The sequence below is a fragment of the Streptosporangium sp. NPDC050855 genome (assembly GCF_044456585.1).
Lineage (GTDB): Bacteria > Actinomycetota > Actinomycetes > Streptosporangiales > Streptosporangiaceae > Streptosporangium > Streptosporangium longisporum.
This window is the reverse complement of the sequence record NZ_JBITFY010000025.1, coordinates 49041-104947: the sequence shown is the minus strand read 5'-3', so window position 1 is coordinate 104947 and position 55907 is coordinate 49041. Positions and strand designations below refer to the sequence as shown.

The following is a 55907-nucleotide window of genomic DNA, read 5'->3' as shown; positions in this document are numbered from 1 at the left end:
TGCTCCCCGAAGGGCGTGAGAAGGCGCTGGCGATCACGCACCTGGAGCAGGTCATGTTCTGGAGCAACGCCGCCGTCGCCCGCACCAACTAGCAGACCGAGAGAGAGAGGTACCGCTTGTCCATCGATCTTCCCCGAGGCTCTGGCTACACCTTCCTGAGCCAGACCGTCCCGGCCTGGGCCGTGACCACCAGCATCTCAGGCACGCCGTTCCCCACCACGTGGGCAATCAAGATGACCGTCCCCGCCGGTATGAGCGTGAGTTCGGCGCAGGTGGCGATTGTGCGAAAGCCGGGCGCGGCAGGGCGTGTCCGCTCGGTCTTCTACGCCTTCCCTGACGAGCCGGGAGACTGGCAGGCGTTCCCGGTGGCGGCTTCCCTCTGGAGGGAAATTCCCGAGCCGGGCGCAGGCTGGGTGGCACTGAAGTACCCCTCGTCCGTGCCCGCACGCGATCAGGACTGGCACGGCTGGGTGATGCTGGAGTTCGCTGACCTCCCTGAGCTGCCGCACGTCATCCTGCCCGTGGCGCGACCGTACACCTGGGACGAGCGCCACTCCGGCTACGACGTGTACTCGTCCGTAGACTCGGCGACTGTTCCCCTTCCCCCCTATCTCGACCTTTCCGATCTGACGCCGCAGATGAGCATTCCGATGGTCGGTATCTCTTAACGCATTACAACTTCCCAAATCAACTCAAATAGCCTGGATTGTGTGATCAGCAATCCGGGCTATTTGCGTGAAGGGAGGTGATGCCATGAGCGGTTTCAATTTCTATGCCCCGTCACAGCAGGCCAGCGGTCTGTCTGTGTCTATCTCCCCACTGGGTCTGGTCGAACTGTCTGACCAGGAGTGGGAAGTATCCGGGCCGCGCCTCAACAGGTACGCAAGAAATTGGGCCTTCTATTGACCTGGGCTTCCATTGGGCTAGCCGCAGAGAATATGGGGAGCCCCAACTTACGTTCAACTACGTTCGCGCGCTGACCCGCTTCTCGAACGACTTCACGTTCTCTCGTGGCGTCAGCTTCACGTCTGCCAAGCAATACGAGCACATCATCCCAGCGCTTCTCAACCGCGTGTGGGAGACAGACAACGACAAGCCGACCGTGCTATCCGAGATGGCCGAGAACGGCGCTGTGTCGGGCGACTGCTTCGTCAAGGTCGCGTACGAGCGGAACTTCACTGATCCGGCCGGAAATTGGCGGCCAGGGCGTGTGCGGGTGCTGCCGCTGAACGCGGCTCACTGCTTCCCAGAATGGCACCCGCACGACAAGGAAAGATTGATTCGCTTCCGCCTCCGTTATAAATTCTGGGCTACCACAAATGACGGGACACGAAAGGTCTTCACCTACCAGGAGATCATCACAGAGGACTCCATCCAAGAGTGGGTAGATGACCAGCTCCTCGAAGAGCGGAAGAATCCGCTGGGTGTCATCCCGATCGTGCACATCCCCAATGTGGCGGTCTCCGGATCGCCGTGGGGCCTGTCGGACATGGATGACATCGTCCCCCTGAACCAGCAGTTCAACGAGCTGGCGGTGGCCATAGCCGACATCATCAATTATCATTCGGCGCCCGTTACCGTGATTACCGGTGCCCGCGTGAACAACCTGGAGAAGGGCGCCCGAAAAATCTGGGGCGGACTGCCGCCGGATGCCAAGGTCTTCAACCTGGAGAACGGCGTTGATCTCCAGTGGCCGCTCCAATTTCTGGAGATGCTCAAGCGCTCCATGCATGAGATGTCGGGCGTGCCGGAGAACGCTCTGGGCCAAGCTCAGCCGATTTCTAATACGTCCGGTGTTGCCCTGGCACTCCAGATGTTCCCGATGATGCAGAAATACAATGCGAAAAAGCGCCAGTACACGCAGGGACTTCGCAGGATCAATGAGCTGATCCTGCGCACGCTCTTCCTGTTCGAGCCCGCGACCCTTCGCTATGACCAGGCCACAGACGGCATCATTCAGCCCGGCCAGCCTGAGGTCATCGACCCGCGCGACCCGCTCGTCTACCAGACGGCTTGTGAATGGCCTCCGCCCTTGCCGGTGGACGACCTCATCAAGCTCAATGAGATCCAGCTCAAGATGGGCCTGGGCCTCGAAAGCAAGCGCGGCGCCCTCAAGGCGATGGGTGTGGAATTCGCCGATGAGAAACTGCAAGAACTGTTTGAGGAGCAGGTGCGCGACGTCAAGGAGTCGGGCGCCCTGGACCTTATTACCGCGCAAATCGCTTCTGCTATTCTCCAAATGACGGGAATGTCACCGCAAGGTGACGGAACCGCCGCCCCGCTCACTGGGACTACGAATTCGGATTCTGCGGGCAACACGCCTGGCACGGCTATCGGGCAACCGGCAGTCATGGCAGGTGCAGAAGAAACATTGATGACCGAACTCGTGACACAGGCTTATGGCGCGAAAACGCCGGAACGCCGAGATCCGGAGAATAAACTCTAGGGATCCGTGCTAAATGCCCGACCAGATCAGTGAGCAGACCGGCAGCGTCATCGACGCTCCGGAAATCCCGGTCCAGCCCTCCGGCCGGACGTACACCGCCGACGACCTCGCGCGGGTACGCCAGCAGGAGAAGGACAAGCTCTACGGCCGAATCACCGACGCCGAGGAGCGGACGCGCACGATGCAGTCCCAGCTTGAGGAGCTGCTGACCGCGCGCAGGACCGAGGAAGAGGCCAAGGCCGAGGCCGAGAGGCAGCGGGCCGAGGCTGAGCGCCTGCGGCGCGAGGAGGAGATGTCCGTACGGGATCTCCTCGCCACCCGCGAGGCGGAGTGGAACGCCCGAATCGAGCAGATCGAGGCCGACCGCGAGCGCGAGCGCATCCTGCTGGAGAAGGAGCGCCAGATGGCGCAGCTCCAGGCGTATATCCAGACCAGGGTCAACGACGAGCGGGAGCGCATCGCCCCCCAGCTCATCGACCTGATCACTGGCAACAGCCCCGATGAGGTTGAGGCGTCCATCGCCACGATGATCGCCAAGACCGACGCCATCACGTCGGAGCTGGCGGCAGCGCAGGGCGCGCTGGCCGCCGAGCAGCGGGGAGTGTCCGCAGCCGGATACACCCCGATGGATGGCCCCATGGACAACTCTCTGAACACGAAGACGTACTCCTCCTCCGAGCTAAACGACATGCCGATCTCCGAGTGGGCCAAGATCCGTGGCCAGGTCATCGGAGCGGCTTCCTCCAGCCGTGGAATCTTCGGATAGGAAGTACGTCCTTCATGCCTAGCGCAATCACCGGTACCCCCAACCTCAGCGCCAACCCGACGGCGTACACGGGCGGTGCTAACTCTCAGCTATCTCCGGTCATCCAGACCATCTGGAGCAAGGAGATTCTGTTCCAGGCGATGCCTGTGCTAAAATTCGAACAGTTCGCCGTGAAGAAGACTGAGCTGGGCGTTCAGCCCGGTTTGTCCATCAATTTTACCAGGTATAACAACCTCGGCAAAGCCAGTCAGCTCGTTGAAGGTGTGCGGATGCAAACCGCCGCGCTGACTGCCACCCAGTTCTCAATTACTGTCAGTGAGCACGGCTATGCCATCGGCGTGACCGAATTGCTCCTGAATGCGTCGTTTGACGACGTTATGGCCACGGCGTCCCGTCTGCTCGGGCGTAACATGGCTACCTACCTGGATGAGAGCGCGAGAAACACCCTGCTCCAGGCAACGTCGCACATCTACGGCTACGACAAGATCATGTCCTCGGCCGCGCAGACGCGGATGAGCCCGTTCGATCTGGGCACCCTTCCGACCGCCACGCAGGTGACCGGCGAGCCCAACGGCACGACCTCCATGCGCATGGGCCTGACCGGCAACTACCACCTCACGGTCTCAGCGATCAAGGACGGCGTCGAGACCCTCAGCACGAAGAACACCCCCAGGCTCGGGGACTCGTACGTCTGTTTCGTGCATCCTCACCAGAGCCGCCGACTGAGGGACGACCCGAACTGGATCAACATGACCCAGTACGCGTCCCCGGGGAACTTCCAGATCGGTGAGATCGGCCGTATCGACGATGTCGTTTTCATCGAGAGCACCCAGGTCAGCAAGCTGACGAGCGCCACTCGGGCGGAGCTGGGCGGCAAGTACGAGGACGTCTCGCTCGGCAAGGCGATCGACGTTCCCACAGGTCAGTCCGTGTACCAGGCTGTCCTTCTGGGTGACAACGCCTTCGGCCACGCGATCAGCCTGCCGGTCGAGCTTCGCGACGGCGGCATCCAGGACTTCGGCCGAGAGCACCTGCTGGCCTGGTACGCAATCTGGGGACTGGGTTTGATCACTGACCAGTCCGTGGTTCTGATCGAGACCAACTGATTTACCTGCTCATAGCCCCTATCGTATCACGGCGATAGGGGCTTGGGTACACTCACTGGGTATTAAGAAACCCCCGCTCTGGGCGTGAGAGCGGGGGTTTCCTCGTGTGACGGCTACTCGTTCAAGCGTCGTCGCGCTCAACTCGCAGGCGCAGGTGCCGGTACCACCAGCGGAACGCCCTCGCTGTGGGGATGGCGAACTCCTGCACAGGCTCGTCATCACCGTTCAGCACATCGAGCACCGCGTAGCAATCGCGCTCAGGCGGCTTGACATAGCCGACGGCCCGCGCCCGGTTCAGCGATCGGACGATGGATCCCCGTCCGCCGGGTGCCTCCGAGACGGTGTAGGTGCGGCCCTCGCCGTTCACCTCACGGAAGGCGGTGAGGGCTGCGGCGGCTGGGTGAAGCTCGGGGAGTTTGGTGGTGTGCATGCTGGGGTGCTCCTCTTCGGGGATAGTGCTTGATCGTGTGGGAGAGGGCTACTTGTCGGAGTTGAAAGCCGCCTCGTCCAGCGCCTTGTCTTCCAGCTCCACCACACCGTCCGGCCGGATCAGCCGGGCAAGGGACGCGCCGTGCTCAACCATCAGAAGATCGGCGTAGACAAGGGCCTGCCTGCGAGAGTCTCCAGCATCTTCCCGCCAGAAGACGCCGTGATCGGTGTACTCCAGGATCCACTGGTCTTCGCTCATTCGCTCATCCTCATCGTGGGCCAGCGGAACAGCAGCTCGTGTCGCTTCTCAGGGGTGCTGTAGTCCACGGGCGTGATGCCCTTCCAGGTGACCTGAGCCTTGGTCTGCTCCAGGGCCGCGAATCCGTAGGGGATGTTGTAGGTCACGTAGTCGATGACGTCACGGCGCGTCTTGCCGGGCCGAATTCCCGCCCAACTCTCCCAGGACTTCGCGGAGACCTCCACGAGGAAGTCATGATGCCACGGCCTGGCGCTGTTCCAGCGGACGACGGCATCGGTGTCAGCAAATCCGGCGAGGTATGTGATGTGCGAGGAGAGGACCATGCCGACGCCGAGATCCACGTCCTCCTCACCGTCCTTCCACCAGTCCATCCATGGGTCTCGATCGACCCGAATTTCGCAGCGGAGCCGCAGCTTCACACCTGCCTGCCCAAGAGCAGCTCCAGGTCAGTCCGGAGAAGGTCGAAGTCCCCAGCAGCGGTACGTACGGTAGCCATGGCGTTGGCGTGGAGGCCGCGTGCCTGCTTCGGCCGGGCGTCCAGGAAAGCGTTCAAGCGGTCCAGCGCTTGCTGTCGCGCGGTCGGCCGCAGGACCCATTCGGCTGCGCCGTCGGTGGCGTCCTTCACGGACTGGCTCGCTTCGACGACCTCGTACTCCCGGCCGTTCACGTGGACCGTAGGGTGCTTCACTGATCCTCCTTCTCCACCAGTTCGATCCACATACCGCGTCCGTCCACCTTGCCTTCGTAGCGGAAGTGTGCAACGAGGACGAGTTTGCCGTCAGGCTCAACGCGGAACACCGGATCGTCCTTCACGCCCCGGTTGTAGATGAAGACGGAAGGCGTCTCCAGGTCGATCACACCGGCTTCGGTGAGGAGCTTGAGGTCCGTGCTGAACGGTCTGTTACGGCTGACGAGCTTCGTCTCGGCCATCAAGTGCGCGTACTGGCCGCGCTCGACGAACATGGCTCCGCCGTCACTCTTGCGCGCTGCGATGACCACCAGATGCGCGCTGTTGTGTACGTGATGCTGGCCGATGGCCTTGGACCACGTTCGCGGCATGAACGTTTGGCTGTTGACGAAGAGCTTCACTGGTTCTCCTTGTCAGGGTGGGGGGTGCCCCACAGGATTTCGTGGATCTTCATGATGTCGCCCGCGTTTTCGGTGTAATTCGGCGGGATGATGGCGCGGATCGCTTCGACGATCTCTTCGGCCGCGTATTCCTTGCGGCGCTTGACGTTGCGACGGTTGGCGGCCTGGGCCTTGGTGAGCCGCTGCAAGTGGTCCCGTTCGAGGCACAAGCTGTTGCCACACATCACCACGGCGACCTCATCGTCTGCCAGGTCGCAAACCTGAGCGACGACCCAACGGCGGACGTTGATGTGCCCGCTGTTCCGCGCCCCTTCTTCATATACCGAGGAGTCCCAGTAGCGCGGGGCGCCCTTGCTGTCTGCTGAGCCGGTCCAGATGAGGCAGGTCTTTCCCCGGAATTCTCTACCATCGCGAACTCTTCGCGTGTTCGCGGCCAGAACGTCAGCGCTCATTGGAGGATTCGGAGTCCGTTCCTTCACGCCTTCTTCGCGTCGCTTCTTTGCGCGGTAGCAGGCTTGGCAGTCGTCTCCCCGAAATTCCGTCTTCATCGCGTGGCAAGTCGGGCACTCGTGCCCGTCCGGGTACCTCATGTAGACGAAGGTACACTCATTGATGCTTGACGTCAATCTCATTACTCAAATCGTGTACCAGGGAAACGCGGGTGAAGCCGAACCGGACATTAACATTTTTTCCGGGGCGAACTCCAAACTTGATGTGACTAGTCGTCGATCACGTATGGAGAAACTGTGGCTGGACGTCCGAGAAAGAATCCGCAGGACGTTACTGGGCGTATCGCTGAGGAACTCGCGGAGAAGCACGCTGACGAGCTGGCGGCCCGCGCTGGTCAGCTCTCGACCATCACCGGCACTGTTCCGGCCTGGGGCGATGAGCAGCCTGAGGTGGACTACACCAAGCCTGCCGAGCCGGTCTCGGAGGACGCGGGTGAGATCCAGATCGGCTCTGCCACGGGCGAGTCCTTCCGGCGAATTCGGGTGAACACGGATATCGACCAGATGACCGTTGGTGCTGGCACCTCCTACGACTTCAAGCGCGGCGTCGTCTACAAGGTCCCGTCGCACGTCGCCCTGGTGCTGGAGCAGAAGAACCTGGTGTGGCATTAGATGAGCGATCCCAACGACATCCCCGCTGAGGGCGAGTCCTGGCAGCTCATTGACGACTGGGGCGTTGGCCCCGGAATGCTGCTGGCCGGTGCTGAGGTCACGGTCCTCGGTATCTATCCGCCTGGCACTCCCGGCATCGGCTATTCGGAGCACGACTCCGCCGTTTGCCAGCACACGGGCCTGGACGGGAACACGCGATTCCTCGCCCTCGCGGTTCCCGATTTCATCATCATGTTCCGGAAGGTGTCGTAATGCCAGGTAACCCGACCGCGCACGGTGCGCGGACCAAGCTCAACTATTACGTCGGCAAGAACCTGGAGTACAGCGCTACCTTCCAGACCTACCTTGCTCTGCTGACCGCCAATGTGGCTGACAACGTCGAGATGACGTCACTTCCGGAGCTGACCACGCCCGGCTATTCGCGGCAGCTCGTTGCGTGGACGGATGCGACGCTGGCCCGGCCGAGCATCATCTCCAACAGCGGCATCATCACCTTCGGTCCGGTCACCCAGGATGTGACGGTGCCGATTACCCACGCGGTCCTGGTTACCGTTCCGGTAGGTACCACGGGCAAGGTTCTCTACAAGTGGCAGCTCGACTCTCCGCAGCAGCCGGTCAATGGCCAGGCTCTCCAGATCGCGGTGTCGAAGCTCTCCATCAGCGAGTCCTGAGACCGATTGACAAAAGCCCCCGATTTTCGGGGGCTTTTGTCATTAACAAACAAAATCGGGCAGAGCTGAGAATAGGAACGTGCCCACTACTACTGCTGATGTCATCGCTCGGGTACGGACTGAACTCGGCGACCTGGGCGCAGGCTTTCTCAAGTCTTTTGACGGCGGACACGACTCCTACGAGACCGGTGTCCGCAACATCGATGGCTCATCCGTCAGCGTGCGGATCCTGTCCGGCGGCGTGTCCACTCCGGTGGATCCGGAGCTGGTGATGCTCGACCTGCGGACCGGCCTGCTGAGTCTGGCCGAGCCGGTGCCGGTGGGGGACAAGCTGCTCGTCAGCGGCACGGCGTACGCGATGTTCTCCGACGCCGAGATCACGCGCTTCGTGCAGACGGCGGCCCGCCAGCACTGCCACGGCCAGACGCTCCAGACGCGCTACCGCGAGGAGACCACGGGCTTCATCCGGATCTTGCGGGTGGCCAAGACCTTGTCGAACCTGCCTGAGGTCGAGATCGACGCCGTGGCGATCCTGGCGACGATCGAGGCGCTGTGGACGATGCTCACCGATGCCTCCAGTGACACCGATATCTCCACGGCCGAGGGCACGCACCTGCCGCGTGGCCAGCGATTCGACCAGATCATGCGCATGATCGATCTGCTGACCGACCGCTACAAGAAGCTCTGTCAGCAGCTCAACGTTGGCCTGTACCGGATCGAGCAGGGCACGCTGCGGCGCGTCTCCTACATGACCGGCCGCTACATCCCCGTTTTCGCGGCCCGCGAGTACGACGAGTACGGCCCGCCGATCCGCCAGCTTCCCGACCGCGACATCCCCGACCAGGACGAGTCCGGCATCCCGTCGCCGGTGTGGGGCGGTTTTGGTTACTGATGTCTCGACTCGATAGGAAACGCGGGCGCTTCGACGCCACCTACGAAGCCGCTCTGGCTGATGACTCGATGGTGGATCACCAGGACGTGTGGGGCGACTGGGCGGAGTACTACCGCTACAGCAGCCAGGAATCGGCCTACCACGATGTCTATGACGAGCCCGCGTCCGGCGGCAGGGTCTTCCACGGCCCGATCCGGATCCCGGTGATTCGCCTGATCCGTGAGGAGGGCACGCCCGACCGCATGCCGGGCGGCCTGTACTGGACCGACAGCCTGCACGTGACGGTGCCGATCGCGGGCCTGGAGCTGGCGGGCCTGGCGGCCATGGACGTCACGCATGGCCAGTACGTCAGGGACCGGCTGGTCTATGACGACCGCGTCTACCGCGTCTCCCGCATTTCCGTGCTTGGCCAGATCCGCAGGCGTGATCTCGTCGCGGGCATCGATGCCGTTCAGCTCAAGCCCGAAGACCTTCGAGGGGATGCGCAGTTCTCGAAGTGGTACTTGACGGAGCGCCAGCCGGAATTGCCGCAGAATCCGTGACGGATTCCATTTTATAAACGTTTGTGTTTCCGCCCTTACTCTGAATGTGTAGTCGTTTCTATTAAGGGTGTGCATTGTGGATGAGGACGAGGACGAGGGCGCGATTGGCTGGGGCGAGTAACCAGTCATGCCGTGGGTGCTTCGCGAGGATCGCGCGATAAAGACGAGGCTTTCTGGGATCAGTCTTCCTGGTCTCACGGAGCCCGTTCCTGTGCGTTTCTCGCAGCCCGAACCCGAAGCCGCTGACATGACGTACCCCATCCTGGTTCTCACCCGGACAGGCGTCTATCAGGCTTTCGAACGCGAGCACCGAGGCCGTGTCCGCATTCCTTACACGCCCGAAGGTAAGGACCCGGTTCCTGACGGTGCACGCTGGGGTTACTACGCGGGATTTCCGATCCCTTTCGACATCGACTACCAGGTGTCGGTCTTCACTCGCGCGCAGGAGCACCAGACACTCCTGACGGTCGAGCTGGGGAGGGAAGCGCGGATCCCGCATCGCGGTGGCGCACTGCACATCCCGGAAATCGGGGTGCACGTGTCCATGGACGTTCAGGCGGGGCCGACATATTCATCCCGTCTGGACGCCGACAACAAGCGCATTTTCGAGACCTACTATCTGGTCCGCGTCGCCTCTGAGATGACGCCCTGGGACATTGAACGGCTCACCTTCCCCGATCGAGTCGCCGGGACACTTCGGCCCCTGCGCGACGACAAAGAGACAGAGCACTTCGACTTCGTCTACGAAGCCGAAGAGGACTAAAGAGGAGTTCAGTGGCCGAGTACCTAACCCCAGGTGTATACATCGAGGAGGATCTGTCTCCTCGCGGTGCCAATGGCTATGGTGACGCGCGGGCTGTGGCGGCATTCGTCGGGATCACGGAGAAGGGTCCGGCGCTTCCGACGAAGATCAAGTCGTGGGCGCAGTTCGTGAACCTTTTCGGTGGATTCATCTCCGGCAGTTATCTGCCGTACGCCGTCTACCTGTTCTACAAGAACGGTGGCGGCCAGTGCTACATCGTGCGCTCGACGCGTTCTGACGCGACGTACGCCACGGTGACGCTGAAGGATTCGACGCCGTCCGGTGCGCCGAACAACGGTCCGAAGGACGCGCTGAAGGTCACGGCGCTTTCGCCGGGAATCGGCGGTAACTCGCTGTCGGTGCACGTGGTGCCGACGGGTGCGCCTGCTGGCCGGTTCACGCTGATCGTCCGCGATTCCGGGCGAGAGGTCGAGCGGTTCGAAGACCTGTCCTCGAACCCCGACGACAGCCGCTATGCGGTGAACATCGTCAATAGCACGTGGGCTGGTTCGCTCGTGCTGCGGTTGACGAACGTCAAGATCACCGAGACCTACACCTACAGCGCGACCAACGATGTCATCCCCGCCCAGGACGGAACCCTGGGTACCGGAAATGACGGCGTCGCACCGTATGACATGGTCACGGCGGCGAAGAAGCTGGGTGACCTGGACGACAACATCGACCTCAACATCCCGGCCGTCGTCAGCGACTCCATCATCAACCCGGTCCTGGAGTGGGCGGAGAGCACCGGCAAGGTGTTCGTCGTCATCGACGGCCCGCGAGGTACTGAGGGCTCGACGTCCACGCAGATCGCCGCCGGTTACACGGGCCTGGTGCTCGGCTCGGACCCGTACCGGGCGACGTCGTACGGCGCCGTCTACGGTCCGTGGCTGATGGCCAATGACCCGGCCACGAACATGTACGGCGCGGTCAGGCTGCTGCCGCCGGGTGGTGCGGTTCTCGGGCGTTTCGCGCGCAATGACTCGGTGCGGCATGTGGCCAAGGCCCCGGCCGGTACGGAAACGCGGCTCGATGGTGTTCTCGCGGCTGAGTGCAAGTTCACTCCCGCTGAACTGGACGACCTCGCGGACAACCACATCAATGTCATCCGGCTGGTGCCCGGAAATGGCATCTGCATCATGGGTTCGCGGACGTTGAAGCGCGAGCTTCCCGACCGGTATGTGCCCGTCCGGCGCACGCTCATCATGCTGCGAAAGCAGCTCGGCGACATCACGAAATTCGCCGTGTTCGAGCCGAACGGCCCGGACCTGTGGCAGGTCATCAAGATGACAGTGGACCGTTATCTGCTGGCTCAGCTTCGGCAGGGAATTCTCGCGGGACGCAACGAGAGCGAGGCTTTCAACACCATCTGCTCGGACACGAATAACACGCCGCAGACCATCAACGCGGGTCGTGTAAATGTCGATGTCCGTGTCGCGTTGCGGTATCCGGCCGAATTTATCGTCATTAAGGTCGGTCAGTGGGATGGACAGACCTCGACCGAAGAGAACTTCTAAGAGAGAGGTCTGTGAGAAATGCCTACTGGACACCTTCTGACGTCTGATCCGCTGCGGAACTTCAAGTTCAAGGTGGCGTTTTCGCGGGGTGGTGCGAATGGCACTGCCGGTATCGAGCCGCCCACGCAGATGGGCTTCATGTCCGTCTCCGGACTTTCCGTAAATACCGATGTAATTCCCTACCGAGAGGGTGGGTATTCCACTTCGCCGCATAAGCTCCCTGGCCAGACGGATTTCCAGCCGGTGACCCTTTCCAAGGGCCTGATCGTCGGCGACGAGGGTAGCTTCATGATGCGCTGGATGCGCACCGTCATGGCCGTCTCATCCGGCGGTGACATGGGGCTCGGAACGCCGCAGGCGACGCAGGGATACGATTTCCGGGTGGACGTGGAAATCCAGGTTCTCAACCACCCGGTCATGGAAGGCGACGGCGATGTCCGCGCCCGGTTCAAGCTCTACAACGCGTGGCCTACGACGGCTAGCTTTTCCGACCTTGACGCCGGAGCAAATCAGATCATCGTCAACCAGATGACGTTGGTTCACGAAGGGTTTGGATTCACGATCGCGCCGAAGTCGGCCACCGGAACCGCCCAGGAGTTCTCCTCTGCGGGCTGACGTTAATATCTGAGGCGGTAATTCTCCTAACGTTATGTAAGACGAGCCCGTCGCATATTAAGGAGAATTACCGCCTTGGAAACGCACTCGGACATCACCTATCGGAACCCGGCCACGGACCTTGCGGCTGCTGCCGACATGCAGCGCGTCCTGGAGGACATGAACCCCCTCCCGCAGCCGGACGTACCCACAGACGATGTCGTCGAGCTGGCGTGCGGCCTGACGCTGGACGGCCAGGTGATCACTCTGGCTCGGGTGCGTGAGCTGACCGGCGCCGACGAGGAGGCCATCTCCCGGGCGGCGCTTTCGTCTGCTCCGGAGGCGTTCCTGACGACTCTCCTGGAGCGCGGTACCGTGGCCATCGGTGACCGGCCCGCCACCCCCGATCTCCTCGGCCAGCTCGTGGTGGGCGACCGTGACATGCTGCTGCTCGGCATCCGGCGAGCCACCTACGGCGAGAGCATCGATTACGAGCTGACCTGCGGCGGCTGCGGGCAAAAGCTCGGCGCGACCGTCGGCCTCGATGAGATCCCCATCACCAAGAGTCCCGTCCCCGGCGCCACGGAGTTCGAGGTCACCTTGAAGCGCGGCGTCGTCGCGAGGGTGCGCCTGACGCGGGGCGTGGATCAGAACGCGGTCGTCCACGCCGCCCGCGCGGGGAACCTGACGATCGCTGAGGCTGACACGCTGCTCCTGGCCCGCACGGTCATCTCCCTGCGCGGCCCGTCGGGCGCCACGCGCCCGGTCGCTGGCCAGATGGATGCCGAGGTCGCGATGCGTGATCTGGGCCTGGCGGATCGCGCCACCCTCCTGGAGGAGCTGCGCAAGCGCCGCGTCGGCCCGGACGAGGACGGCGTGCCCATCACGTGCGCAAGCTGCGCGCATGAGCAGAAGGTGCAGGTCACCCTGTCTGCCCTGTTTCGCTGGAACTAGCGATTACCGGCGCGTCGTGGATACCGACTCCGACCTCGTTCTCACCTACGGGTGGTCCGTCGGTGACGCGCGTGCTCTGACTGTGCGCGAACGCAGATATTACGTGGCGCTCGCCAGATGGCGCCTGGAGAGGCAAAGGGCCAATGGCTGAGACGTACCTGCTGGAGGCTAACGACCTCGCCAAGAATCTGCGGGACAACACCAAGACGCTGGTGGAGGTTCAGCAGACCTTCGCGAAGGTCCTGGCCGTGATGTCGCGCACCGGCAGCGGATTCGGCTTCGCAGCAGGTACAGGCAAGGGCAGCTACAACCCCACCACCCAGGCCCAGCAGCAGTCCTACCTCCCGGCCCGCCAGGGCTCCTATCTGCCGACCGCCAGGGCAGCCACCGGCCAGCAGCAGTCAGGCAGCGGCTACATCCTGGGCAACGTCATGGCCCCGGGATTCAAGCCGCCGAGCTACGGCACCAGCTACAACAACGGCGGTGCGGCAGCAGCCGGTGGCGGCGGCTCCAGTCAGCCCCCGAACGGCGGTGGCGGCGGAGGCGGGGGAGGGGGCGGCTACAACAACGGCGGCATGCCGCCAGCCGGAAGCGGTGGCAGTGGCGGTGGTGGCATGGCGGCTACCGGCGGGGGCGGCTACAACAACGGCGGCGTACCCCCGGGCAGCTCCGGCAGCTCGGTCCCAGGCAATCCCTTCTCCAGCATCCCGCCGACGCAGCGGCCGACCGCTCAGGAAGTCAGGCTGCCGTCCGGTATCGGTAGCCTGGCGGGCTTCGCGTGGGACTTCGCCGCCGCCTACGGCGACTCCAAGCGCGGCAAGATGCAGGAGATGCACGCCTACGCCTCCAGGGCGGCCCGGCAGATGCCTGCGGTCGCCTACGGCGGGGATCCGAACCGTCGGCGGGACGCCATCCGGCAGCAGACCTTCGGCCAGGACGCGACCAGCAGCTACAGCTTTTGGAGCTACAACCATCAGGACGCCCAAAACTCGAACTGGATGATGGGCAACCTGATCGGCACCCGCAATTTCCAGGGCTCCCCGCAGGCGCAGCAGCAATGGCGGGACTTCACCGGCCTGGCTGCTGCCAACCCGTACGCGTCGGCGACGAGCACCGCCAACCTTGAGGCGTACATGCGCTCCCCGCAGGCGCAGCGGCGCAGCGTGCAGATGGGCATCGGCGACACCTACGCAGGCGGCGGGAAGTACAAGGGCACGATCGACAACCTCTACGGCTATCTCGATTCCATCTATGGGCCGTGGGGCGGTGAGAAAATCGGGATGTCGGAATTCATGAAGTCCATGAAGCCGGGTCAGCTCGCTTCCGCGTCCTTTGAGAATTACACCGCTGGCATGGACGAGGAGATGAAGTCGAATGTCCGCGCCCAGCTCGATGCCATCGTCACCGTCAGCGAGCACGGCCTGAGCCAGAACGACTACAAGAAGGCACTGACCGATCTCACCCTCGACGATGCTGTTGACGGCAACAAGGCGAAGATCAGTGCCGCTCAGGAGAAGCTCAAGAAAGCCGGGCTCGCCGACGACACGATCAACACGCTGAAGCGATCCGAGGCGGTTACCAACGCCAAGGACGCGAACACGAACGAGAACTTCATGGGCGGCATGAAGACCGCCACCGAGCATCTGACCACGTTCAACAAGGCGTTCAACAACCTGTTCAAAACGCCTTTCGGAAAATGGTTGGTCAGCCTCACGGGATATGTCTCCACGGTCAATCCCTCGGTGCAGAACGGGTTGTCCATCGGTGGGTCGATCATGGACTCCATCCCGGGCCTGTCCGGTGCGAAGTCGTTGCTGGGCGGGATCCTCGCGCCGGGTGGTACGGCCACGGAGGCGTCCTCGTCCGCGCCTTTGCCGCCGGAGGCCGGATCAGGGAAGCCGGGGTCGAAGAACTCGGCCAAGAAGGAGTCGAGCAGCTCGCCGAACGTGGCGAGAGGCGTCATCGATGCGGCGCTGTCGAAGGTGGGCGTGCCGTACTCCTGGGGTGGCGGCAACGTCAAGGGGCCGACCCTGGGCACTGGGCGCGGCGCGAAGACTGTGGGCTTCGATTGCTCCAGCCTTGTGCAGTACGCCTACTGGCAGGGGGCGCGGATCAAGATCCCGCGTGACACCTGGAGCCAGATGAACGATGCCAAGGGCCGTAACGTCTCGGCGAAGGAGGCACAGCCCGGAGACCTCATCTATACCAGTGGCGGTGGCCACGTGAAGATGCTGATCAACCGGGGTGCCTACGTGCACGCGCCGCAGACCGGAAAGAACATTCAGGTCGTCCGAACGCGTAATCCTTTCGCGGGCGCGATCAAGATCAAGAGCTGGCTCAAGGGGCCGCGCGCTGGCGTGTCGCCCACTGACGTCCCCAGCGCCAACGTGCGTGATGGTCAGCCGCAGCGCGAGGAGGCCGGGCCGCGCAAGAACGAGGTATCGGCCCCCAGCGAGTCCGGTACCGAGGTCATCGGCGACGGCTCTACCAGCGTTCAGGGCACCGGCTCGCCCAGCTCCGGCGTCGCGAACTCGCTGGGGTCGGTCGAAGAGGTGGACGCGATCAAGGCTTTCTTCGGCTCGCGCGGCACCGGCAGCAGTGACATCGAGAAGGCGCAGAACGAGTTGGCGATCAAGGAAGCGCGTGACGATCCGTCCACGCTCACCGAGGCCAAGAAAGTGGGCGTCAAAGAAGGCAGCGACGTCAAGATCCCGTCCGTGCCGAAGGGGTCAGGCACCGCCGAGAGCAACAAGAAGATCGGCAAGAAGATGGCGGCCGAGCTGGGCTGGACGGGCAAGCAGTGGCGAGCCCTGGAAGCTCTGTGGCAGCGCGAGAGCGGATGGAACCACAAGGCCGACAACCCGACCAGCGACGCCTACGGCATCCCGCAGGCGCTCCCCGGATCCAAGATGGCCAGCGCCGGTAAGGACTGGGCCACCAACCCCGCCACACAGATCGAATGGGGCCTGGGCTACATCAAGAGCCGCTACAAGACACCGGCCAAGGCGCTGGATTTCTGGCAGCGCGCCGTACCGATCGGCGGCCGGAAGGTAGGCCACTGGTATGAGCAGGGCGCCTGGGAGATCCCCGAGGACGGCCACCAGGCGGTGCTGCACAAGGGGGAGATGGTCGTGCCGCGCCGCCCGGCCGAGCGGATCCGCGATGCGCTGCTGAAGGAGGCCGTGGCCCCGAATTCCCTGTCTGACCGCGTGGCCGGTGGCGGCGGCGGGGGTGGGGGGCTGACCTTCAACTTCGGGCCGGGCTCGATTCAGCTCACCGTCGGCGCCGGAGCCAATGTCGCTCTCGCCCGGCAGACGGCAAGCGAGGTCTTCTCGGAATTGGAGCGCCTCCAGCGAACCAAGCGCATCTCGAAGGGACGCTAGAAGTGGTTCAGTTCAACCCAGATTTTGATCCGGCGCTACAGGCAACATACGGGCCGGACGGCCAGACAATGACTGTGGCTCGTGGCTACATCGTCCAGGACAAGGCGATGCCGGGCCAAGACAAGCAGGGCCTCAAGTTCCTGTTCAACCCGTCCGTGATTGATGTGAACTATCCGAGCTACGAGGGCAACATCGCGATGGCGTCCGGTATAGACCCTACCGCGCAGGGTCTTTTTCGAGGTGTCACCAACCAGACATTGTCTTTCAGCTTGCTGTTTGACCGGTGGGCGGAAGCCTTCAATCAGGGGGCAATGGCTGCCGGTGTCAGCGTGGACATCGAGCAGCTCAAGGTCATGGTCGGCATGAATACCAAGCAGGCGTTCAGCACGGATCGCGACAACGGAGGCAGCACTTCAACGCTGAGTACGACCGGGACGGGCGTGCCCGTCTTCGTGCCGATGCGTTTCTACTTCGGCACATCATCGAACTCGCTGAGGTACTTCGGAAACATCACCGAGTTTTCCGTGCAGTATCAGCACTGGACGTCCTATATGGTGCCCACTCGATGTTCGGTTGAGCTGTCGGTGGCGCTGATTCCCGACACCGTTTCTTTCACCGATCCCGGCAGTAGTGACAGCGTTGACGGATACAACCCGGATCCGCTGCACGACTTCGGGAACAACTCCGCCTTGGAGCGGCTGCGGGAGGTTCCGAACTGATGGCCGAGAGCAGGTACGAGGGAATGCGGAGCGTCTACACCAAGCGGCGCGGAGCACTGGTGCGAGGCCGGGAGCTTCGGCCGAACAGGGCGTGGTCTTTTCGTTTTACCGAGTACATCGTCAAGGAAGGGGACCGGGTCGATCTGATCGCCTTCCGCAATTACGGGGATGCGGGATTGTGGTACATGATCGCTGACGCTAATCCTGAGATCCTGGACTGGATGACCGTTTCTCCTGGCATGAAGCTGAGGTTGCCGAATGTACTGGCGTAAGCCCTTGCTGGATTTCAAGGTCAGCGGAAAGAAGGTCTCACCGCCCGCCCTGGAAGTTCGGGTGGAGCAGAAGGTCTCTGAACACACCTTGATGTATATCTCCTTGCACTATCCGATGGACGGCCAGTTCGTCATCAAGCCGAAAATGTATAAGGAGAACAGCCTGGTTGAGGTGCGGTGGGGCTGGGAGCCGGACGACCTGCACACCTTCTTCGGCTACATCCACCACGCCGATTACGTCTCCGAGTCTCCGATGCGGCGCCAGAACGTGCAGGTGGATTATGTGCTCGTCGGCAGCGGCCAGGCGCTTTCGGTGACGCGGACCAAGGACTGGCGGGAGATGACCGACAGCGCGATTGCCAAGGAACTCGCGCGTAAGCATCAGCTTTCCATCGTGGCGCACAAGACCAAGCGGGTTCACAAGTACGTCTACCAGGACCGTAAGACCGACTACGCCTTTCTTCAGGAGCGCGCGGCAGCCTCCGGGCGGCGCTGCTGGGTGGAGAACGGCACCCTGTATTTCGTTGATCCTGCCGCATGGGCTGCTGCGAGGAAGGCGACCGCGCCCGAGTTCGAGATCCACAAAAGCGGCAACAAGTGGTACCACATCAACGACTTCAGGGCTTGGGTCGGCGACGACATGCCGGACCCGACCGGCCGGAAGATCGAGCACGCGGCCTACGGTGTCGATTTCAAGACGGGCCGGGAGATCTTCAATACGCAGGGTGACCCCAAGGCCCGCCAGGAGGTCATCCCAGACACGCGCCTGGACAGCCAGGACGAGCTGGACTACACGCTGGACGGAGCGCAGATCACCAGCCAGGACTACCTGTCGGCCACGGCCACGCTCAAGGGCTCCACGCGCCTCCAGCCCGGTCAGCCGATCAAGCTCAAGGGCGCGGCGGTCGCCGAGCGGCTGGCCGGTGAGTGGGTGATCACAGCCGCCACGCACACCCTGCGCGCTCCGGTCAACGCCCCGAGCGCCGGTATGGCGAAGATCGACTTCACCTCGCACGTGACGCTCGCGCGCAACGCCCCCGACACCTACACCTACCGCGATCAGAGCGCTCCGATGGTGGACGATTCGGCCGTGATGGCGGGCGGAAAGTGGCGGTCACGCACGATGCAGGAGGTGATTTTGTGAGCGAGGAAAAGCGCCCGGTTCACGAGGGCTATTTCTGGGGGCTCGTCGTCTCCACCCAGGACCCGGAAAAGAAGCGGCGCATCAAGGTACGGGTTCCTGATGTGCTGGGCAAGACCATCTCGGAGTGGGCCGATCCGGGTTCCATGACGATCTCCAAACTGAAAGTCGGGGAGAAGGTATGGATCCGGTTCCTTCACAGCGATCTGCGGTATCCGCAGTACTTCATCCCGCATGACGTCAAGAAGTTCGCGTTCCTGCACAATGACGAAGAGCTGCTGGAGCTGACGCACCCGGAATCTCCGGTGAAGGTCCGGGCTCCGAAAAGCCCAGCGATCGTCTCTGGAAGTTCGTCGTCGGTGAATCTGACCGGCGGAGAAGTGCACTGCATGGGCAAGGACGGTGCGGGTTATGTCAACTGCGTCGCAGCCGATTTCGTCTACGGCTCCAGCCGGGAACTCAAGGAGAACATCCGAGAGCTGGACTTCGACCCCGAGCAGGTGGTCCGAGATGCGCCCGCCAAATTGTGGAACTACAACGCAGAACACGCCGATCCCGTCATCACGCGCGTCGGCCCCATCGCGGAAATGCTGCCGGATCTGGTTCGCCAAGACCAGCATGTGAATCTCGCGGGGATGCTCGGTGTTCTGTGGGGAGCCGTCGCCCAGCTCTCCGAAAGGGTCGAAAAAATGCAGGCCGAGATTGACATTCTAAAAGGCGTATAACACCCAAATACACTGGGATTCGTAGGAGCCGGATTTCCAGATGTGAACGGGTGAAAACGTGGACGACGCGCTGAATTTGTCTGACTACGCGGAGGCTCAGCGAGCCGCGCGTATCGCGGCCGAGGATCGCGCCGTGGTGACCGAGGCCCGGCTGCGGACCGCGCAGGCGCGTATCCGGGAGCTGGAGACGCTCGTGCTGCTGTACCGTCCGGCGGATGCCGCTCCCCAGCCGGAGGCGTCTTTCAGACCGGCAGGCGGTAGCTACTTCAGCCCGGCGGGTCAGTACGGGGAGTCCTGATGCCCGTTGCCCTGGATTTGCCGTTTCGGATCGGAGCTGACGGCGGCATCGCGGTCACCCGTGATCCGGCCAAACAGATCGTGCAGCGCATCGTGTCCGTGGTCGGCACCGAGCCCGAGGAGCGGGTGATGCTGCCGCAGTTCGGTGTGCCGGTGCTCGACTATCTCTTTGAGCCCGGCGGCGGTCTGGTGGCGGCTGAGCTGACCGAGCGGACCAAGGTCCAGATGGCCATGTGGGAGCCCGGCGTCATCGTCAACGACGTCCGGCCTTTCCCCAAGCCGGATCAGATGAGCATCGCCTCCATCGACATCCGCTACACCCGCACGGACGCGCCGGACTCCCCTGACGGGCTGGCCCGCTCCATTCACACGGCGTCGATCGACTCGCGCGGCCGGATCAGGGAGAGGCTCCGTGGCTGACGTCCCCATCGACTACACCAGCGCCGACTACCAGGAGATCAAGACCGATCTCCTGCGGCATGCCGACATCATCCTTCCGGAGTGGACCAGCCGCTCGGAGGCCGACTTCGGCGTGGTGCTCGCCGAGCTGTTCAGCCACAGCGCCGACCTGCTCAACTACTCCATTGACCGGCTGCTGGCGGAGTCCTACCTGCCGACAGCCACCACGATGCAGGCCGTCATGACCATCGCCGACGTGCTGGGGTATGTCAGTCACTCCAACGTCGCAGCCGTCGGCACCGTCACCTTGATCACCGATGCCGACGGCCCGGCCGTCGTCGTGCCTGCGGGCACGGCCTTCAGCAGCCGCTACCTGGAAGCGATCGACGGCGTCTTGCGCTTCGAGTCCACCCAGGAAGTCACTGTTCCCGCCGCTGGCGGCACGGCGGTGGTACCCGTGGCCGAGGGCCGCACCACGACGAAGATGCTGCTCGGGGTGAGCGACGGCACCGAGCTACAGAAGTTCGAGATCCCCAATCGCGGAGTGATCGACGGCAGTGTGCGCGTCCACGTCGAAGCGCCATATGCGGACCTGGAGTGGACCTACGTCGCACGGCTCATCTACAGCGCACCCCACGACCCGGTTTTCACGATCCGCCCTGACCCCGAGGGCAGCGTCAGCCTCTTGTTCGGCGACGGCGTCAACGGGGAGATCCCGCCGCTCGGCTCCCGCGTGTACGCGACCTTCCGCAGCGGCGAGGGGCGCAACGGCAACCTGGGCGCGGGCCACATCTGGACCATGTCCGACGGGATTGACGGCGTCACGCTGGCCACCACTCCAGCAGGTGTGCCGATCTCCACGGCCATGACCGGCGGCGGGGACCGCGAGGACATCGAGGAGATCCGCCGCAACGCCTCCCTGGCCTACGCCGCTTTCGGCCGCGCCATCACTCTGGACGACTACAGCAAGATCGCACTCACGGTGCCGGGCGTCTCGGCGGCCAACGCCGTGTCCAACGTGAGCAGCTCCGTCGTGGTCTACATCGCCGGTCCCGGCCGGACGACCCCGAGCGTGGATCTGATCAACGCCGTGACGGCCCAGCTCACCGCCTCCTCCGCAGCGGGTGTGCGGGTCAACGTGCAGGGGCCGACCATCATCAAGATCAATTTTGGGTCGGTGACGACTCCGATGCAGCTCACCGTAGCGCCGACCTACCGCCGCTTCCAGGTGGAGACCAGCGTCCGCAACACCCTCACGTCGCTGGTCAACAGCCCGGACAACGGCTTCGGCTCCAAGATCACCATCGGTGAGGTCTACGGCGCACTGACGGCGATCCCTGGCGTCGTCAACATCACGATCCCCGTGTTGGCCCGGCACGACGCGGCGCAGACCGTGCTGGCCGATGCCGTCATGGCCGCCTACGAACTGCCCCAGCTCGGCACCATCACCATGGCCACTACCGGCGGGGTGGCTTGATGCCTGCGAACTATCCCGCGACGCTGCGCGGCTGGAGCACCAAGCGCGATTTTCAAGATCCAATTTTTGCCGCCCACTTCAACCAGGTCCAGGACGAAGTTGCGGCGATCGAGCGCACGCTTGGCCTGATGCCGCACAAGGCCACCAACAACCCGGCGGACCGCACGGTGGACTACGGCACGGTCACCGATCGCATCTTGGCCGCCGCCCGCGCCGAGCCCATGATCACCTACCGGGGTAGCAACATCGGCGCCCAGGTCGTCCCCAACGAGTACTTCCGGCCGCGCCTGGACCCGATCGAGGACACCCACGACGGCGCACACGGCACCGGCTACCGCATCCCCCAGACCGGCTACTGGGTGATCGTCGCCAAGGCCGACTGGCACGCCACCAGCCAAAGCCAGCAGCAGATCACCTCGCGCATCCTGTCGTTGGAGATCAACGCGAAGGACGTCGGGTTACGCGATGTGCTGCTGGAGACCGACGGCAACCGAGACAGCATGACGACCACGGTCACTTGGCAGGAAAACCTCGTAGAAGGCACGGACATCACCGTTGCCCTGCACGCCATTCTCGCCGACGTAAACCGCGCCGTCGCGCCGGTCAACGTCTACCTGCGCTGCTACCTGGTGCGCTGCCTCAACAAGGGCGGGCCGGGCATTCCGAATTCAGACTTCGATCCGGATCCGCCGCCGCCTCCGCCTCCGCCACCTGATGACGGCTGCCGCATTCACACCAGCTATGAGCCGCCACCGAAAGACGAGTGCAAGCAAACCTACACGGTGCGCTTCAGCAGCTACATGAACCGCTCGTACACGTACGACAACTGCGGAAACGCGGCTCCGTCTGAACCTAGGCCGCCGGGAGTCATGTACGAGGCCACTCCGGTCGGAGGCGGCATGTACGCGTACGACCCCGACAGCGGGTTCCCCAGCACTTAATCATTGAGAGGGTCCTGTGACCGCGTCCTATCCCCAGTCAATCCCGGTCTGGTCCACAAAACGTAATTACGTTGACGTCGTGTGGGCCGACCATATGAACCGCGTTCAGGAGGAGGTTGAGGCGATTCAGCGCACGCTCGGAATTGTGCCGCAGCGTGCCTCGAACAACCCGGGCGGATTGACTCCTGATCACGGCACCGTCGCCGCGCGCATTCAGTCGGTGGCGCGTGGAGAGCATGTGCCGTTTTTCCGGGGCAGCGTGCGCGAGTTCGACGTCACCACAAATGCCTGGCAGCGGCCGACCCTGCGCGCCGATGAGGATCCGTTCGGCATGTCCACCGGCACGGGAATCCGGCTGAACGAATCGGGCCTGTGGTGCTTCACGATCAAGGCGGACTGGCAGACCAACTCTGACACCCAGCGCTATGAGGCGATCCGGTCGCTGCGCCTGGAGATCAACGGCAACGACATCGGCGTGCGCCACGTGCTGGAGGAAGGCTCTCACAACAGAAACGCCTTGCACCAGCACATCACCTGGACCGAGACGCTGGCCAAGGGAACGCGGATCAGCATGGGAATCCGGACCGATCTCAACGCCAGCACACGCGAGCTGGACGCCCATTGCTACATGCGCGCTCACCTGATCCGCTGTCACCCCCACACGGGAGAAGGTGAGTCGGTCCCTTTTGACCAAATGCCCGACCAGAAGCCGGGCGATAAACCACCTGTCTGCATCCCCAAGCCGAGGCCGGACGAGTGCCGTTACACCGTCTACTGCTGCTATGAGGGACTGCGGACGGTTCCTCGCAGTGATATCAATCGCGGCGGGTCTGCTCTGTCTCGTATCCAGATCATCGACAACTCACACCGGTTCTACGACATGTCCCCGCACCCGATTTTCACCACGCTGGACGAAGCCATGGAATATCGGGATGAGCTGTGGTACCAGATGACCGGCTGGCGCGGCGCCTGGCAGGAAGCCGATAACGTTGTAGAAAGCGGAATCCATTGGCCATCTACCTAACCCATAACTACGGCACCCGATTTTATGGCCCCGAACCGGATTTGCCGAACTTCAATCCGGCATCCTTCACCGCGTACTCGCTGAACTACCTGAAGATTCACGTCACGTGGGATCCGCCCACCGGAGAATTCGCACGCTTCCGGCTGGTCAAGAACCGCTGGGGATACCCCGTCTCTGAAATCGACGGAGAAATCCTGCTCGACTCGGACACGCCCCAGACCTCCTACACCGACAGCGACGTCTTGCCGGGCACCTTCCATTATTATTCGGCCTTTATCAAGCTCGGCGGCCAGTGGATGTGGGCGGCCACCGCGAGCTGCCTGCACGTTGCCGACCACCAAAGCGCGGCCTGGCTGTGGTCACGCCTGCCGATCCACTACCAGATCATGCGCGGCAACCGGCTCGACCTGGAAGCCGACACCAACACCACACTGCGCCGGTACATGTCCCTGATCGGGTGGGGCCTGGACAAGGTCCGCACGAGCTACGCCGCCGCCTGGCGAAGCCAAGATCCCGGGTACGCGCACATCGGAGCCATCGACCTGCTGATTCAGCAGTTCGGCCTGCCCGCCTACCCCGGCCTGTCCGGTGCCCGAAAGCGGAGCTTCGTACGCGATGCCGCTTCACTGCTGGCCCGGCGCGGCACCATGGAGGCGATGATCGCGGAGGCACGCGCCGCCTCCGGCTGGGACCTCGCGCTGCGCCCGTCCCCGAACCTGATGTTGACGGCCGACCGCTCCCAGATGCTCAACCCGCGCCCGCGCGAGTGGGACCCGACGATCATCTACAAGGTCGGCGACCGCGTCACCATCGAGGGGGCCGACTACGTCTGCAAGGTCGCCGGATCCACCGGCTACGCCCAGATGCCAGCGGCCGGTGACCGCGTGGCCAACACGTGGTGGGATGTCCTGCTCGTCCTGGACGCAGCGACCTCCGCCTACGACGCGACCAGCCGATCCCAGCACGGCTGGGCGCCCCAGTCCTTCACCGGGACCGTCGCGGAAACGCTCGTAGCCACAGAGCTGGTGCTGGGCGCTCCCAAGCCGTTGGAAAGCCACCTGTCGGTCAACGCCGTCACCGTCAAGAACAACGCGGCATCCACGACGGCGAACATCGGTGCCCGCCTGCTGCCCGAGGCCGCTGGCCAGACGGTCAAGCCTCTGACGGCGATCACGCATGGCATTCCCCTGCCCAAGCCGCAGCCGTGGAGCGCCACCGCCGACTACCCGAGCGGCTCGCTGGTCACCTACCAGGGCAGGCTGTATACGGCGGTACGACCGGGCCGTCTGGGCATCGCGCCCGCCAGCTCCGATCGCTGGCAGGTCGTCGGCACCGACACGCGCCTGAGACTCACGCTGTCGGCCTACACCCACCAGCCGCACACGGCCACCGCGAAACCTGTCAACCCCGCCCAGGTCTACGCGGAGTTCTACGACGAGCGCGGGGCCTTCCTCGGCCGCGAATTCGGCGTGGCCACGGACACGCGCGTCCTGGACACCTTCACCGCCTACACCGACAACGCCATAACGCCACTGACCGGCCGAACGACGGAGTACGGCAACAAGGCGTGGACCACCCCCGCCACGGCATCGGCATTCCGGCGCGACTCCTACCTGTACGGCGTCGCCCGGCCGAGCAACCCTGACGCTGCCCGATCCATGGCGCTCATCGACTACGGGGCCGCCAACGCCACCGTCGCCGCAACTCTCGGGGCCAACGCCCCCACCGGCAAGGTCCAGGCCCTCGTGCTGCGCGCCGCCAGCGAGACCAGCTACATCCGCGCGAGCAGGACCAAGCTCCAGACGGTCAACGGAGCGGCGATCACGGACCTGGTCACCTACTCCACACCGCTCAGCGACGGTGACCGGCTGACCGTACGGGCCACCGGCACGGCCCTGACGGTGCTGCGCAACGGCGTGCAGGTCGCTACGACGACCTCGACCTTCAACCAAACACAGACGAGATTCGGCATGACCGTGGAGACGCCGTGACGAACTACGCGAACTACCTGCCGAACCCGTCGTTCGAGACGAACACGGCCACCTGGAGCAGCCCTGACGGGGCGAGCCTGTCGCGCGGCACCGCGAACAAGCAGGTCGGCAACAACGGCCTCCAGATCGCGGTCACCACCACCAGCGAGCAGAGCAAGGGCATGGAGACCACCGTGCCCATCGACATCGGCTCGGGTCCTTTCACCCTGTCGGGCTACGTCGTGGCCCGAGCCGCCCAGCAGGATCCGGCGGCCAACCGGATCACGATCACCGTCTATGATCTGCTGCCCGGCCAGAGCGCCGCCCAGCGTCAGCAGCGGGCCACGCTCCAGGTGGTGGCCACCGGCCGGTGGGCGCTGCGCAACATCGCGCCGCGCGCCGGAGCCGACCGGCTCATGGTGCGGATCGCGGTCGGCAACGTGTACTACCAGGCCGCGCACTCCGAGACGACCCTCATGGCGCGCTCGAACAGCTATAGCAGTAGCTCTGCTGCGTACAGCTTCTACAACTCGCTGCCGAACTACCTGCGCAGAGGCGCCCCCTACCAGCAGGTCACCCTCTGGTGGGTGGACTACTACGAGGAGGTCAACACCCACTACCCGGCGGTGGACGGCGGCACCGCCTCAGCATGGGTGGACGCCCTCCAGCTCGAACAAGGCACTGTGGAGACGGCCTACGTAGACGGCGGCTTCCCTGGCTACACCTGGTCCGGGACGCCCCATGCGTCAGCCACTCTCGGTGTCGCCACCACCCAGGCGCACGGCGATACCTTCTCCACCGGCAGCCTGGGTACCTACGTCGTGCTCCTTCCCGAGCTGTCGGGCACCGCTGCTTCCACCGGGCGCATGGAAGCCGTCCTGGTCGGCATGGCCGGTAGCGGTACGGGAAGCTCAACCGGCCGCCTGGCCCTGTGGCAGTTCGGCCCGGCCGCCGCGAGTGGAAGCGCCGACTCCAGCGGAAGTCTCGATGCCTACTCGGTGATCTACGTCGGCGCGAGCGGCACCGCCGCTTCCGACGGCAGTGTGGCGCTGGACATCACCTACCCGATCTCGCTGAGCGGCACGGGAAGTTCCACGGGAAGTGTGGCACTGACCTTCCCGCCCGAACTGGCAGGGTCGGGAACTGCCTTTTCCATCGGTAGCCTGATTGCCGCCATCGCCGGGCAGTCGGAAGGCCACGGAACCGGGTCTTCCTTCGGAAGCCTGGATCTGGGGCAGGCGATTCCCGTTGGTGGGTTCGCTGACTTCGCGATTTTCGGGGCGAACGAAACCGACCCTCTCCTGAGCATCCGCGCCAACAGCAACGGCGGTGTGAACACCGGAGCCAACGGCGCCGAATGGGTACGCGTCTACTGCGATTTCGTCGTACCCGAGGACGTCGCCACCTCCAGCGGAACCCTATGGAACCGCGCCGCGTACCTCGTCCCCGGAATTCGATTCGAAAACGTCGCGGCCACAAACTGGCAACAATTCACCATGTATCAGGTGGAAATCGCCGGGGCCAATGGGCCGACGTTGTATCGCATGGCCAACTCACTGGTCCCCTACGTGTATCCGGACCGGCTGAACATCGCCAAGACCAAGCTGACCATCCTCACCGGGGGCACGCAGACGACTTCCCAGGACGTGGCATCGCCGCTTCCCAGCGACACCCAGCAGGCCCAGCGCGTGACGTTCCCGGTAGGTGTTTCCCGGCAGGTCATCACGCAGTACGACACCCTGCGTGGCGGCGCGTGGTACACCGTCTCGGCCTACGTCCACAAGTCGGCCGGGATGGGCGATCTCTTCCTGCGCGTCTACAACCCGGCCACGGGTGCCCAGCTCGCGAAGCCTGCTTCCTACACCGAGGGAAGTGCTGCCCCAGCACTCGGGGAAGGCTGGAAGCGCATCGTCGCCGTCTTCCAAACACCTGCGAACGGCGGAGTTCTTATGCGGTGGGAACCGCAGATCACCCAGCCGCAGATCTCCGAAGAGGAATTCGCGGTGGCAGGCCATCTTCTCGAAGAGGGAATCGCGCCGGAAGACTACTTCTCATGGCAGTCGGGCAACATCGATCTGTGGTACCGCTACGGCCACAATGACGCTTCCGGCGGCACCTTCTATTACAAAGACTTCGCGCGCCGCAGCTACATTCTCAAGCAGGCGCTCGACGAATCTGCGCCAACTGGAGTCATCGTCGAGTATCCGGAATTCGGGAAGATCCCGTACCTCGACAATTAGGAGTCAGGGAAAACCGTGTATACCGTTCAGCTTCTCACCGTCGTCCTTTCCACCATCCTCCCGGTCCTCGTCGGCCTGGTCACCAAGGCGAGCTGGGGCGGCGGCGTCCGCGCCGTGCTGCTGGCGCTGCTGTCGGTGACCGGCGGTTTCGTCTCGGCCGCCCTGGACGCGGTCAACGCGAACGTGGCCTTCGACTGGAAGAGCGCGCTCATCACCGCCTTCACGGCCTTCGTCGGCGCCGTCGCCACGCACTTCGGTCTGTGGTCGCCGACCGGCGTTGCCGACTGGGCCAAGAGCAAGCTCGTGACGGACCGGTTCGACCTTGCCGCCTGAGGCCGACCTTCTCACGCTGGCGCAGGTCGCGCTGACGTGCTGGGTCGCCTGGGAAGTGCTGCGGGAAGCTGGGGCAGCCCGGCTTCCCGTCCTTCTTCAGTCGGTTCTCGTGATCGCCGTGGCGCTCGCGCTGCTGTGGTGCCCGTGGCCGCTGGTGACCGACGCGGGGACCGTGGCTGCCCTCGTGGCGCTGCTGGGCCTGATGACGCGGCGAACTGAGCAGCCGCAGGTGATCCGGCGCACCGCACGCCTGTCCGGACCTTGATGTAGGGTAGGTCCTGCTACGCAGAGCCTTGTGTCGCTACCAAACGAAGAACCCCTGCTCAACGGTACTCCGGTGGCCAACGGAGTTGAGCAGGGGTTCTTTTGCGTATGCCGACGGACGAGGGCACCGTGACTGCCCTGACCCTCGCTCCCTGAGCCCCTGGTACCGTCGCCAGGGGCTCAACAGTTTCCGGTTGAATATCGGTATGACTTTCCAAACTCACCGCAAAGACGGTAGAACTGGTCTGCCGAATCCGACCTCTTGAGCTGAGGATCCCCCTTGTCTGATTCCACTCTCGCCGTTGGCGTGCTCGGAACCGCGAACCCGAAGGCCGAGCTGATCGAGCAGGCCGTCACCGAATGGCTGGACAGCGTCCTTCCCGAGGACGACGGGCACCTGATCATCTGGTTCCCGGCCGACCGCACCGTCACCACTCCCGGCGTCGCCGCCGTCCACGCGTGGGCCATCGCTGCCGAGGAGCTGACTCACGCAGTGGTCAGCACGACTCCCGGCGTTCGCGGTCGCGAGATCGCCGCCGCCGCCGACGAGCAGGTGCCTGCGACGGGTGACGTCGTGACGGACCTGCTCACGGCCATCGTCGGCACCGACAACGGCACCTGTGACCCGTACCTGCTGCTGCTGTGGGAGGAGGGCACCGACGGCGACGCCATGGAGGAGATCGCACGCCAGGCGTGTGACCTAGGCATCAAGGTCATGGCCCTCAGCTCCGCCGGTATCGACGACATCAACTTCGACGACGAGGATGACGAGCCGCAGGCGGACGCCGAACAGGAATCGGGGGAGGAGGACGAGCCGGAGATGCCCGAAAACGCCCCCACCGCAGAAATTTCAGAGCCTCACAGCCCCTCCCCGGTATCCCAGGACCCCCCGAACCCTCAGGACCTCCAGGACCCGCTCCCGGGCTTCGAGCACTACGCGGTCCCGGCCGCCGCCGACGAGGCGCAGACGTTCGCTCCGGCCGCGCTCGACGACAAGATCATCCCGCGCCTCATGGCCGACTTCGCCGAAAGCCTCTACCGGGTCATGGACGCCATGGTGCGCGAGCGCGTGGAAACGGAGCTGCTGCGCCGGGACGCGCTGGCGCTCCTGGCCGAGAAGCGTGCGGAGGTCGTCGCGTTCAACACCACTCCGGGCAAGTCTCGTGACGAAGAGAACAAGGTCACCGTGGTCAAGAAGAAGGACGGCACCTACGCGCCGGTCAAGCCGGGCCGCCTGCCCGGTGGTGCGCACAGGGTGCAGATCCCTGAGAGCCAGGCCAGGGAGCTGGGCCTGGTGGCCTAGACACACGAAGCGGGGGTCCCCCAAGCCATGGGACCCCCGCTTTTGATCTCCCTCGGAACGCTTCCAACGATCCGGACACTACCGGACAAATCGGCCTCATGCAAGCTAAGATTTAGATACCAAGGCCGATACTCAAGCCGAAATTCTGGAGCCCTACACGTGGCCGACGTCTCCACCGAAATCCGTATCCCGCGCCGTCGTGGCGGATACACGGTCCTCTCCAACGACCTCCTGGAGCCGGGCATGATCTCCGCCCGCTCCTACGGCATCCTCGTCTACCTCGTGACCCGCCCTGACGGCTGGGTGGTCCGCGTCGGCGACCTCATGAAGAAGTTCACCGAGGGGCGCGACGCCATCTACGCAGCGCTGAAGATCCTCGTAGACGCCGCGTACATGGGGATCGAGGACGTCCCCGACCCTGAGCGCCCTGGCCTGGTGCGCAAGCGGTACTTCATGCGCTGTGACAACGAGGGGAAGTTCCCCGAAGTTTCCCCAGGTCAGCCCCCGCATCCTGAAAATCCGGATCCGGGTTTCCCGCATCCGGAAAAGCCGGATCTTAGTAATTACGGAGTAGTACCAAGTACTAAGCGAACTACAACCCCACGCACGCGCTCCGCGCGAGCGGCGGCGGGCAGCCGGTCCAAGGACCGTCTTTCACACCGGCAGAAGGATGACGACTTCGACCCGGCACGAAGCCAGGGCCTCTTCGACCTCCCCGAGCAGGATCCGGCACCGGCCAAGGGCCGCAGCACCAACCCCGACACCGGCCTCGGCCTCGCCCAGTACTTCGAGACCCGCATGCGCGCCAGCAACGACCTCGCCGCCAAGGTCGGCACCACCAACCTCCCGGCCCTGGCCAAGAGCCTGAACGGCTGGAAGCAGGCAGGCGTCACGCCCGACCAGATCCGCTCCATGATCGACATCTACGCCAGCGACCCCAGCTTGCACTGGCAGGGCCGCGTCGCCTGGGTGAGCTTCCTGGCCCGCCGCGCCGCGCTGGCCGAGCGCCTCCAGGCCGCCGAGCACACCGACCAGCACCACAACCCCGCCGCCGACGGCTACGCCGAGAGCTGGGGCCTGAGCCAAGACGACGTCGCCCTCTACGACACCCCCAAGACCTGGGCCGAAATCCAGGCAGAGAGGCAGGCCACCCATGCTGCCGATTGACTACTCCTGGCGCTGGGAGACAGCCCAGATCCCCCACGAATGCCGAGGACGCGGCTTCGACGACTGGAAGATCTACAACCCCAGCGCCGAGAAGGCCATCGCCGCCGCCGCCGCCTTCGCGGCCGACTTCCCCGAGCACTACGGCCGGACCTCCACCGACCGCAGCCGCGTCGGCAAGGGCCTGCTCCTCATCGGCGACCACGGCACCGGCAAGACCACGCTCGCCTGCATGACGGCGGCCGAGATCCACTGGGCACACGACAACACGATCATGTACGTCAAGGCCAGCCGCATGCTCTCCGACATGCGTGCCGTGGTCGCAGGCAACGCAGGCCCGAAGATCGTCCGGCGCGTAGCGCGCCTGCGCACCGTGCACAACCTGGTCATCGATGACGTCGGCAAGGAGTACCGCACCGCGAGCGGTTACGTCGGCGCGGAGATCACGGACCTGATGCGCGGCCGGTACGAAGACGGGCTGCCCACCACTGCCAGCACCAACGAGAGCCTTGAGAAGTGGGACGAGATGTACGACCCGTCCATGTCCAGCTTCGCGCACCAGGCGTTCACCATCGTCCACCTCGCCGGATTGGACATGCGCCGTGTCTGAGTCACCCTCTGCCCGGTTCTTCGTCGCCGAAGCCACAATTCCGGTCTGGCTGAGCGAGAGCAACCACAACATGATCGCCGCGAACATGGCCAGCCATCTGCGCGACAAGGCCATGGACGCGCGGCTCCACCCAGCGCAGGCCCACGTCAAGCGGAGCCAGGACGGTGACCTGGTCACGATCACCGTCACCGTCGGAGCCATCTCGTACGAAGAGGTGCCTGATGCAGGGCGGTGACCTGTCGGCGGAGGTGATGCCGACCGTTCTCGTGGTCTTCGAGACCGTGATCGCCACGCCTCCGGCCGCCCCGCCCAAGCGCCTCTTCCGCAAGAGCGCGCCTCCGGCCGCCGCCGACTGCGCCTTCGACTCGACGGCCGAGGCGGCTCTGTGGCGGCTCACCCTCAACGCCGACATCAACGTGGAGATCGTCACCTTCCGGGGCGAGGAGTTCGCCGCGTCGATCCGCGAGCTGCTGAACGAGCACAACTACCCAGCCCGCACCGCCTGGGCCGCGCCCTCACCTGACGCGCTCGCCCGCCAGCTCGCGCACATGCCGCACGTCCTGGCCGTCTACGACGGCGACTCCACCCGGCAGTTCACCTACGGCGGCCGGACCCGCGTCGTCACCAGCCACAACAAGCAGCACCTCGGGGCATTCTGATGGACATCTACCGGCAGATCATCAGCCACACCGTCTCGGCCGACGGCATCAAGGCCGTCCTGGACGCAGGCGTCAAAAGGGATTGGTTCGCCGATCCCGACGCGCTGGCGGCCTGGGATTTCATCCTGGAGTACTCCGGCCGGTACGGCAGCGTGCCGTCAGCGCGGGCCTTCAGCTCCGAGTACCCGAACTACGCCCTGGACCGCGAGCTTGAGCCTCTCGGCTACGTCCTGGACGAGGCCCGCGACCGGCGCACGGCCTTCCATTTGGACGCCGCTGTTCTGCGCGCCGCCCAGCTCCTCCAGCAGGGCCGCACCCAGGACGCACTCAAGGGCCTGTCCGCCACGGTGGCGACCGTACTGGCCGACGTACCCACGACGCTCGCCGTAGACGTCACCGCAAACGGCGCAGAGCGCATCGCCCGCTACCAGGAACTTCGCGACCACGACGGCGCGTTGAAGGGCATCACCACGGGCTTCTCACTGATGGACGAAGCTCTCGGCGGCTGGCGCGGCGGGAACCTCGTCATCTTCGGAGGTCGTCCCAAGTCCGGGAAGTCCACCTTCCTGCTTCTCTCGGCCATCGCTGCGTGGATGTCAGGGAAGAAGATCCTGTTCGTGGGCTTCGAGATGAGCCAGGAAGAGCAGGAAGAACGGCTCGACGCCATCCAGGCCATGGTGGCTCACAACGCTCTGCGGGACGGCTCGCTGGCACTGAAGGAATTCCGCAAGGTCGAGAAGTCGGTCAAGAGCATGGAACTCTTCCCGAACTTCTGGCTGGCCACCGACCCGGACACGTCCACGAGCCCGAGTGGCATCCTGGCCATGGCCGACATGCTCAAGCCGGACATGGTCGTCGTGGACGGCCTCTACATGATGCAGGACGACCAGGGCGAGGACGTCGGCTCCGACAAGGCGCTGCGTCACATCTGCGCGGCCTTGAAATTCGGGGCGATGCGACGGGAGATCCCCATCCTGGCCTCCACGCAGATGCTCCAGTCCAAGATGCACGGGGAAGACGTCAGCCTCGCCAGCTTCGGCTACTCCTCCGGCTTCCAGCAGTGGGCGGACGTGCTCATCGGCGTCCAGGTCACCGAGGACCCGATCATCGCCATGATCAAGGTGTTGGCCGCCCGCAACGGCAGCCCGTTCGACTTCTGGTTCTACCGCAATTGGGTGCAAGGCAAGTTCTTCGAGATGGAGCACAACCCCTTCGGCGACGACGACGGCGACACGGGCGGCCACCATGGCTACTGACCGTCTTTCACCCCGGCACAAGATTGCGAAGGGCTGGGATGCCTTCGTGGACGTCGTCCCTGGAGACGTGGCCGCCGCCATGGAAGCCCTCAAGATCGAGGTCACGGGCGAGGCCCTGGGGGAAGTCTCCGCCCGCTGCCCCGCGCACTTCGAGCGCCTCGGCCACGAAGACCGCGACCCTTCCTTCTCCGTCAACGCCTCCAGCGGGAAGTTCAACTGCTTCTCCTGCGGCTTCTCCGGCCGCTTCCCAGATCTGGCCGCCTACATGCTCGGTGTCGAGCACGGCCAGGCCGTCGCGTGGATCCGCAGCCAAGGCACCGTGGCCGCCGTCGCCCGCATGTACGAAGAGCGCGAACCCGAGCCCGAGCGCATCAAAGTCAGCGAAGCGGCGCTCGCGCTGTACGTCGATCCGCCCTCCGAGGAGCTGGCCAAGCGCGGCATGTCCCTGGCCGCCGCCCAGAAATTCGGGATCTTGTGGGACGCCAAGCACTCCGCGTGGATCACCCCCATCCGTGATCAGCGCGGCAAGCTCCTGGGCTGGCAGACCAAGTCCCAGGGCTACGTACGCAATCGCCCCTACGGCGTGAAGAAGAGCGAGACCGTCTTCGGCTACCACGTGGCCCGCGCCGCCCCCGGCACCGCCGTCCTGATCGAATCCCCGCTGGACTGCGGCGTCCTGGCGACACACGGCGTGGAACACCCCGTCTCCACATTCGGCGCGAAGGTCAGCGCCCCCCAGATCGCCCTGCTGAGCGCCTTCAGACGCGTGATCATCTGGCTGGACAACGACGACGCAGGCTGGCGAGCCGCCCAGTACGTGGCCCGTGAGCTGCACAAACGCTATGTCGCCGTCTCTGTCGTCACCTACCAGGGCTTGCCCGCCGGATGCGATCCGGGCGGCTACAAGGACGACGACGGCAACACCGTCCTGCTCACCTCATGGCAGATCAGTGACCAGCTCACCATGGCCATGCCCTACTCCCTGATGCGGTGGTAACCCCCCATGCTGCTCACCCCCCTGTTTCCCTACCAAGCCCGTGAGGTCCCGCGTCTTGCGGAGTTGGGCGGTCTGCTGCTGGCCTATGACACCGGCCTGGGGAAGACGATCACGGGCCTGGCCATGGCGGAGAAGGTCCTGGAGCACGGCAACGGCACGGTCGTGCTGATCATCTGCCCGGCCTCGCTCCGGCTCCAGTGGGCACGCGCCATTGCCGAGCACACCGACGTGGAGACCACCACGAAGAAGATCGGCAAGAGGGAGATCCGCATCCCCACCGACACCTGGTGCGTGGTCGTCGGCGGAACCCCGGCCCAGCGCAAGAAGCAGCTCGCCGACGTGATCGAGCGTCGCCCCCAGTACGTCATCGCCGGATATGAGACGGTCGCGGCCGACATCCGCAAATTCCGGCACCTGGCCGACATGGTGATCATCGACGAGGCCACGGTCCTGTCCAGCCGCACCTCCAAGCGCGCCAAGAAGCTGCGGACCGTCATGGCCGCCTACCGGCTGGCGCTCACCGCGACTCCCGTGGAGCACCGGCCGGAGAACATCTTCGGGATCATGGAGTGGGTGAATGACGACGTCCTCGGTGATTTCGAGGACTTCGACGTGGCCTACATCGTGCGCGACCGCTGGGGCCGCCCGCAGCGATACCGCAACCTGCCGACGCTGCACAAGATCCTCGCGCCGGTCCTGATCCGCAAGCGGATCGAAGATCCCGATGTTGCCGCGTATATGCCGAAGACGCGGTATGAGACGTGGCCGGTGGAGCTGACGCGCGCTGCTCAGAAGGTGTATGCGCAGGTGGCAGGCGACCTCGCGGCCGAGCTGGCGCAGACCGGCGTGGCGGGGGAGTTCGACATCGGCGCCTACTACGGCGGCTACGACGAGTCCACCGGAGCGGGCCGCGCGATGGCCGTCTACGGCGCGATGCAGATGCTCCTCAATCACCCGCAACTGGTGGTGTCCTCCGCGCTGGAGTACACGCAGGCCGAGGCCCGGCGCGCAGCCGGTGGCACGGTACCCAAAGACCTGCCCGGCTCCGCCTACGCCGCACGCTTGGTGGCCTCCGGCGCGCTGGCGAACCTGACCAGCTCGCCGAAGCTGGACCTGGTCGTGAGCAAGGTCCGCGACATCCTGGCCGCCGACCCGGCGCACAAGGTGGTGATCGTCTCCCGCTATCGGGGCATGGAGCCGATTTTTCGGGAGAGTTTCGGATCCAGTATCGGAACTGTCAGCTACCACGGGGAGATGACGGACCAGGCAAAGGCGGCTGCGGCCGACGGGTTCAACGCCGATCCCGACATCAGGGTGCTGTTGATGAGCCACGCCGGAGCGTACGGGGTGGACCTGCCAGGAGGCTCACACCTGATCAACTACGACCCGCCCTTGAGTGCTGGCCAGCGGGTCCAGATCAACGGCCGGATCCGCCGCGCCAGCAGCAAGCACAAGGCTGTGACCATTGTGGATGTGCCGGTACAGCAGACGATTGAGGTCCGGCAGTACGACCGCCTGAAGATCAAGAACCAGGTGGCCACGGCCATCGTGGACGGCGTCGGGGCGGACGAGTGGGGCAACGTGGAGGCCCGTGTGGAGTCGCTGACCTGGCACGCTGAGCGGGCCGCGCTGGGTGCGTCTGGATGATCTTGACACTTACTATTCCGGATGCCCGGATCGTTACTGGGGGACCGTCAGTATCGGGTTCAATATCGGGGTACATTTAGATTAGTTTCTACCGACGAGCCCCAGCGAGGACGACCCCGTGCCCATCCGCCGCACCCCGACCAGCTCAGCATCGCTGCCGAGCCTGGAAGAGGTCACGACGGCGGCCCGGCAGAAGTTCGCCCTCGATGAGGACGTCAAGCGGCTCGGGGATCGCTCAAAGTCGCTGCGCGACCTGATGGACGCGTACGCCTCTCGGGCCGGTACGGCGGACGCCAAGGGCCACCGCCGGGTCCGCTTCCCCGAGCCCCTTGAAATCGGGGGAAAGCAGGTCAGCGGCTTCATCCGCCAGCGCAGCGAGACCATCACGCTGGATGAGGAAGCCGTCTACGACCTGGCTACGGAGAAGGGCGTCTTGGACCGCGTCGTCCGCAAAGTGACGTACGAGGAGATCGACCAAGACGCCCTCTTCGCCTTGCAGCAGGAAGGCGTGATCACCCGCGACGAGCTGCGGGCGCTCTTCACCTCCAGCACCACGTACACGATCAAGAGGTTCTGATCATATGGAGCATCCCGGCCGTCCCCTCTGGTCAGCCCTCCCGGCCGACGAAGACCGCGCCCGCCTCAACGAACTTCCCTTCATCACCAAGGAAGTCACCGTACGCGGCGCGACCAGGGAAGTCCGCTTCTGGGAAATCGCGTCGTTGGCCGAGTTCCTCAACCGCAAGCCCAGCGTGATCCGCCTCTGGCGCACCAACGGAACCCTCCCCGCGAGCCCGTTCCACTCCAACGTCGCCACGACGGCCACCGGCTCCAAGCACGGCATTCGCTACTACTACAGCGAAGACATGATGCTCGGAATGCGGAGAATCGCCCGCGAAGAGGGCGTTCTGGAGCGCTACAACGCCCAGATCAGCCGCACACACTTCACCCGCCGCGTGCAAAGCCTGTTCGACGCGGCACAGGCCGCCCTGGTTCAGAAAGTGGCCGCCTGATGGAAGTTTCCGTACGCCGAGGAACGCGCGTCAACCTGGGCAATTTCGAGTGGGAAGAGATCAGCTACCAGGTCAAGCTGAACGACTCCGACTTCCCCGACGAGCCCGGCACAACGCTCGAAGACCTTGAGAACCGCGCCAAGGAGTCGGTTAACCGCCTCCTGGCCGACGACATCATCCGGCTCCGTGATCTGGCGATCAACAAGTCCCACGTCCACGACCAGCAAGTCTGAGAAAGGCACACCCCCCAACCATGGCCCGCACCATTTCGCGCCGCAGCGCGACCCCCACCGCCAGCCAGTACACCCCCGAGCCGGAGACCGACGACGAGGCCACCGAGCGCACCGCCTCCGCCCGCCGACACCCCGCCCGCACCCCCAGCCAGAACAAGCGCGACACCAGCACCTCCTCCGCCACGGGCGGCTGGGGCGGATACAACGCGGAGAAGAAGAAGGGCGGCAAGAGCTACGGCGACCCGCTGAAGGTCAGCACCAAAGCCCAGATCATCGCCTTCCTTCAGTCCGATCCCTTCGCCGTCTACCGCGAGCACTGGATTGCTGGTGAGGGCCGCCAGTCCTACACCTGCCACGGCACGGAGAAGGACGCCAAGGGCAAGGAAGTCAACATCTGCCCGCTGTGCGAGGTGGACCAGAAGAAGCCCGCGCTGCGCGTTCTCTTCAATGTCGTCGATTTCAGCGACGGCGACCCCAAGGTGGTCGTCCTCCGCGCTGGCGTGCAGCTCTCCGACCTGATCTACGACTGGGCGCAGAACGACAAGAGCAGCCCGATCGACCGCTTCGGGGACCCCGACGGCAAGCCGGACCTGTACTGGTCGATCAAGCGGCTGGAGAAGCAGACCGGCGGCCGGACCAAGTACGACTACTTCATCACCCCGGTCAAGGATCGCGACCTGGATGAGTGGGACATCGAGCCCCTCACCGCCGAAGAGCGCGACGCGCTGATGGCGAACCTCTTCACCGCCGAGACGCAGGTCCGGATCGACCCCGTAGAGGACCTGGAGGAGCTGGCCGACGGGCTTGCCGCTTAGTCAGCCCCTCCTGCTCAACCCGGCCCCCACGACTTTCCCCGCTGCCCGGTAACCCCCCAGCCGGGCAGCACGGTCGTGGGGGCCGTTCCACCCTCGGAGCCCCTCATGCGCCTCGCCAGCAACATCGTCTACGACGTCGAGCACCTGCGGCACGTCATCAAAGAGATCTCCCGGCACGACCACTTCTCGTGGGACATCGAGACCATCGGCCCCTACGCGACCACGCCCGTCCGCAACGACGTCGCCTGGATCGCCTTTTCCGCGCCCGGCGTGGACGCCGTCATCCCCATGCGTCACCCGATCGGCAGCAGGATCATCGGGGAGACCAAGGAACCTAGGGCCGACAAAAACGGCAAGGTGCGCTACTTCCGTGTCCCCGTCTGGGACGAGCCGCCCGCCCAGCTCCGGCCGTCGATCGTCTTCGAGGAGACCTTCGACCTCTTCGAGAGCGACCGCGAGAAGATCGCCCAGAACCTCAGCTTCGATGCCATCAGCATCGCCAAGCACCGTGGCGGTGAACTGCCGAAGCCGCCCTTTCACTGCACGCTGGTATCGAGCTGGCTGCTCGACGAGAACCGCCTGAACGGCCTGAAGCCCCGCGTGCGCGAGGAATTCGGCTCCGACTACGACCAGGGCCACACCGGCAAGCACATCGCTAGCACGGCTTTTGACAAGGTCGCCCGATACAACCTGCTCGACACCCGCTTCACACGCTGGCTGCGCAACCGCAATCTGGCCCAGATGGCAGAGCAGCGTCTCTTCCCGGTCTTCCACCTGGAGATGGACGTCCTGGAAGTGCTGCTGGCCATGGGGCAGGAAGGCGCACCGCTCGACGTTCCCGCGCTCCACGATCTGCGCGAGCACCTGGAAACGCTGGTCGAGCAGCAGGAGGCCGACGTCTACCGCGCGGCCGGGAAGGCGTTCAACCTCAACGCCGCGCGCCAGGTCGCCGAGGTGCTCTACTACCCGCAGAATCGGGGCGGCCAGGGCATCAAGCCGCACAAGCTCACCAGCGGCGGCAAGAAGAAGAAGCAGGCCGGAGAGCGCATCACCCAGCTCGACTACACCACCGACGCCGACGAGCTGGCCAAGCACGCGGGAAACCCGGTCGTGGACGCGCTGCTGACCTACAAAGAGACCAACAAGCTGCTGTCCACCTACGTCTACGGCTACCTGGGAGACCCGACGGCCAAGGACCGGCCCTGCCAGATCCACTCCGGCCGGATCCACACCAACTTCAAGCAGTACGGCACGGTCACCGGAAGATTCAGCTCCTCCGAGCCCAACCTTCAGAACATCCCCCGCCCGAACACCGACCTGGGCAAGAGGATCCGGGGCCTGTTCATCGCGCCTCCCGGATACAAGCTCATCATCGCCGACTACAGCCAGATTGAGCTTCGCGTCCTCGCGCATTTCGCCGGACCCGGCGCTCTCTTCGAGGGTTTCCAGGCAGGCATTGACCCGCACACCATCACCGCCGCCGGGATCCTCAAGCTCCCTCACGACCAGGTGACCGGCACTCAGCGCACCGATTATGGGAAGCGAATTAACTTCCTGATCGGATATGGCGGGGGCGAACACCTCCTTGCCGAAGTGGCGAAAATCCCGCTCCGCGAGGCAGAGGGAATCATCGCCCTGCACAAGCAGGGATTCCCGGAGATCTACGCCTACAAGGCCAAGCTTCTCGAAGTGGCGCGCTCACGCCGACCGTGCCACATCCGCACCCTCACCGGCCGAATTCGGCGGGTTCCTGACCTGCTCTCGCCCGCCAAGTGGATTCGGCTCAAGGCAGAGCGGCAGATCATCAACAGCCACATCCAGGGATCAGCGGCAGACATCATCAAAATCGCGATGGTGCGAACGCACGCCGAACTCCCCGAAGAAGCGAAGCTGATTCTCACTGTTCACGATGAATTGGTCACACTAGTTCCAGACCATTTGGTCGAAAAAGCTGTCGAAGCAATCCGCGAAGGAATGCTCGGCGCCGGGATTCAGTCTCTCCTATCCGTCCCCTTGCAATCAGACATCAAAATCGTAGACCGCTGGTCGGAGGCTAAAGAATAATGACTCACTACGTCAACGCCAAGCCCATGTACGGCACCCGTCTCGCGTTTGACCTGCTCCCGTGCGACGAGGCCGTGGCAGGCATGACGAAGCTGGGCCTGACGCCGCCCAGCGCAGACACCGCCGAGATGGAGCACGCCCACTCCCACGCTCGCGCGGACGCCGTCGAGCAGTACGCGCCGCGCATCGAACTCATGGCAGACATCTGCGCAGACCTCGTCCTGGGGAGGGTCCTGAACGAAGAGGACCTGGCGATGCTGGGGCCTGACCAGCTCGAAGCACTCAAGCACTCGTACTCGCAGATCATCGCCCTGTGCTCCTCGGCGATCCTGGGCAACCTGATGGCTGACGAGGCTTCCGGCCTGCGCTCCATGGTCCGGGAGAAGCAGTGAGCGACTTCTGGAAGCGCCGCCTCGCGCAAGCTACGCCGCAGGCCCCAGCTCCTCAGACTGCCCCGGCCGCAGGTCAGGCGTGGTGGCAGCAGGGCATCCCGCAGCGACCGCAGCCCGCCCCGGCTCCCCAGGTCCCGCAGCAGCCTGAGCAGCCGACGGAGTACAAGCCCCACCAGGCGAAATCGGCCCAGGTCACAGACACCATGTGCCCGGCCTGCTACAAGGACACCCTCCTGCCAGTGCCCGGTCAGCCGACCATGCGGCCCCGCTGCACCGCCTGCGGCTACCCCGTGGAGCACTCCACCTCCGGGATGCACGTCCCCACGGATCCGAGCGTGCCTGTTGAGTCCGCCCGGCAGGTGTCCACCGCGAACAACTTCAGCTTCGGAAATGTCTTCGCCCACATTGGCGACGACGGCTCGGTTCGCTAACCCCCCGCAATTTCGTAGAGAAAGCCGCTTTCTGTGACCATTCTTAACGCCGATGGCTCCCTGAAGGATCCATTCCGCAACTACATCGTCCTTTCCCGCTACGCGAGGTGGCTGGAAGAGGAAGGCCGTCGCGAGACGTGGGCGGAAACCGTGGACCGCTACATGACCTTCATGTCCACGCACCTGATGGAGAAGTTCGGTTACGTGGTCCCGAGCGACGACTACCACGAGGTTCGCGAGGCAATTCGGGAGATGGAAGTCCTCCCGAGCATGCGTGCCCTTATGACGGCCGGTCCGGCGCTGAAGCGTGAGAACCTGGCGGCGTACAACTGCGCGTACCTGCCGATCGCGGACATGGAGTCTTTCAGCGAGATCCTCTACATCCTCATGTGCGGTACCGGCGTGGGATTTTCGGTGGAGAACCGGTATGTGAGCAAGCTCCCGCCCGTCGCGAAGAATTTCAACATCTCGCCTGGAACCACCATCATCGTGGACGACAGCAAGGAAGGCTGGGCCATCGCTTTCCGCACTTTCTTGCAGGCCGTCTGGACCAGGGGTGAGGTGCCCCATTGTGACCTGTCGCTCATTCGCCCGGCCGGTTCCCGACTGAAGACGTTCGGTGGCCGCGCCTCTGGCCCCGAGCCGCTGCGCCAGCTCTTCTCCTACACGGCCAACTTGCTCCACACCGCGCGAGGCCGCCGACTCACGAGCCTCGAAGTCCACGATCTGGCCTGCAAGGTGGCGTCCGTCGTCGTCGTGGGCGGCGTGCGCCGGTCGGCGATGATCTCGCTGTCGGACCTGGACGATTCCGAGATGGCCACCGCGAAATCGGGGGAGTGGTGGGTGGCCTCTCCCCATCGCGCCCTGGCCAACAACAGCGCGGTCATCGATGACACCATCACCCGCCCGCAGTTCGACGCCGAGTGGGACAACCTCGTCGCCAGCGGCAGCGGTGAGCGTGGCCTGATCAACCGTGATGCCCTGCGCCGGACCGCCTCGCGCTGGGGCCGCCGGAGCGCTGACATCGAGTACGGGGTCAACCCCTGTAGCGAGATCGTCATGCGCCCCTACGGCCTGTGCAATCTGTCTGAGATCGTCGTCCAGGCCACCGACACCCATAACGACCTGCTGCGCAAGGCCCGACTCGCGGCGATTCTCGGCACCTGGCAGGCCACCTTGACGGACTTCCACTTCGTCCGGCGCGAGTGGATCCTGAACGCGGAAGAAGAGAGGCTGCTGGGCGTCTCCCAGACCGGCATCGTCAACTCCGCGAACTTGGTAGCCGCCGGTCAGGGAGACCCCTGGGCCTGGGACGAGCTGGAGGACCTGCGCGAGGAGGTCCGCTGGGTCAACCTCAATCTGGCTGAGAGCATCGGCATCCCCGCCTCCGCCGCCGCCACCTGCGTCAAGCCCTCCGGCACCGCCTCCTCCGCCGCAGGCGTCTCGGCAGGCATCCACGGCTACCACGCGGAGTACTACCTGCGGACCGTCCGCGCTGATGAGAGGGACCCGCTGGCCGCCATGATGATCGACGCCGGAATTCCGCACGAGCGCGACGTCATGCAGCCGAGCAACTGGGTCTTCACCTTCCCCATGAAGGCCCCGGCCGGTGCGCTGACGCGCGACAAGATGACCGCCATCGAGCACCTGGAGCTGTGGCTGGCGTTCCAGAAGCACTGGTGCGAGCACAAGCCGTCCATCACCGTCAGCGTGCGCGGCGCGACCATCACCGACCCCGGCCCCTTCCCCGAAGACCTCGCGCTGCGGCTCATCGCGAGTGCGCTGTCCGTGGAGGACAAGGTCACGATCATGCAGATGGTCGGCGAGAATCCGGACCTGCTCAAAGACTACGACCCCACGAGCGGCACGCTCATCCTGGACCACCTGCGCTCCCTGATTTCCTTCACCTACGAGTGGGACACGGTCCGCGAATGGGTCTGGACGCACCGCGCCGACCTGTCCGGCGTCGCCTTCCTCCCCTTCAGCGATCACACCTACGCGCAGGCCCCCTACCAGGAGATCACCAAGGAGGAGTACGAAGCCGCCGTCGCGGCCATGCCGGATGTCCGCTGGGCCGACCTGATCTTCTACGAGAACGAGGACGGCACCACCGGAAGCCAGGAGTTCGCCTGCACTGCCGACGGGTGCGATGTGAGGTAATCACAGCCATTTCCCTGAGAATCCCCGTGCTCGCCGTGCGGGGATTTTCCCATTTAACCAGTTACTAGGTTAGTGGAGATGCCCCACTTCGACCTCATAGCGTAGATACGTACACCTCCTGAGGGGAAGTAAATTGGGACTCGATAGTGATGCGCTCGCTCTGATCGCAAAGGTTCGGAAGGCGCATGGGGAGAATTCCATCACCCTGGCTTCCAACATTGCTGCGGGCTCGTACATCACGAGCGGGTCCCTCGCCCTGGACGTAGCGCTCGGCGGCGGCTGGCCCGTCAACAAGTGGACCGAGATCATCGGACAGGAAAGCCACGGTAAGACGACGATTGTCCTCAAGACGATCGCTGCCAACCAGGCTCTCGATCCCGCGTTTACTACGCTCTGGATCGCCGCCGAGCACTACAACAAGGAACGCGCTGAAGAGCTGGGCGTGGACAATGACCGTGTCATTGTAATCCCCACGCAGGCTATGGAATTCGCCTACCAGACCATTCTGGAATTCGCCGCATCGCGCACCGTGGACTGCATCGTCCTGGACTCCTACCCTGCCCTGGTCGCTTCTGAGGAAGCCGAAAAGGACATGGCGGAGGCAGTCATGGCGGTCGGCGCGAGACTGACCGGGAAGTTCTTCCGGAAAGTCGGCGAAGCGATGATCCGCAGCATGGACGGAAACGACCGCGCCATCACCTGCTTCTTCATCAACCAGTGGCGTGATGCGATCGGCCAGTACAGCCCCCGAGGCACGCCGAAAACGAGTCCCGGAGGCAAGGCCAAGAACTACAGTTTTTGGTGCCGGGTCGAGATCACGCGAGACGAGTTCATCGACGAGGCCCGCCCTGGAAAGGGCAAGGTACGCGTCGGCCAGGTCATCAAACTGAAGACCGTGAAGAACAAATCCGCGCCCCCGCAGAGGATCGCGAGCGTGGACTTCTACTTCGGTGACGCCCCTGTTCTGGGTTTCTCCGTCGGGGACTACGACCTCGCCAAGGAATTCCTAGTGTACGCCGTCCTGTACGACGTCATCCGGCGCGGCGGGGCCATCTACACCTACGGCGATCGAAAGTGGAAGGGCAAAGACGAGCTTCTTGCCAGCATCCGCGAAGAGGTCGATCTCCAGGAAGAACTGCGGGCAAAAATCCTCATCGAGGCGGCCAAGCCCGACTCCGAGCGCATGAGAGAGCTGGAATCAGCATGATCTGGGATATCACCGTCGGCTTCTTCGCGGTCGTAGGCGTTTTCTACTTCATCTCCTTCCTGCTCGGCCTGTGGATCCTCTGGAAAAGCGTTCAGTGAGCGAGCTGGAGTGGGCCGACGAATTCGGGGGCCTGGAGGAGTTCATCCGCGTCCTCGGACATGACGTGCTCCTCCGTGTCGAAGACGGCTTCTACCGAGGCAACACCCGTCTCCTGCTCCGCTCCGCGCTGGGCCTGTACGGCGTGGTCAACCTAGCGGGCTGCTCCGGTTGCTACCTCGCCGCCGTCTGCCGAACCCAGGAACAGGCCGACCAACTCCTAGCCGCGATTCGCCGGGACATCGCCTGGAAGCACAACGCCCGCGCGATGCGGGACTACCTCAAAGTCCTTCAGTGGCCGTCCGGCGAGCCGAACAAGACCGAAGACTTCCGCCGCCAGGCGATCGAACTACTCAACCAGATCATGGAGGACCCCTCGTGGAGCGCGCTCTCATCGTTGGACTGGCAGCCGTGACGGCCCCGACCGTGAAAGCGGGCAAGTGATGGATCCTGAGCTGGCCTCCTTGCTGCGCTTCAGCGCTTTCCTCGTCTTCCTTCTGGCCTTCTACTACATGTGCTTTTGGAGGGACCGGACGTGAAGACCGGACTGCTGATCGCCGCCGCCACTGGCGCCCTCCTGGGCCTCGCCTCGTGCGCGACCCCCCAGGCTGCCACCACGGAGCCGAATCAGACGCGCGTCCACACGAGCTGGATGAGCACCACCACCGACGCGGCTGGCACACAGAACTGGGGCGAGCACCAGGTCCAACTGTCGGACGGCTGGTACGTCACCTGCATCACCTACACCGGCTACCGCGAGGGATCGGTGTCATGTGACTACGGCCACCCCCACCCGGAGGTGGCTCGATGAGCGCCCACCGTCAAGACCAGGTGGACAAGGAGAACCGCTTCTTCCTGGCTGCTGTCGGCGGCACCATCGCTCTGCTCGCCATCGTCCTGCTCGTCCTCGTGCTGGTGATGTTCTGATGCTCACCTGTGGAGGCTGTCCTGCGAAGTGGAGCGGGACTTCCCGCGCTCACTGTGCTGGCTGTCACCTGACCTTCTCCAGCGTCAGCACCTTCGACGCACACCAGCGGCAGGCCACCGGCTGCCAGGACCCCGAGAGCATCGGCATGACGGTGCTGTCGGAGTCCGGGAACCAGAAAATCTGGGGATTCGCACGTCCCGCTGAACTCCCGGCGCTCTGGAGCGCGGCATGAGCGAAATCCACAAGGCGTCTCAGTCCCAGGAGAAGAGCACGGCCAAGAAATGGGGCGGCACGCAAAACTCGGGTTCTGGAAACGGCTGGGTGCGAAAGAACGACGTGCGCTCCGCGCGTTTCTCCATCGAGTGCAAGACCACCTCCGCCGCCTCCTATCGGCTCACCGACAAGGAGCTGAGGGAAGCGGAGAAGATCGCTCTCCTGGACGGCCGGACCATGATGTTCCAAATCGAGATGTGCGGCCGAAAGTGGGACGTCATCGCCGACGAGGACTTGCACGAGCTGGTCGGTGAGTAGTGGTTCTGCGGCTCCGAATCCCATCGATCGACTGGGCCGGACGCGGTGCGCGATGCGTGCGGCACGCTCGGCCGAGCGAGAAGGAAGATCCCTGGTTCGACACCTCGCAGTACGACGAGGTTTTGGGGGTCTGCAACGGCAGTGACATCTACGAAGGCCCTTGCCCGGTCCGGGATTACTGCCTTCGATTTGCTTGTGTCAATAACGAAAGCGCGGGCGTGTGGGGCGGAATGCTTCCTCACGACCGGCACAAATTGCGGCAAGAGGCCAAGGCCGACGGGATCCCCCTGAAGGAGGTGGAATGGGAATGGCACCCGCCAACAGAACCGGACGCACCGGAAGAGGAAATTCTGGCAGCGGCAGCGGACGAGGAAGACGACCAGCCATAAAGCTGAGCGGCACTCTCGCCGAGATCAGCAGGCGCAAGGGAACGCACTGGGACGTCCTGGGAGACATCTCAGAGAACGTCGCGGCCGAGCTGCTCAAGCCGACCGACCGGCGTGCCGACGTCATCCACCCCTCCGAGATGGCCAAGGATGATTGGTGCGCCCGCTCCACGTACTACCGGATCGTGGATGCCCGCGCTGGCAAGATGCCTGCCCGGCCAGATTTCAACTTCCAGATGGAGAGCATTTTCGCCACCGGCCACGCTCTGCATGACAAATGGCAGAATTGGCTGAGGCTGAGCGGCGACCTGTATGGCCAGTGGAAGTGCCTGCACTGTGGCCATGTCACCGACCTGCGTCTTGACCCCAAGCAGTGTCCGCGCTGCTGGTCCTTCGCGGTGACGTATGCCGAGGTGCCGATCCGGGCCGAGAAGGAATTCCTGATCGAGGGCCACTCCGACGGCATGCTTCTGGAGAAGGCCCGGCTGATCGAGATCAAGACCATCGGCATGGGAACGCTTCGCATGGACGCGCCCGAGGTGCTCAAGGAGTGGTATTTCGCCAGCGATGAGGCTGGGAAGAAGCTCTACGACCTGGACGGCCTGTGGGCCGACCTTCAGGAGCCGCTGCCGTCGCACGTCCGCCAGCTCCAGATCTACCTCTACATCACGATGCGCCTCATGGGCCTGGGGGTCCGGCGCGGGACCTTTTTGTATGAGTACAAGAGCAACCAGGCCGTCAAGGAATTCGCGATCTCGCTGGACATGGCCGTCGTCGAGCCGCTGCTTGAGAAGGCCACCTCGATCAAGGAAGCCGTCTTTCACACCGGCATGATTCCGGCGCGTGAGTTCGCCCGCGATTCCAAGACCTGCACCGACTGCCCCTACTTCTCCCGCTGTTGGAGCGACGTTGCGCCGGATCAGCCGAACACAGAACCCGCCGGAGCAGACCAGCCAGGCCAACCGGCAGGCACGGCTCGCGCTGGCAAGAGCCGGACTGGAGCTGCCCGAGCAGCCCGACGAGTCCCGGCCGCGACTGCCGAAGGACCTGACGGAGCTGTCGGACGGCGCGCTGATGGAGCTGTTCAGCCTCCTCAACGCATGGGTCGCCTACGCCGGGAGCCAACTGGCATTGGCGGCGATCGATGAGAAGGACGCAGAGGCAGAGCTGGACGTGCGCCGGGCTCGGGTTCTCATCAACGGCAAAGCCGAGAAATCGGTCTCCGCTGCAAAGGCCAAAGCCGATGAAGACCCCGACGTCGTAGAGGCCCGCAATTCCGCAACAGCCGCCTACGCCGTCCGCAAGCTCACAGAGACGATTCATGACTCCCTGGAACGGGACTGTTTCCTCGTTTCCCGCGAACTCACCCGAAGAACCGGCCGAGCAGATCGCGAGGCCAGAAATCACCGCTGGAACAACTAACTGGAGCACAAATTGGAAGTCACACTGATTGCCATCACTCGCCTCGAAGGCGAGGTCGTGGACGACAAGCTCGGATACGGCTGGATCAGTTCTGTTCCTGAGGGCGGCTACCCCAAGGACACCGAAGCGCTGATCGAGTACGCAGGAAGGCTCTGTTACCAGAGCTGGGAGAAGAAGAACCCGGCCACCCAGAAGAACGCCGACTACATCGCCCACATCATCTCCCAGGGCCACCTGTCGGTCCTGGAGCACTCCTCCGCCTCACTGTACGTGGAAGGCGTCTCCCGCTCGCTGCTGGCTGAGCTGACCCGCCACCGCCACCTGAGCTTCTCCGTGATCAGCCAGCGCTACTGCTCGCCCGAGAACGTCCCCGTCATCCCGCCCGCCATCCAGGAAGACCTGGAGCTGACCAGCGCCCTCCTCACCCGCTACCAGGAGATGAAGGGCTGGTATGACTCCCTGGTCTTCGACCTGACCAAGAAAGGGCTGCCGCGCAAGCAGGCGCGCGAAGCCGCCCGCAGCGTCCTGCCGAACATGACGCCCGTCGAGCTGGTCGTCACCGGCAATTTCCGGGCCTGGCGCGAGGTCATCGCCCGCCGTATCGACCCCTCCGCCGACGCCGAAATCCAGCAGTTCGCGCAAATGGCGCTCACCGCTCTGTCCGAGACCAGCCCGTCCGTTTTCGCGGACATGCTCTAAAAGGAGAACTGACAATGTTTTTCAACACCGACGCCCCCACGCACAAGGTCGCCCCTGAGCCCACTGTGGAGATTCAGCTCGTCTTCAAGGACTGGCGTGGCAAGGACATCACCATCGGCAGCAAGGTCCTCTACCCGTCCGAGTACGGCAACGGCCTGCGCATGGTGGAGGGCGAGGTCACCAAGATCGTCACGCGCCAGGGCTACTCCTGGGATGGCGACAACCTCGTCAGCAAGCCCGTCACCAAGGTCACCGTCAAGCCGGAGCGCCGCTCGCAGGGCAACAACTGGCGCTACCAGGCTGCCACCGTGACCATCTCCGTCCTGTCGAACCTCACCGTCGTGGAGTAGCGCGACCAGGGCCGCGCATGCGCCGCGCGTGCGCGGCCCTGTCTTTCACACAGGCGCACCAGTCGAAGATCACAAGGAAAATCACATGTCCCAGCTCCTCCCGATGCCGCCCTTCTACCAGGCGCCGCGCATCGTAGACGACAAGCTGCCCGCGACCATCTACCTCCTGGTCGGCAGCAACCGCGACCGGCCCTACACGACCAAGGCCCACGTCCAGCAGCGCCTCAACTGCATGTCGGACGCCGAGCTGGCCCGAACGAAGGTGTACGCGGCGTGTACCGCGATCTTCTACGGCCTTTCCGGCTGGGTGGACGTCACCGACCGCTTCATCCTTCCGAAGGACGCCGAGCAGGAGGCGAGCGCATGAGGATCTACTACGACCTGGAGTTCTTCGACTCCGGCCGGACCATCGACCTCATCAGCATCGGAATGGTCGCCGACGACGGGCGCGAGCTGTACGCGATCAACGCGGAGCTGCCGTATCACGCGTTGGTCGATCACACGTTCCTGCGAGAGAACGTCGCTCCGCACTTGCCGGTGCGCTTGCCCGAGACCGACGGCTGGGAGTGCTGGGACTTCCAGCACCCGGACATGACCAAGGTCATGTACCGGAACGAGCTGCGCAAGGCCATCTCCGCCTTCGTGGCCGAGACGCCGGACCCGGAGCTGTGGGCCTACTACAGCGCGTATGACCACGTCGGCCTGGCCCAGATTTTCGGCCGGATGCTGGACCTGCCTTCTGGCATCCCCATGCAGACAGACGACCTGATGACGGAGTGGAAGCGGCTCGGCCGTCCGGCGCTCCCGCAGCAGGCAGAAGACGCGCAGACGGCCATCGTCCACCACGCGCTTCACGATGCCCGGTGGAACAAGACCATCGGCGACTTCCTCACTGCCTACGAGGCCGAGCAGAACCGGCCGCTGCGCGAGCTGCTCGAAGAGCTGGCTTCCGGGACCTGGCTGCGGTCCAACGGTGACCAGAGCTGGCACGGCAATGCCGCCAGGCTCATGAATCGTGCCAAGAACCTGCTGGAGGCGGCGTGATCCTGGAAAACGTTCCCTTCGACGAGCAGGGCAACATGCGCCACGACACATCGTGGGGTGTCGCGGAGCGCCGTCCGCTCGCTCCGTTCGAGGGAACCCTTGAGTACGACGGATACACGCGTGGCCGGTCGGCCATGACGATCTACTGGCGCGGCGTGAACGGCCTCCGCTACCCGATGTTCTGGTCCGACTTCGACCGGCTCATCAAGCACCGGAACATCATTTTCGGCAACGTCTATGGGATTTGGCGAGGCGTTAAGCGAAGCGGCTACTACGGAATCCAGTACGTTCCCGAATCGGAGATCTCGCTGTGAGCCTGCGGATTATCGGCCTGAGCGGATACGGCGGCGTGGGCAAGGACACCGTGGCCGACCTCCTGGTCCGCGAGCACGGCTACAAGCGGTTCGCCTTCGCTGACGCACTCAAGGTCATGCTGACGGAGATCAACCCCATCATCGACGCACCTGGATATGAGGAGGCGCGGGGTTACCCGATCGACTGGGCGGCCCGTCGTCTCGGGGATCTCGTAGCCGACCTCGGCTGGGATGACGCCAAGCGCGAATACCCCGAGATTCGCCGCCTGCTCCAGGACACCGGAGAAGCGGTCAAGAAGGTCGCTGGCGAACGGGCCTGGGTGAACATCGTCTTGGACCAGCTCCCTGGACATGGGCGCGTGGTCGTCTCGGACGTGCGCTTCCTCCATGAGGCATGTGCCCTGCGTGACCGGGTCTCCGTGGTGGACGGCCGGTTCAAGGTGGTTCGCATCCACCGGGACGGCGTGGGGCCTGTGAACGATCACGCCAGCGAGTACTTCATGCCGGGAACGGAGAACCATCTGTTCGACCTGTCCAGCACGCCACTGGCGGATATGCCGCTCAAGGTGCGCGAGCTGGCTGCGCTGGTGGAGACCTGGTGACCCTCTACCTCGGGATCGACCAGTCCTTCGGCGGCTTCGGCCTGACCCGGCTCTACCCCGCCTACGCGGACATCAGCGTCGTGAAGTTCACCAGTGTGAAGTACGGCAAGGGCGTGGACCGGTTAATGGATGTGGAGTCCTGGCTGGGCAAGCAGATCGAGTTGCTGCCGGAGTATCCGGTCCATGTGGCAATGGAGGGCTGGTCACGCGGGTCGAAGAATCGGCGGGAGGAGATGGGGGAGCTGGCCTATGCCGTGAAGCGAGTCCTGCGCTGGCACCTTCCGGAGCCTGTCTGCTATCCCACGATCATCGCGCCGAGCAAGGTCAAGCTCTTCGCCACCGGGAACGGCAATGCTTCCAAAGAGGAGATGATCGCCGGAGTCAAGGAAAGGTGGGGAGTCGAGTGCGCTGACGACAACGCGGCCGATTCCTACGCGCTCGCGCGAATGGCTCAGTATCTTTCCGAGCCGCACGGAACCGACACCCGCCTGCATGAGCGCAAGGCCATACGCGATGTAACACGGCACACAGAGCGTATGGCACGATAGAAGAGAGCGGCGAGGTCCGCGCTAAATGCCGAGAGGCCCCCGTTCCGCTGATGCGGGCGGGGGTTTTTCGCGTTACAAACATTGCTCTCCTTTTCCCTAATCTGAATTGGACGGCTCAGATTGGGAAACCCGAAAAGGAGAAAAACATGGTTTCCGAGAATGCAGGTGTTGAGAAGAACGAGGATCGCAGCGTTCTTCTGCGCGTGTCTGCCAGCAGTGACGCAGCGAAGCTGGCCAGCGCCATCGCGCACGCGGTGTACGACGGCAAGCAGGTTTCTCTGCGAGCCATTGGCGCGGGTGCGGTGAACCAGACCTCGAAGGGTATCGCCATCGCTCAGTCGTATGTCGGCTCGCGTGGCATCACCCTTGCCGCGCGCATCGGTTTCACGACCGTGGAAATGGCTGACGGCAAGGTGAGCGCTCTGGTTTACAAGATTCTCGTGGATTGATCGTAGCCTGGAAGCGATCCGCTGCTCGGGCTTCAAATAACCGCTTTGGAGGAAATCGTGGGTGACAAGACCACGACCAAGTTCCCGACTATGGGCACGAGCGCGGCGACGGTGAACAACGTCTCGGGTGCCTCGTCTCCGTACACCACGGAGGTCAGGCGGCACGGCGGTGTCGGCGGCATGATCGAGGCTGCGCTGACCGAGGGCGTTAGGCGTCAGACCCACGAGCGCCACGGCGCCTCCTACGCCCCGCGCGCTCAGATGGTCGTCGGCAACGACCCGGCCGCTGAGGCGAACCTGCGCAACACCCGGCTCGTCCGCAGTGCGATCGGCAACCGCGACTTCTACGCGCGTCGGCAGTACGGGCAGGGCATGTAATGGTGTGGCCACTCGTCGCGTCGATCGCCGCCCGAGCGCTGCCGATGCTGGCCGGTGAGGCTGCTGGCGCTGCCGGTGGCGCAGCCGCGCGCACGGCTGTCAATGGGGCCGCCTCCCGCGTGGGGTCCTTCGCCTCTGGCGCGACACAGAACGGCGTCGGCCGCGCCCTGGGCGGTGTCGTCGGCGCTTCCGAGCAGCCGCCGCAGAGCGGCGATCAGAAGTCGATCTGGGTCTGATGGCTCGCCCGTACGACTCCAATAGCTGGTACGTCCCGCAAGGGGCGGGCCAGTCCGAGGCACTCACGACCGGCGGCGGGGGACAGCTCCCCGTCGGCTGGCGTGACGTGCTGGACGCGCGCCGCTCGGGTGATGACCCGCGTACGCCAGAAGCCCAGTACCCGGACGGCTATCTGGGTACTGTGCCCAGCCGCCGGTCTGACCGGTTGCTGGACCGCGTCAAGCTGAAGATCAACTCCCGGCCTGGGCCGACCGGCCCGCATGCGGGGATCCGGATCGATCCGGGCGACTACGACTGGCCTCGTGATTTCAACATGGCGACATCGCTGGAGCATCAGGCGCAGGGCAAGAAATGGGCTCCGCAGGGAAATCCGGATGAGTACCTCGTGAACAACGGCAAGACCGAGGTCGTCGGCCCGCTGGAGTTGCGCAAGAAGGAAGACAAGTTCGCCCCGAGCCAATACACGGCTGATCGCCTGCGTGCCTTCATGCCGTCGTGGCGAACCTGAATTATAAAAAGTCTGATCCGTCCCCATAATCTATTGCTTGTACGTTTCATCGTCAGCAATGGAAGGGGTCGGACGTGAGTTATCCGCAGCCGCGATCCATGAACGCCAGTCTCGCTAAGGGCGTCCGTGAGGGCGCGGAATACGACTCCACGCCGAACCGTGACGGCGCCGTTTCCGCCCCCACTGCCATCGAATTCCGCGTCTCCCGGCGCACCTCTGGCGTCCGCTAACCGTCTTTCACACCGGCATGCGTTAGGAGCATCTATGCCTGAGCCCGTCCCCGCCCGCCCGCGCCACGGCAACGGCCTCACCGGGCACGACCGCGACCCCGCCACCCACGTCGTGGACGAGCTGGAGCTGCCCGAATTCGTTGAGGAGTACCGGCATTGATCGGCATCAGTTCCCGTGAATTCCTGGCCGTGGCCAAGGAGCAGATCGGCACCTACGAGGACAAGAACGGCACCACCCCCTACGGCAAGTGGTACGGCGACCGCGTCAACGATTCCGCATTCGACGGCGCCGCCTGGTGCGATATGAGCCTCGCCTGGATTGCGCACGAAGCGGGCAAGCGAAAGAACGGCGCAGACGGCGCAGAGGAAGCTCTCAGGCAGACCGGCTGCTTCGCCTACACGCCCTACCACGCCCAGTGGTTCGCCAGGAAGGGTCGTTTCGGCACCCACGCCACCATCGGATCTTTCGCCTTTTTCGACTGGGGCGCGAGCAAGGGCATCAGCGCCATCGACCACATCGGCGTCGTGGCCGGAAAGACCGCTGACGGCCTGCTCGTCACCTACGAGGGCAACGTCCAAAACGGCTTCCGGAAGATGTACCGCTCCTACCGCAACATCGTCGGCTTCGGCTACCCGACCTATGCAGAGCCCGGCCAGATCGAGCCGGAGCCCGCAAAGGCCGACCGGCCGAGCGTCAAGACCGCCCCGAGGTTCCCGCTCCCCGCTGGCCATTACTTCGGCATCAGCATCACCACGCCCGGCTCCCACTCCGGCACCACACCCGTGGACAAGAAGAGCATCAAGCTCTTCCAGGCCCGCCTCAAGGAACGCGGCTGGAATATCGCCGTGGACGGCGTTTTCGGGCCGAAGACCAAGGCCATCGTCATGGACTTCCAAGACGAGAAGAACATCAAGGCAGACGGCCTCGTCGGCGCCGTTACCTGGCCTCTTTTCTGGACCTCCCCCATCACCTGAGAAGGAACACCCGAACCACTATGCGACTCCTGCTTTGCGGCACCTGCGGCTCCATGGAAGAGCTGCCGGATTATGAAGGCCCCGTTGAAGGCGACCACCTCCTTGATGTCCTGGTCTCCCGCCACCGTTTCCCGTCCGGCGCCGAGCACGCTGGCGGCCTTCTGGTCCGGGACATCAAGGAGGAGCACTGGCGCGACAACAACATCCGCCGCCAGATCATCGAGCAGATCAATGCACGGTCCGCCGAGGGTCTCGGCAATCACTTCTACGACTCGAAGAACACTTTCCAGCTCGACGCGGCCAAGTGCTGGAAGCAGCACAACCGTACGCATAACTGCGGTGACTACATGAGCGACCGCAAGCGTCTCCTGCCCGACACCAAGGCCGAGCGCAAGGAAGCCGGGCTCAATCACAGGAACCGGCCCAACACCTTCCTGTGCAATTTCTGCCCGTACCACCAGATCGTGGAACAGCGCAAGACCGCAGCCAAGGGCGCATACGACTACACCGAATAGGAGAACGACATGTGGTTCATCCGGAGATCAAAGCACGAGCGCATTGTTGACAATCTGACCTACGACCTGCTGTACGCGCAGGCGGCCCGCGACAACGCCTACCGGGAGCTGGACGACCTCAAGGCGGCCCACGGCCAGAACACCACCGTGGGGAGCCCTGCCTGATGAACGGCTCCGGAGCCGCCTCCCTGCACCTGCCGCCCTCCGCTCAGTCGGCCGCCGCGCCGGAAGAGCTTCAGGTCGTGTGGGGCTTCGTCACTCTGATGACCCCACATGGCATGATCCTCACCACCGACGACCCTTCCATGCTGGCCGACAAGATCAAGGTCGTACGGCAGCCGACGCAGGATGAGATCTCAGGGGCCTGCGCAGTCACCCGCGAGGACATCCAGGCGCAGAAGACGGCCGCCCAGGTGCACCACGGCATGATGGCCGCCGCCCGAGCATCCCAGGACCAGGCACTCACCCAGCAGATCATGAACGACATCGGGATGCCGGGCCGATGAACAACCCGACCTACTTGGTTTTCGCGCGAGAGCGGCGCATAGCTGACTTCGTGATCCGTGACCTCCAGCACCCGGCCGTGCGCGCTGTCTACGTCAGTGGTCCGGAAAATCTGCGCGGGATCCACGGACGCGGTATTCGTATCGTCCTCGCCTACGGATTCGCGGAACATAGAGACTGGCCAGAGATGCGATACCGAATCAAGATGATGGCCAACGAAGGAGCCGTCATCCTGCGACATGTAGAGGAACGAGACCTCTAAGCAGAAAGCGCCGGTCGCCCGGCGCTTTCTGCGCTAACGAGCTAAAAGGCCAAAAAGGTAATCTGGGTATGTGGCCATCCAGAACAAGTTCCTTCGTCAAGCAGCCGGAATCGAAATCACCCAAGGGGAATCCGGCTACTTCTCGACGCCACGCAACGACCTCGATCCAAACCTTTTCCAGGGCGACAGAATCCGGCCCGAGGTAAGGACGCACGTCCTCAACACCCTGTACGGCTTTCTGACTCAGCACTTCCACCGGCCGCAGTCATGGAGCAAGGTCTGGATAGCCGGATCCGGCGTCTCCTATCAGTGGGCCGCCTCACGCGGAAATGGTGACCTCGACTGCCTTTTCGGCGTGGACTGGATTACCTTCCGCAAGCACAACCCGAACTTCGATGGGCTCGGAAACAGCGAAGCCGCCACCTACATCAACACACTGCTCCGCGACCATCTGTGGCCGCGCACCGCTCACACGCGTTTCGGGCAGAAGGCATACGAGTTGACGTTCTACGTCAACGTCAACACTGGGCTCGACATCAGGTCCATCCGGCCCTACGCCGCGTACTGCCTGACTGACGACACCTGGAGCGTCCGGCCGCCGAAGC

72 protein-coding genes (2 of these 72 cut by a window edge) are annotated in these 55907 nt (G+C 64.0%); 66 read left to right on the top strand and 6 right to left on the bottom strand.

The window, feature by feature from the left end; genetic code table 11:
• The 5 genes from ACIBCT_RS35805 to ACIBCT_RS35785 all read left to right on the top strand — a co-directional run.
• On the top strand, positions 1 to 92 hold the 3' portion of the coding sequence (locus tag ACIBCT_RS35805) for a hypothetical protein (protein ID WP_399196408.1). 118 nt of this gene lie to the left of the window's left edge; the window shows 92 of its 210 coding nt (coding positions 119-210); its start codon lies beyond the left edge, outside the window; it ends in the stop codon at positions 90 to 92.
• 24 nt (positions 93 to 116) lie between these two features.
• Entirely contained in the window at positions 117 to 668 is a 552-nt protein-coding gene (locus ACIBCT_RS35800; RefSeq protein ID WP_399196406.1) for a hypothetical protein, read from the top strand.
• A gap of 104 nt (positions 669 to 772) precedes the next feature.
• Positions 773 to 2446 (top strand): phage portal protein, encoded by a 1674-nt coding sequence (locus tag ACIBCT_RS35795; RefSeq protein ID WP_399196404.1) that lies wholly within the window; start codon positions 773 to 775, stop codon positions 2444 to 2446.
• 13 nt (positions 2447 to 2459) lie between these two features.
• On the top strand, positions 2460 to 3212 hold the full coding sequence (locus tag ACIBCT_RS35790; RefSeq protein ID WP_399196402.1) for a hypothetical protein: 753 nt from the start codon (positions 2460 to 2462) through the stop codon (positions 3210 to 3212).
• 14 nt (positions 3213 to 3226) lie between these two features.
• A complete protein-coding gene (locus ACIBCT_RS35785; protein ID WP_399196400.1) occupies positions 3227 to 4318 on the top strand; it encodes a N4-gp56 family major capsid protein in 1092 nt (363 codons plus the stop codon).
• 121 nt (positions 4319 to 4439) lie between these two features.
• On the opposite strand, the gene ACIBCT_RS35780 is transcribed toward ACIBCT_RS35785, so the two are convergent.
• Genes ACIBCT_RS35780 through ACIBCT_RS35755 form a run of 6 tightly spaced genes read right to left on the bottom strand, consistent with a single transcriptional unit; the run spans position 4440 to position 6547 of the window.
• The gene (locus ACIBCT_RS35780) at positions 4440 to 4748 is read right to left on the bottom strand and encodes a hypothetical protein (protein ID WP_399196398.1); all 309 of its coding nucleotides are present in this window, start codon (positions 4746 to 4748) and stop codon (positions 4440 to 4442) included.
• Positions 4749 to 4796: 48 nt separating this feature from the next.
• A complete protein-coding gene (locus ACIBCT_RS35775) occupies positions 4797 to 5006 on the bottom strand; it encodes a hypothetical protein (RefSeq protein ID WP_399196396.1) in 210 nt (69 codons plus the stop codon).
• The gene (locus ACIBCT_RS35770) at positions 5003 to 5377 is read right to left on the bottom strand and encodes a hypothetical protein (protein ID WP_399196394.1); all 375 of its coding nucleotides are present in this window, start codon (positions 5375 to 5377) and stop codon (positions 5003 to 5005) included. Before ACIBCT_RS35770 ends, ACIBCT_RS35775 begins: the two co-directional genes overlap by 4 nt.
• 44 nt (positions 5378 to 5421) lie before the next feature.
• Positions 5422 to 5694: a hypothetical protein gene (locus ACIBCT_RS35765; RefSeq protein WP_399196392.1), complete on the bottom strand. Its 273-nt coding sequence runs from the start codon at positions 5692 to 5694 to the stop codon at positions 5422 to 5424.
• Complete coding sequence (locus ACIBCT_RS35760; RefSeq protein ID WP_399196390.1) at positions 5691 to 6095, bottom strand: hypothetical protein; 405 nt, start codon at positions 6093 to 6095, stop codon at positions 5691 to 5693. The genes ACIBCT_RS35765 and ACIBCT_RS35760 overlap by 4 nt, the downstream gene beginning before the upstream one ends.
• Positions 6092 to 6547, bottom strand: a complete 456-nt coding sequence (locus ACIBCT_RS35755) for a hypothetical protein (protein WP_399196388.1) — start codon at positions 6545 to 6547, stop codon at positions 6092 to 6094. The genes ACIBCT_RS35760 and ACIBCT_RS35755 overlap by 4 nt, the downstream gene beginning before the upstream one ends.
• Before the next feature lie 294 nt (positions 6548 to 6841).
• Between ACIBCT_RS35755 and ACIBCT_RS35750 the strand changes: the two genes are divergently transcribed.
• The 61 genes from ACIBCT_RS35750 to ACIBCT_RS35450 all read left to right on the top strand — a co-directional run.
• Positions 6842 to 7216, top strand: coding sequence for a hypothetical protein (locus ACIBCT_RS35750; RefSeq protein ID WP_399196386.1), 375 nt, complete (start codon positions 6842 to 6844; stop codon positions 7214 to 7216).
• A complete protein-coding gene (locus ACIBCT_RS35745) occupies positions 7217 to 7468 on the top strand; it encodes a hypothetical protein (RefSeq protein ID WP_399196384.1) in 252 nt (83 codons plus the stop codon). It begins immediately after the preceding gene.
• Entirely contained in the window at positions 7468 to 7887 is a 420-nt protein-coding gene (locus ACIBCT_RS35740; protein WP_399196382.1) for a hypothetical protein, read from the top strand. The genes ACIBCT_RS35745 and ACIBCT_RS35740 overlap by 1 nt, the downstream gene beginning before the upstream one ends.
• A 79-nt stretch (positions 7888 to 7966) precedes the next feature.
• On the top strand, positions 7967 to 8779 hold the full coding sequence (locus ACIBCT_RS35735; protein ID WP_399196380.1) for a hypothetical protein: 813 nt from the start codon (positions 7967 to 7969) through the stop codon (positions 8777 to 8779).
• The gene (locus ACIBCT_RS35730) at positions 8779 to 9321 is read left to right on the top strand and encodes a hypothetical protein (protein ID WP_399196378.1); all 543 of its coding nucleotides are present in this window, start codon (positions 8779 to 8781) and stop codon (positions 9319 to 9321) included. Before ACIBCT_RS35735 ends, ACIBCT_RS35730 begins: the two co-directional genes overlap by 1 nt.
• A gap of 211 nt (positions 9322 to 9532) precedes the next feature.
• Positions 9533 to 10084 carry a hypothetical protein gene (locus ACIBCT_RS35725; protein ID WP_399196376.1) on the top strand — a complete coding sequence of 184 codons (552 nt, stop codon included), beginning with the start codon at positions 9533 to 9535 and terminating at the stop codon, positions 10082 to 10084.
• 11 nt (positions 10085 to 10095) lie between these two features.
• Positions 10096 to 11640 (top strand): phage tail sheath subtilisin-like domain-containing protein, encoded by a 1545-nt coding sequence (locus ACIBCT_RS35720; protein ID WP_399196374.1) that lies wholly within the window; start codon positions 10096 to 10098, stop codon positions 11638 to 11640.
• Positions 11641 to 11658: 18 nt separating this feature from the next.
• Positions 11659 to 12255, top strand: a complete 597-nt coding sequence (locus ACIBCT_RS35715; protein WP_399196371.1) for a phage tail protein — start codon at positions 11659 to 11661, stop codon at positions 12253 to 12255.
• A 75-nt stretch (positions 12256 to 12330) separates the two neighbouring features.
• Positions 12331 to 13188, top strand: a complete 858-nt coding sequence (locus ACIBCT_RS35710) for a hypothetical protein (RefSeq protein WP_399196369.1) — start codon at positions 12331 to 12333, stop codon at positions 13186 to 13188.
• 143 nt (positions 13189 to 13331) lie between these two features.
• Positions 13332 to 16571 (top strand): NlpC/P60 family protein, encoded by a 3240-nt coding sequence (locus tag ACIBCT_RS35705; protein ID WP_399196367.1) that lies wholly within the window; start codon positions 13332 to 13334, stop codon positions 16569 to 16571.
• A 2-nt stretch (positions 16572 to 16573) separates the two neighbouring features.
• On the top strand, positions 16574 to 17290 hold the full coding sequence (locus ACIBCT_RS35700; protein ID WP_399196365.1) for a hypothetical protein: 717 nt from the start codon (positions 16574 to 16576) through the stop codon (positions 17288 to 17290).
• On the top strand, positions 17290 to 17562 hold the full coding sequence (locus ACIBCT_RS35695) for a LysM peptidoglycan-binding domain-containing protein (RefSeq protein WP_399196363.1): 273 nt from the start codon (positions 17290 to 17292) through the stop codon (positions 17560 to 17562). The genes ACIBCT_RS35700 and ACIBCT_RS35695 overlap by 1 nt, the downstream gene beginning before the upstream one ends.
• Positions 17549 to 18706 carry a phage late control D family protein gene (locus ACIBCT_RS35690; RefSeq protein ID WP_399196361.1) on the top strand — a complete coding sequence of 386 codons (1158 nt, stop codon included), beginning with the start codon at positions 17549 to 17551 and terminating at the stop codon, positions 18704 to 18706. Before ACIBCT_RS35695 ends, ACIBCT_RS35690 begins: the two co-directional genes overlap by 14 nt.
• On the top strand, positions 18703 to 19428 hold the full coding sequence (locus ACIBCT_RS35685; protein ID WP_399196359.1) for a phage baseplate assembly protein V: 726 nt from the start codon (positions 18703 to 18705) through the stop codon (positions 19426 to 19428). The genes ACIBCT_RS35690 and ACIBCT_RS35685 overlap by 4 nt, the downstream gene beginning before the upstream one ends.
• 58 nt (positions 19429 to 19486) lie before the next feature.
• Positions 19487 to 19726 carry a hypothetical protein gene (locus ACIBCT_RS35680; protein WP_399196357.1) on the top strand — a complete coding sequence of 80 codons (240 nt, stop codon included), beginning with the start codon at positions 19487 to 19489 and terminating at the stop codon, positions 19724 to 19726.
• A complete protein-coding gene (locus ACIBCT_RS35675) occupies positions 19726 to 20145 on the top strand; it encodes a GPW/gp25 family protein (protein ID WP_399196355.1) in 420 nt (139 codons plus the stop codon). Before ACIBCT_RS35680 ends, ACIBCT_RS35675 begins: the two co-directional genes overlap by 1 nt.
• Positions 20138 to 21601 carry a baseplate J/gp47 family protein gene (locus ACIBCT_RS35670; RefSeq protein ID WP_399196353.1) on the top strand — a complete coding sequence of 488 codons (1464 nt, stop codon included), beginning with the start codon at positions 20138 to 20140 and terminating at the stop codon, positions 21599 to 21601. Before ACIBCT_RS35675 ends, ACIBCT_RS35670 begins: the two co-directional genes overlap by 8 nt.
• Positions 21601 to 22542: a hypothetical protein gene (locus ACIBCT_RS35665; RefSeq protein WP_399196351.1), complete on the top strand. Its 942-nt coding sequence runs from the start codon at positions 21601 to 21603 to the stop codon at positions 22540 to 22542. Before ACIBCT_RS35670 ends, ACIBCT_RS35665 begins: the two co-directional genes overlap by 1 nt.
• Positions 22543 to 22621: 79 nt before the next feature.
• Complete coding sequence (locus ACIBCT_RS35660; RefSeq protein WP_399196349.1) at positions 22622 to 23566, top strand: hypothetical protein; 945 nt, start codon at positions 22622 to 22624, stop codon at positions 23564 to 23566.
• 41 nt (positions 23567 to 23607) lie between these two features.
• Entirely contained in the window at positions 23608 to 25557 is a 1950-nt protein-coding gene (locus ACIBCT_RS35655; RefSeq protein ID WP_399196347.1) for a hypothetical protein, read from the top strand.
• Complete coding sequence (locus ACIBCT_RS35650; protein WP_399196344.1) at positions 25554 to 27776, top strand: hypothetical protein; 2223 nt, start codon at positions 25554 to 25556, stop codon at positions 27774 to 27776. Before ACIBCT_RS35655 ends, ACIBCT_RS35650 begins: the two co-directional genes overlap by 4 nt.
• Before the next feature lie 15 nt (positions 27777 to 27791).
• Complete coding sequence (locus ACIBCT_RS35645) at positions 27792 to 28109, top strand: hypothetical protein (RefSeq protein WP_399196342.1); 318 nt, start codon at positions 27792 to 27794, stop codon at positions 28107 to 28109.
• Positions 28099 to 28374 (top strand): hypothetical protein, encoded by a 276-nt coding sequence (locus tag ACIBCT_RS35640; RefSeq protein ID WP_399196340.1) that lies wholly within the window; start codon positions 28099 to 28101, stop codon positions 28372 to 28374. Before ACIBCT_RS35645 ends, ACIBCT_RS35640 begins: the two co-directional genes overlap by 11 nt.
• 279 nt (positions 28375 to 28653) lie before the next feature.
• Complete coding sequence (locus ACIBCT_RS35635) at positions 28654 to 29676, top strand: hypothetical protein (RefSeq protein WP_399196338.1); 1023 nt, start codon at positions 28654 to 28656, stop codon at positions 29674 to 29676.
• A gap of 159 nt (positions 29677 to 29835) precedes the next feature.
• Positions 29836 to 30843: a hypothetical protein gene (locus ACIBCT_RS35630; protein ID WP_399196336.1), complete on the top strand. Its 1008-nt coding sequence runs from the start codon at positions 29836 to 29838 to the stop codon at positions 30841 to 30843.
• Positions 30830 to 31450 (top strand): ATP-binding protein, encoded by a 621-nt coding sequence (locus ACIBCT_RS35625; protein WP_399196334.1) that lies wholly within the window; start codon positions 30830 to 30832, stop codon positions 31448 to 31450. The genes ACIBCT_RS35630 and ACIBCT_RS35625 overlap by 14 nt, the downstream gene beginning before the upstream one ends.
• Positions 31443 to 31685: a hypothetical protein gene (locus ACIBCT_RS35620; RefSeq protein ID WP_399196332.1), complete on the top strand. Its 243-nt coding sequence runs from the start codon at positions 31443 to 31445 to the stop codon at positions 31683 to 31685. Before ACIBCT_RS35625 ends, ACIBCT_RS35620 begins: the two co-directional genes overlap by 8 nt.
• On the top strand, positions 31672 to 32109 hold the full coding sequence (locus tag ACIBCT_RS35615; protein ID WP_399196330.1) for a hypothetical protein: 438 nt from the start codon (positions 31672 to 31674) through the stop codon (positions 32107 to 32109). The genes ACIBCT_RS35620 and ACIBCT_RS35615 overlap by 14 nt, the downstream gene beginning before the upstream one ends.
• Complete coding sequence (locus ACIBCT_RS35610) at positions 32109 to 33365, top strand: DnaB-like helicase C-terminal domain-containing protein (protein WP_399196328.1); 1257 nt, start codon at positions 32109 to 32111, stop codon at positions 33363 to 33365. Before ACIBCT_RS35615 ends, ACIBCT_RS35610 begins: the two co-directional genes overlap by 1 nt.
• A gap of 46 nt (positions 33366 to 33411) precedes the next feature.
• Positions 33412 to 34362, top strand: coding sequence for a toprim domain-containing protein (locus tag ACIBCT_RS35605; RefSeq protein ID WP_399196326.1), 951 nt, complete (start codon positions 33412 to 33414; stop codon positions 34360 to 34362).
• A 6-nt stretch (positions 34363 to 34368) separates the two neighbouring features.
• Positions 34369 to 36009: a DEAD/DEAH box helicase gene (locus ACIBCT_RS35600; RefSeq protein WP_399196324.1), complete on the top strand. Its 1641-nt coding sequence runs from the start codon at positions 34369 to 34371 to the stop codon at positions 36007 to 36009.
• A 118-nt stretch (positions 36010 to 36127) separates the two neighbouring features.
• Positions 36128 to 36586, top strand: coding sequence for a hypothetical protein (locus ACIBCT_RS35595; RefSeq protein WP_399196322.1), 459 nt, complete (start codon positions 36128 to 36130; stop codon positions 36584 to 36586).
• 4 nt (positions 36587 to 36590) lie between these two features.
• Complete coding sequence (locus tag ACIBCT_RS35590) at positions 36591 to 37022, top strand: hypothetical protein (RefSeq protein WP_399196320.1); 432 nt, start codon at positions 36591 to 36593, stop codon at positions 37020 to 37022.
• A complete protein-coding gene (locus ACIBCT_RS35585) occupies positions 37022 to 37255 on the top strand; it encodes a hypothetical protein (protein WP_399196318.1) in 234 nt (77 codons plus the stop codon). The genes ACIBCT_RS35590 and ACIBCT_RS35585 overlap by 1 nt, the downstream gene beginning before the upstream one ends.
• 20 nt (positions 37256 to 37275) lie before the next feature.
• Positions 37276 to 38070 (top strand): hypothetical protein, encoded by a 795-nt coding sequence (locus ACIBCT_RS35580; RefSeq protein WP_399196316.1) that lies wholly within the window; start codon positions 37276 to 37278, stop codon positions 38068 to 38070.
• Positions 38071 to 38175: 105 nt separating this feature from the next.
• Positions 38176 to 40134 (top strand): DNA polymerase, encoded by a 1959-nt coding sequence (locus tag ACIBCT_RS35575; RefSeq protein ID WP_399196314.1) that lies wholly within the window; start codon positions 38176 to 38178, stop codon positions 40132 to 40134.
• Entirely contained in the window at positions 40134 to 40526 is a 393-nt protein-coding gene (locus ACIBCT_RS35570; protein ID WP_399196312.1) for a hypothetical protein, read from the top strand. Before ACIBCT_RS35575 ends, ACIBCT_RS35570 begins: the two co-directional genes overlap by 1 nt.
• 464 nt (positions 40527 to 40990) lie before the next feature.
• The gene (locus tag ACIBCT_RS35565) at positions 40991 to 43117 is read left to right on the top strand and encodes a hypothetical protein (protein ID WP_399196310.1); all 2127 of its coding nucleotides are present in this window, start codon (positions 40991 to 40993) and stop codon (positions 43115 to 43117) included.
• Between the two features lie 133 nt (positions 43118 to 43250).
• Positions 43251 to 44324: a hypothetical protein gene (locus ACIBCT_RS35560; protein ID WP_399196308.1), complete on the top strand. Its 1074-nt coding sequence runs from the start codon at positions 43251 to 43253 to the stop codon at positions 44322 to 44324.
• Positions 44325 to 44418: 94 nt separating this feature from the next.
• Positions 44419 to 44835 carry a hypothetical protein gene (locus ACIBCT_RS35555; protein WP_399196307.1) on the top strand — a complete coding sequence of 139 codons (417 nt, stop codon included), beginning with the start codon at positions 44419 to 44421 and terminating at the stop codon, positions 44833 to 44835.
• A 120-nt stretch (positions 44836 to 44955) separates the two neighbouring features.
• Positions 44956 to 45231, top strand: a complete 276-nt coding sequence (locus tag ACIBCT_RS35550) for a hypothetical protein (RefSeq protein WP_399196305.1) — start codon at positions 44956 to 44958, stop codon at positions 45229 to 45231.
• Between the two features lie 345 nt (positions 45232 to 45576).
• Positions 45577 to 45879, top strand: coding sequence for a hypothetical protein (locus ACIBCT_RS35545; protein ID WP_399196303.1), 303 nt, complete (start codon positions 45577 to 45579; stop codon positions 45877 to 45879).
• Complete coding sequence (locus ACIBCT_RS35540) at positions 45879 to 46268, top strand: WhiB family transcriptional regulator (RefSeq protein WP_399196301.1); 390 nt, start codon at positions 45879 to 45881, stop codon at positions 46266 to 46268. Before ACIBCT_RS35545 ends, ACIBCT_RS35540 begins: the two co-directional genes overlap by 1 nt.
• Complete coding sequence (locus tag ACIBCT_RS35535; protein WP_399196298.1) at positions 46187 to 47413, top strand: hypothetical protein; 1227 nt, start codon at positions 46187 to 46189, stop codon at positions 47411 to 47413. The genes ACIBCT_RS35540 and ACIBCT_RS35535 overlap by 82 nt, the downstream gene beginning before the upstream one ends.
• Positions 47340 to 47687: a hypothetical protein gene (locus ACIBCT_RS35530; RefSeq protein ID WP_399196296.1), complete on the top strand. Its 348-nt coding sequence runs from the start codon at positions 47340 to 47342 to the stop codon at positions 47685 to 47687. Before ACIBCT_RS35535 ends, ACIBCT_RS35530 begins: the two co-directional genes overlap by 74 nt.
• Positions 47688 to 47699: 12 nt before the next feature.
• Positions 47700 to 48386 carry an FAD-dependent thymidylate synthase gene (gene thyX / locus ACIBCT_RS35525; RefSeq protein ID WP_399196294.1) on the top strand — a complete coding sequence of 229 codons (687 nt, stop codon included), beginning with the start codon at positions 47700 to 47702 and terminating at the stop codon, positions 48384 to 48386.
• Between the two features lie 14 nt (positions 48387 to 48400).
• Positions 48401 to 48736 carry a hypothetical protein gene (locus ACIBCT_RS35520; RefSeq protein WP_399196292.1) on the top strand — a complete coding sequence of 112 codons (336 nt, stop codon included), beginning with the start codon at positions 48401 to 48403 and terminating at the stop codon, positions 48734 to 48736.
• An 85-nt stretch (positions 48737 to 48821) separates the two neighbouring features.
• Positions 48822 to 49103: a hypothetical protein gene (locus tag ACIBCT_RS35515; RefSeq protein ID WP_399196290.1), complete on the top strand. Its 282-nt coding sequence runs from the start codon at positions 48822 to 48824 to the stop codon at positions 49101 to 49103.
• A complete protein-coding gene (locus tag ACIBCT_RS35510; protein ID WP_399196288.1) occupies positions 49100 to 49780 on the top strand; it encodes a 3'-5' exoribonuclease domain-containing protein in 681 nt (226 codons plus the stop codon). The genes ACIBCT_RS35515 and ACIBCT_RS35510 overlap by 4 nt, the downstream gene beginning before the upstream one ends.
• Positions 49777 to 50094 (top strand): hypothetical protein, encoded by a 318-nt coding sequence (locus ACIBCT_RS35505; RefSeq protein ID WP_399196286.1) that lies wholly within the window; start codon positions 49777 to 49779, stop codon positions 50092 to 50094. The genes ACIBCT_RS35510 and ACIBCT_RS35505 overlap by 4 nt, the downstream gene beginning before the upstream one ends.
• Positions 50091 to 50696 carry a hypothetical protein gene (locus ACIBCT_RS35500; protein WP_399196284.1) on the top strand — a complete coding sequence of 202 codons (606 nt, stop codon included), beginning with the start codon at positions 50091 to 50093 and terminating at the stop codon, positions 50694 to 50696. The genes ACIBCT_RS35505 and ACIBCT_RS35500 overlap by 4 nt, the downstream gene beginning before the upstream one ends.
• Positions 50693 to 51244 (top strand): hypothetical protein, encoded by a 552-nt coding sequence (locus tag ACIBCT_RS35495; RefSeq protein WP_399196282.1) that lies wholly within the window; start codon positions 50693 to 50695, stop codon positions 51242 to 51244. Before ACIBCT_RS35500 ends, ACIBCT_RS35495 begins: the two co-directional genes overlap by 4 nt.
• Before the next feature lie 146 nt (positions 51245 to 51390).
• Positions 51391 to 51693: a stage V sporulation protein S gene (locus ACIBCT_RS35490; RefSeq protein WP_399196280.1), complete on the top strand. Its 303-nt coding sequence runs from the start codon at positions 51391 to 51393 to the stop codon at positions 51691 to 51693.
• A gap of 57 nt (positions 51694 to 51750) precedes the next feature.
• The gene (locus ACIBCT_RS35485; RefSeq protein ID WP_399196278.1) at positions 51751 to 52071 is read left to right on the top strand and encodes a hypothetical protein; all 321 of its coding nucleotides are present in this window, start codon (positions 51751 to 51753) and stop codon (positions 52069 to 52071) included.
• Positions 52072 to 52306: 235 nt separating this feature from the next.
• Complete coding sequence (locus ACIBCT_RS35480; RefSeq protein ID WP_399196276.1) at positions 52307 to 52816, top strand: hypothetical protein; 510 nt, start codon at positions 52307 to 52309, stop codon at positions 52814 to 52816.
• 264 nt (positions 52817 to 53080) lie between these two features.
• Positions 53081 to 53206 (top strand): hypothetical protein, encoded by a 126-nt coding sequence (locus ACIBCT_RS35475; RefSeq protein ID WP_399196274.1) that lies wholly within the window; start codon positions 53081 to 53083, stop codon positions 53204 to 53206.
• Positions 53203 to 54021, top strand: a complete 819-nt coding sequence (locus tag ACIBCT_RS35470) for a peptidoglycan-binding protein (protein ID WP_399196272.1) — start codon at positions 53203 to 53205, stop codon at positions 54019 to 54021. The genes ACIBCT_RS35475 and ACIBCT_RS35470 overlap by 4 nt, the downstream gene beginning before the upstream one ends.
• A 20-nt stretch (positions 54022 to 54041) precedes the next feature.
• Positions 54042 to 54536, top strand: a complete 495-nt coding sequence (locus ACIBCT_RS35465) for a hypothetical protein (protein WP_399196270.1) — start codon at positions 54042 to 54044, stop codon at positions 54534 to 54536.
• A gap of 9 nt (positions 54537 to 54545) precedes the next feature.
• Entirely contained in the window at positions 54546 to 54701 is a 156-nt protein-coding gene (locus tag ACIBCT_RS35460) for a hypothetical protein (RefSeq protein ID WP_399196268.1), read from the top strand.
• Positions 54701 to 55042, top strand: coding sequence for a hypothetical protein (locus ACIBCT_RS35455; protein ID WP_399196266.1), 342 nt, complete (start codon positions 54701 to 54703; stop codon positions 55040 to 55042). The genes ACIBCT_RS35460 and ACIBCT_RS35455 overlap by 1 nt, the downstream gene beginning before the upstream one ends.
• A 615-nt stretch (positions 55043 to 55657) precedes the next feature.
• Positions 55658 to 55907: the beginning of a hypothetical protein gene (locus ACIBCT_RS35450; protein ID WP_399196264.1), read on the top strand. The gene runs 416 nt beyond the window's last position; the window shows 250 of its 666 coding nt (coding positions 1-250); it begins with the start codon at positions 55658 to 55660; its stop codon lies off the right edge, out of view.

Bases quoted from the DNA above. Each gene is read 5' to 3' on its own strand.
- ACIBCT_RS35795 (WP_399196404.1), top strand. From the start codon at position 773: ATGCCCCGTCACAGCAGGCCAGCGGTCTGTCTGTGTCTATCTCCCCAC.
- ACIBCT_RS35790 (WP_399196402.1), top strand. From the start codon at position 2,460: ATGCCCGACCAGATCAGTGAGCAGACCGGCAGCGTCATCGACGCTCCG.
- ACIBCT_RS35785 (WP_399196400.1), top strand. From the start codon at position 3,227: ATGCCTAGCGCAATCACCGGTACCCCCAACCTCAGCGCCAACCCGACG.
- ACIBCT_RS35780 (WP_399196398.1), bottom strand. From the start codon at position 4,748: ATGCACACCACCAAACTCCCCGAGCTTCACCCAGCCGCCGCAGCCCTC.
- ACIBCT_RS35775 (WP_399196396.1), bottom strand. From the start codon at position 5,006: ATGAGCGAAGACCAGTGGATCCTGGAGTACACCGATCACGGCGTCTTC.
- ACIBCT_RS35770 (WP_399196394.1), bottom strand. From the start codon at position 5,377: ATGGACTGGTGGAAGGACGGTGAGGAGGACGTGGATCTCGGCGTCGGC.
- ACIBCT_RS35755 (WP_399196388.1), bottom strand. From the start codon at position 6,547: ATGAGCGCTGACGTTCTGGCCGCGAACACGCGAAGAGTTCGCGATGGT.
- ACIBCT_RS35745 (WP_399196384.1), top strand. From the start codon at position 7,217: ATGAGCGATCCCAACGACATCCCCGCTGAGGGCGAGTCCTGGCAGCTC.
- ACIBCT_RS35740 (WP_399196382.1), top strand. From the start codon at position 7,468: ATGCCAGGTAACCCGACCGCGCACGGTGCGCGGACCAAGCTCAACTAT.
- ACIBCT_RS35730 (WP_399196378.1), top strand. From the start codon at position 8,779: ATGTCTCGACTCGATAGGAAACGCGGGCGCTTCGACGCCACCTACGAA.
- ACIBCT_RS35715 (WP_399196371.1), top strand. From the start codon at position 11,659: ATGCCTACTGGACACCTTCTGACGTCTGATCCGCTGCGGAACTTCAAG.
- ACIBCT_RS35705 (WP_399196367.1), top strand. From the start codon at position 13,332: ATGGCTGAGACGTACCTGCTGGAGGCTAACGACCTCGCCAAGAATCTG.
- ACIBCT_RS35695 (WP_399196363.1), top strand. From the start codon at position 17,290: ATGGCCGAGAGCAGGTACGAGGGAATGCGGAGCGTCTACACCAAGCGG.
- ACIBCT_RS35690 (WP_399196361.1), top strand. From the start codon at position 17,549: ATGTACTGGCGTAAGCCCTTGCTGGATTTCAAGGTCAGCGGAAAGAAG.
- ACIBCT_RS35675 (WP_399196355.1), top strand. From the start codon at position 19,726: ATGCCCGTTGCCCTGGATTTGCCGTTTCGGATCGGAGCTGACGGCGGC.
- ACIBCT_RS35665 (WP_399196351.1), top strand. From the start codon at position 21,601: ATGCCTGCGAACTATCCCGCGACGCTGCGCGGCTGGAGCACCAAGCGC.
- ACIBCT_RS35625 (WP_399196334.1), top strand. From the start codon at position 30,830: ATGCTGCCGATTGACTACTCCTGGCGCTGGGAGACAGCCCAGATCCCC.
- ACIBCT_RS35615 (WP_399196330.1), top strand. From the start codon at position 31,672: ATGCAGGGCGGTGACCTGTCGGCGGAGGTGATGCCGACCGTTCTCGTG.
- ACIBCT_RS35610 (WP_399196328.1), top strand. From the start codon at position 32,109: ATGGACATCTACCGGCAGATCATCAGCCACACCGTCTCGGCCGACGGC.
- ACIBCT_RS35600 (WP_399196324.1), top strand. From the start codon at position 34,369: ATGCTGCTCACCCCCCTGTTTCCCTACCAAGCCCGTGAGGTCCCGCGT.
- ACIBCT_RS35590 (WP_399196320.1), top strand. From the start codon at position 36,591: ATGGAGCATCCCGGCCGTCCCCTCTGGTCAGCCCTCCCGGCCGACGAA.
- ACIBCT_RS35585 (WP_399196318.1), top strand. From the start codon at position 37,022: ATGGAAGTTTCCGTACGCCGAGGAACGCGCGTCAACCTGGGCAATTTC.
- ACIBCT_RS35580 (WP_399196316.1), top strand. From the start codon at position 37,276: ATGGCCCGCACCATTTCGCGCCGCAGCGCGACCCCCACCGCCAGCCAG.
- ACIBCT_RS35575 (WP_399196314.1), top strand. From the start codon at position 38,176: ATGCGCCTCGCCAGCAACATCGTCTACGACGTCGAGCACCTGCGGCAC.
- ACIBCT_RS35570 (WP_399196312.1), top strand. From the start codon at position 40,134: ATGACTCACTACGTCAACGCCAAGCCCATGTACGGCACCCGTCTCGCG.
- ACIBCT_RS35545 (WP_399196303.1), top strand. From the start codon at position 45,577: ATGAGCGAAATCCACAAGGCGTCTCAGTCCCAGGAGAAGAGCACGGCC.
- ACIBCT_RS35535 (WP_399196298.1), top strand. From the start codon at position 46,187: ATGGCACCCGCCAACAGAACCGGACGCACCGGAAGAGGAAATTCTGGC.
- ACIBCT_RS35530 (WP_399196296.1), top strand. From the start codon at position 47,340: ATGGAGCTGTTCAGCCTCCTCAACGCATGGGTCGCCTACGCCGGGAGC.
- ACIBCT_RS35520 (WP_399196292.1), top strand. From the start codon at position 48,401: ATGTTTTTCAACACCGACGCCCCCACGCACAAGGTCGCCCCTGAGCCC.
- ACIBCT_RS35515 (WP_399196290.1), top strand. From the start codon at position 48,822: ATGTCCCAGCTCCTCCCGATGCCGCCCTTCTACCAGGCGCCGCGCATC.
- ACIBCT_RS35510 (WP_399196288.1), top strand. From the start codon at position 49,100: ATGAGGATCTACTACGACCTGGAGTTCTTCGACTCCGGCCGGACCATC.
- ACIBCT_RS35490 (WP_399196280.1), top strand. From the start codon at position 51,391: ATGGTTTCCGAGAATGCAGGTGTTGAGAAGAACGAGGATCGCAGCGTT.
- ACIBCT_RS35480 (WP_399196276.1), top strand. From the start codon at position 52,307: ATGGCTCGCCCGTACGACTCCAATAGCTGGTACGTCCCGCAAGGGGCG.
- ACIBCT_RS35475 (WP_399196274.1), top strand. From the start codon at position 53,081: ATGCCTGAGCCCGTCCCCGCCCGCCCGCGCCACGGCAACGGCCTCACC.
- ACIBCT_RS35465 (WP_399196270.1), top strand. From the start codon at position 54,042: ATGCGACTCCTGCTTTGCGGCACCTGCGGCTCCATGGAAGAGCTGCCG.
- ACIBCT_RS35460 (WP_399196268.1), top strand. From the start codon at position 54,546: ATGTGGTTCATCCGGAGATCAAAGCACGAGCGCATTGTTGACAATCTG.
- ACIBCT_RS35455 (WP_399196266.1), top strand. From the start codon at position 54,701: ATGAACGGCTCCGGAGCCGCCTCCCTGCACCTGCCGCCCTCCGCTCAG.